This is a genomic window from Streptomyces himastatinicus ATCC 53653, from assembly GCF_000158915.1.
Lineage (GTDB): Bacteria > Actinomycetota > Actinomycetes > Streptomycetales > Streptomycetaceae > Streptomyces > Streptomyces himastatinicus.
Genome location: NZ_GG657754.1, coordinates 6,421,098 through 6,462,679 on the forward strand (window position 1 = coordinate 6,421,098; position 41,582 = coordinate 6,462,679).

General features: G+C 71.2%; 40 protein-coding genes, 1 tRNA gene and 2 pseudogenes. 30 read left to right on the plus strand and 13 right to left on the minus strand.

Going from position 1 to position 41,582, the window contains the following annotated elements; translation table 11 throughout:
* The 5 genes and pseudogenes from SSOG_RS27305 to SSOG_RS27325 form a co-directional block, all read left to right on the plus strand.
* A pseudogene (locus SSOG_RS27305) lies at positions 1 to 185 on the plus strand (hypothetical protein); the annotation flags it as partial.
* A complete protein-coding gene (locus SSOG_RS27310) occupies positions 182 to 2,503 on the plus strand; it encodes a xanthine dehydrogenase family protein molybdopterin-binding subunit (protein ID WP_009717492.1) in 2,322 nt (773 codons plus the stop codon). The pseudogene SSOG_RS27305 and the gene SSOG_RS27310, both read left to right, overlap by 4 nt.
* 4 nt (positions 2,504 to 2,507) lie before the next feature.
* A pseudogene (locus SSOG_RS27315) lies at positions 2,508 to 3,472 on the plus strand (GNAT family N-acetyltransferase).
* Between the two features lie 64 nt (positions 3,473 to 3,536).
* Positions 3,537 to 3,926: a DUF3592 domain-containing protein gene (locus tag SSOG_RS27320; protein ID WP_009717494.1), complete on the plus strand. Its 390-nt coding sequence runs from the start codon at positions 3,537 to 3,539 to the stop codon at positions 3,924 to 3,926.
* An 85-nt stretch (positions 3,927 to 4,011) separates the two neighbouring features.
* Positions 4,012 to 4,737, plus strand: a complete 726-nt coding sequence (locus SSOG_RS27325) for an SDR family NAD(P)-dependent oxidoreductase (protein ID WP_106516670.1) — start codon at positions 4,012 to 4,014, stop codon at positions 4,735 to 4,737.
* A 1-nt stretch (position 4,738) separates the two neighbouring features.
* Here SSOG_RS27325 and SSOG_RS27330 read toward each other — a convergent pair whose 3' ends face one another.
* The 4 genes from SSOG_RS27330 to SSOG_RS27345 all read right to left on the minus strand — a co-directional run bounded on the left by SSOG_RS27330 (position 4,739) and on the right by SSOG_RS27345 (position 11,045).
* Complete coding sequence (locus SSOG_RS27330) at positions 4,739 to 5,509, minus strand: sulfite exporter TauE/SafE family protein (RefSeq protein ID WP_009717496.1); 771 nt, start codon at positions 5,507 to 5,509, stop codon at positions 4,739 to 4,741.
* A gap of 121 nt (positions 5,510 to 5,630) precedes the next feature.
* On the minus strand, positions 5,631 to 9,647 hold the full coding sequence (locus SSOG_RS27335; RefSeq protein ID WP_009717497.1) for a non-ribosomal peptide synthetase: 4,017 nt from the start codon (positions 9,645 to 9,647) through the stop codon (positions 5,631 to 5,633).
* Positions 9,648 to 9,958: 311 nt separating this feature from the next.
* Positions 9,959 to 10,033 (minus strand) — tRNA-Cys (locus tag SSOG_RS27340).
* A gap of 127 nt (positions 10,034 to 10,160) precedes the next feature.
* Positions 10,161 to 11,045, minus strand: a complete 885-nt coding sequence (locus SSOG_RS27345) for an alpha/beta fold hydrolase (RefSeq protein ID WP_039938828.1) — start codon at positions 11,043 to 11,045, stop codon at positions 10,161 to 10,163.
* A gap of 157 nt (positions 11,046 to 11,202) precedes the next feature.
* Between SSOG_RS27345 and SSOG_RS27350 the strand changes: the two genes are divergently transcribed.
* The 9 genes from SSOG_RS27350 (at position 11,203) to SSOG_RS27390 (ending at position 19,666) form a co-directional block, all read left to right on the plus strand.
* Positions 11,203 to 12,108, plus strand: a complete 906-nt coding sequence (locus tag SSOG_RS27350) for a LysR family transcriptional regulator (protein ID WP_009717499.1) — start codon at positions 11,203 to 11,205, stop codon at positions 12,106 to 12,108.
* 106 nt (positions 12,109 to 12,214) lie between these two features.
* Positions 12,215 to 12,775, plus strand: a complete 561-nt coding sequence (locus SSOG_RS27355) for a cysteine dioxygenase family protein (protein ID WP_009717500.1) — start codon at positions 12,215 to 12,217, stop codon at positions 12,773 to 12,775.
* A 98-nt stretch (positions 12,776 to 12,873) separates the two neighbouring features.
* The gene (locus SSOG_RS27360) at positions 12,874 to 13,872 is read left to right on the plus strand and encodes a YeiH family protein (RefSeq protein ID WP_050799984.1); all 999 of its coding nucleotides are present in this window, start codon (positions 12,874 to 12,876) and stop codon (positions 13,870 to 13,872) included.
* Positions 13,873 to 13,969: 97 nt separating this feature from the next.
* Complete coding sequence (locus SSOG_RS27365; RefSeq protein ID WP_050799985.1) at positions 13,970 to 15,460, plus strand: MFS transporter; 1,491 nt, start codon at positions 13,970 to 13,972, stop codon at positions 15,458 to 15,460.
* A 10-nt stretch (positions 15,461 to 15,470) separates the two neighbouring features.
* Entirely contained in the window at positions 15,471 to 15,668 is a 198-nt protein-coding gene (locus tag SSOG_RS27370) for a ribbon-helix-helix protein, CopG family (RefSeq protein WP_014061073.1), read from the plus strand.
* On the plus strand, positions 15,669 to 16,052 hold the full coding sequence (locus SSOG_RS27375; RefSeq protein ID WP_009717504.1) for a type II toxin-antitoxin system death-on-curing family toxin: 384 nt from the start codon (positions 15,669 to 15,671) through the stop codon (positions 16,050 to 16,052).
* A 112-nt stretch (positions 16,053 to 16,164) separates the two neighbouring features.
* Positions 16,165 to 17,961: a DEAD/DEAH box helicase gene (locus tag SSOG_RS27380; protein WP_009717505.1), complete on the plus strand. Its 1,797-nt coding sequence runs from the start codon at positions 16,165 to 16,167 to the stop codon at positions 17,959 to 17,961.
* A gap of 197 nt (positions 17,962 to 18,158) precedes the next feature.
* Positions 18,159 to 18,800, plus strand: a complete 642-nt coding sequence (locus tag SSOG_RS27385; RefSeq protein WP_009717506.1) for an IclR family transcriptional regulator — start codon at positions 18,159 to 18,161, stop codon at positions 18,798 to 18,800.
* A 65-nt stretch (positions 18,801 to 18,865) separates the two neighbouring features.
* Positions 18,866 to 19,666 carry a S16 family serine protease gene (locus SSOG_RS27390; RefSeq protein ID WP_009717507.1) on the plus strand — a complete coding sequence of 267 codons (801 nt, stop codon included), beginning with the start codon at positions 18,866 to 18,868 and terminating at the stop codon, positions 19,664 to 19,666.
* Here the strand turns inward: SSOG_RS27390 and SSOG_RS27395 are convergent.
* The 3 genes from SSOG_RS27395 to SSOG_RS27405 all read right to left on the minus strand — a co-directional run bounded on the left by SSOG_RS27395 (position 19,663) and on the right by SSOG_RS27405 (position 20,999).
* Entirely contained in the window at positions 19,663 to 19,842 is a 180-nt protein-coding gene (locus tag SSOG_RS27395; RefSeq protein WP_009717508.1) for a hypothetical protein, read from the minus strand. The two genes, SSOG_RS27390 and SSOG_RS27395, sit on opposite strands and share 4 nt — an antisense overlap.
* A 22-nt stretch (positions 19,843 to 19,864) precedes the next feature.
* Complete coding sequence (locus tag SSOG_RS27400) at positions 19,865 to 20,458, minus strand: winged helix-turn-helix domain-containing protein (protein WP_039938833.1); 594 nt, start codon at positions 20,456 to 20,458, stop codon at positions 19,865 to 19,867.
* 73 nt (positions 20,459 to 20,531) lie between these two features.
* Positions 20,532 to 20,999, minus strand: coding sequence for an Lrp/AsnC family transcriptional regulator (locus SSOG_RS27405; protein ID WP_039938834.1), 468 nt, complete (start codon positions 20,997 to 20,999; stop codon positions 20,532 to 20,534).
* Between the two features lie 134 nt (positions 21,000 to 21,133).
* On the opposite strand from SSOG_RS27405, the gene hppD reads away from it, so the two are divergent.
* Positions 21,134 to 22,279: a 4-hydroxyphenylpyruvate dioxygenase gene (hppD, locus tag SSOG_RS27410; protein WP_009717511.1), complete on the plus strand. Its 1,146-nt coding sequence runs from the start codon at positions 21,134 to 21,136 to the stop codon at positions 22,277 to 22,279.
* A gap of 30 nt (positions 22,280 to 22,309) precedes the next feature.
* On the opposite strand, the gene SSOG_RS27415 is transcribed toward hppD, so the two are convergent.
* From SSOG_RS27415 to SSOG_RS27425, 3 genes are read right to left on the minus strand one after another with little or no spacing between them, the layout of a single operon-like run.
* Positions 22,310 to 23,572: a mannosyltransferase family protein gene (locus SSOG_RS27415; RefSeq protein ID WP_009717512.1), complete on the minus strand. Its 1,263-nt coding sequence runs from the start codon at positions 23,570 to 23,572 to the stop codon at positions 22,310 to 22,312.
* 53 nt (positions 23,573 to 23,625) lie between these two features.
* A complete protein-coding gene (locus SSOG_RS54935) occupies positions 23,626 to 24,072 on the minus strand; it encodes a hypothetical protein (RefSeq protein ID WP_009717513.1) in 447 nt (148 codons plus the stop codon).
* On the minus strand, positions 24,065 to 24,565 hold the full coding sequence (locus tag SSOG_RS27425) for a SigE family RNA polymerase sigma factor (RefSeq protein ID WP_009717514.1): 501 nt from the start codon (positions 24,563 to 24,565) through the stop codon (positions 24,065 to 24,067). Before SSOG_RS27425 ends, SSOG_RS54935 begins: the two co-directional genes overlap by 8 nt.
* Positions 24,566 to 24,783: 218 nt before the next feature.
* On the opposite strand from SSOG_RS27425, the gene SSOG_RS27430 reads away from it, so the two are divergent.
* The 5 genes from SSOG_RS27430 to SSOG_RS27450 all read left to right on the plus strand — a co-directional run bounded on the left by SSOG_RS27430 (position 24,784) and on the right by SSOG_RS27450 (position 30,316).
* Positions 24,784 to 25,836: a phage baseplate protein gene (locus tag SSOG_RS27430; RefSeq protein WP_009717515.1), complete on the plus strand. Its 1,053-nt coding sequence runs from the start codon at positions 24,784 to 24,786 to the stop codon at positions 25,834 to 25,836.
* Between the two features lie 65 nt (positions 25,837 to 25,901).
* Positions 25,902 to 27,269 (plus strand): FAD-binding oxidoreductase, encoded by a 1,368-nt coding sequence (locus SSOG_RS27435; RefSeq protein ID WP_009717516.1) that lies wholly within the window; start codon positions 25,902 to 25,904, stop codon positions 27,267 to 27,269.
* Positions 27,270 to 27,436: 167 nt separating this feature from the next.
* Complete coding sequence (locus SSOG_RS27440) at positions 27,437 to 29,089, plus strand: RDD family protein (protein WP_009717517.1); 1,653 nt, start codon at positions 27,437 to 27,439, stop codon at positions 29,087 to 29,089.
* A 78-nt stretch (positions 29,090 to 29,167) separates the two neighbouring features.
* Positions 29,168 to 29,749, plus strand: coding sequence for an RDD family protein (locus SSOG_RS27445; protein WP_009717518.1), 582 nt, complete (start codon positions 29,168 to 29,170; stop codon positions 29,747 to 29,749).
* Positions 29,750 to 29,809: 60 nt separating this feature from the next.
* Positions 29,810 to 30,316 (plus strand): RDD family protein, encoded by a 507-nt coding sequence (locus SSOG_RS27450; protein ID WP_009717519.1) that lies wholly within the window; start codon positions 29,810 to 29,812, stop codon positions 30,314 to 30,316.
* On the opposite strand, the gene SSOG_RS27455 is transcribed toward SSOG_RS27450, so the two are convergent.
* Positions 30,302 to 30,568 carry a hypothetical protein gene (locus SSOG_RS27455; protein WP_009717520.1) on the minus strand — a complete coding sequence of 89 codons (267 nt, stop codon included), beginning with the start codon at positions 30,566 to 30,568 and terminating at the stop codon, positions 30,302 to 30,304. The two genes, SSOG_RS27450 and SSOG_RS27455, sit on opposite strands and share 15 nt — an antisense overlap.
* A 329-nt stretch (positions 30,569 to 30,897) precedes the next feature.
* Between SSOG_RS27455 and SSOG_RS27460 the strand changes: the two genes are divergently transcribed.
* Both SSOG_RS27460 and SSOG_RS27465 read left to right on the plus strand, forming a co-directional pair.
* Positions 30,898 to 33,285, plus strand: a complete 2,388-nt coding sequence (locus SSOG_RS27460) for an immune inhibitor A domain-containing protein (RefSeq protein ID WP_039938835.1) — start codon at positions 30,898 to 30,900, stop codon at positions 33,283 to 33,285.
* A gap of 112 nt (positions 33,286 to 33,397) precedes the next feature.
* Entirely contained in the window at positions 33,398 to 33,709 is a 312-nt protein-coding gene (locus tag SSOG_RS27465) for a hypothetical protein (RefSeq protein WP_039938837.1), read from the plus strand.
* Between the two features lie 66 nt (positions 33,710 to 33,775).
* On the opposite strand, the gene SSOG_RS27470 is transcribed toward SSOG_RS27465, so the two are convergent.
* Positions 33,776 to 34,360, minus strand: a complete 585-nt coding sequence (locus SSOG_RS27470; protein ID WP_039938839.1) for a nicotinamidase — start codon at positions 34,358 to 34,360, stop codon at positions 33,776 to 33,778.
* A gap of 121 nt (positions 34,361 to 34,481) precedes the next feature.
* The gene (locus SSOG_RS27475; RefSeq protein ID WP_009717524.1) at positions 34,482 to 35,816 is read right to left on the minus strand and encodes a nicotinate phosphoribosyltransferase; all 1,335 of its coding nucleotides are present in this window, start codon (positions 35,814 to 35,816) and stop codon (positions 34,482 to 34,484) included.
* Positions 35,817 to 35,907: 91 nt separating this feature from the next.
* Between SSOG_RS27475 and clpS the strand changes: the two genes are divergently transcribed.
* From clpS to SSOG_RS27510, 8 genes are all read left to right on the plus strand, one after another.
* Entirely contained in the window at positions 35,908 to 36,210 is a 303-nt protein-coding gene (gene clpS, locus SSOG_RS27480; RefSeq protein WP_009717525.1) for an ATP-dependent Clp protease adapter ClpS, read from the plus strand.
* Positions 36,210 to 36,827: a DUF2017 domain-containing protein gene (locus SSOG_RS27485; protein WP_009717526.1), complete on the plus strand. Its 618-nt coding sequence runs from the start codon at positions 36,210 to 36,212 to the stop codon at positions 36,825 to 36,827. The genes clpS and SSOG_RS27485 overlap by 1 nt, the downstream gene beginning before the upstream one ends.
* Positions 36,828 to 37,050: 223 nt before the next feature.
* Positions 37,051 to 38,457, plus strand: a complete 1,407-nt coding sequence (locus tag SSOG_RS27490; RefSeq protein WP_009717527.1) for an amino acid permease — start codon at positions 37,051 to 37,053, stop codon at positions 38,455 to 38,457.
* Positions 38,458 to 38,537: 80 nt separating this feature from the next.
* Entirely contained in the window at positions 38,538 to 38,960 is a 423-nt protein-coding gene (locus SSOG_RS27495; protein ID WP_009717528.1) for a M67 family metallopeptidase, read from the plus strand.
* A gap of 91 nt (positions 38,961 to 39,051) precedes the next feature.
* Complete coding sequence (locus SSOG_RS57945) at positions 39,052 to 39,168, plus strand: putative leader peptide (RefSeq protein WP_324618130.1); 117 nt, start codon at positions 39,052 to 39,054, stop codon at positions 39,166 to 39,168.
* Positions 39,169 to 39,281: 113 nt separating this feature from the next.
* Positions 39,282 to 39,560 (plus strand): MoaD/ThiS family protein, encoded by a 279-nt coding sequence (locus SSOG_RS27500; RefSeq protein WP_009717530.1) that lies wholly within the window; start codon positions 39,282 to 39,284, stop codon positions 39,558 to 39,560.
* Positions 39,560 to 40,510, plus strand: a complete 951-nt coding sequence (locus SSOG_RS27505) for a PLP-dependent cysteine synthase family protein (RefSeq protein ID WP_009717531.1) — start codon at positions 39,560 to 39,562, stop codon at positions 40,508 to 40,510. The genes SSOG_RS27500 and SSOG_RS27505 overlap by 1 nt, the downstream gene beginning before the upstream one ends.
* 229 nt (positions 40,511 to 40,739) lie before the next feature.
* A complete protein-coding gene (locus tag SSOG_RS27510; RefSeq protein WP_009717532.1) occupies positions 40,740 to 41,492 on the plus strand; it encodes an MBL fold metallo-hydrolase in 753 nt (250 codons plus the stop codon).
* Positions 41,493 to 41,582 lie beyond the last annotated feature (90 nt).

Genomic DNA, 41,582 nt, shown 5'->3' on the forward strand with positions numbered 1-41,582 from the left:
ACGCCGTGCGCGAGGTCGTGGCGGCCCGTGAGGCGGCCGACGAGGCGGCCGAGGCCGCGGACGCCGCCGCCGAGGACGAGGCGGCGGCCCACGACCCGGCCCGCATCCCGCGGCAGGCGGGTCCGCCCGGCACCGGGAACCGGGGCGACGGCGGCAACGGCAGCGGTATGGGAAGGGCATCATGACCGGAATCGCGGACGGCGCGGGAGCCGTCACCGCAACCCCCTCCGCCGGAACGCCCGTCCCCCCGCCGCCCCACATGGGCCTCGGCGTGTCGCTCCAGCCCGCCGACGTGACGGCCAAGGCGTCCGGGACCTTCCCGTACGCGGCCGACCTGTGGGCCGAGGGGCTGCTGTGGGCCGCCGTGCTGCGCTCACCGCATCCGCATGCCCGCATCGTCTCCATCGACACCTCCCCGGCCGCCGGGATGCCCGGGGTGCACGCCGTGGTGACCCATGCCGACGTCCCCGGTGACGCCTCCCACGGCCGCCGGGTCGCCGACCGGCCGGTGTTCGCCAAGGACCTGGTGCGCCACCACGGCGAGCCCATCGCCGCCGTCGCCGCCGACCACCCCGACACCGCCCGGCTGGCCGCGGCCGCCATCGCCGTCGAGTACGAGGTGCTGGAGCCGGTCACCGACCCCGAGCAGGCGTTCTCCGCCGAACCGCTGCACCCCGACGGCAACCTGGTCCGCCACATCCCGCTGTCCTTCGGCGATCCGGAGGTCATCGGCGACGTCATCGTCGAGGGCCTGTACCGGATCGGCCGCCAGGACCCGGCGCCCATCGGCGCCGAGGCGGGCCTCGCCGTACCGCGCCCGGACGGCGGGGTGGAGATCTACACGGCCTCCACCGATCCGCACGCCGACCGCGATCTGGCCGCCGCCTGCTTCGGCCTGGAGCCGGAGCGCGTCAAGGTCGTCGTCACCGGCGTCCCCGGCGCCATGGGCGAGCGCGAGGACCCCGGTATGCAGCTGCCGCTCGGGCTGCTCGCGCTGCGCACCGGCCACCCGGTCAAGCTCGCCGCCACCCGCGAGGAGTCCTTCCTCGGGCACGCCCACCGCCACCCCACCCTGCTGCGCTACCGCCACCACGCGGACGGGCAGGGCAAGCTGGTGAAGGTCGAGGCGCAGATCCTGCTGGACGCGGGCGCCTACGCGGACTCCTCGGCGGAGACCCTGGCCGCCGCCGTGTCGTTCGCCTGCGGCCCGTACGTCGTCCCGCACGCCTTCATCGAGGGCTGGGCGGTCCGCACCAACAACCCGCCCTCCGGCCATGTCCGCGGCGAGGGCGCGATGCAGGTGTGCGCCGCGTACGAGGGCCAGATGGACAAGCTCGCGGCCAAGCTCGGCCTCGACCCGGCCGAGATCCGGATGCGCAACGCCCTGGCCACCGGTGATCTGCTGCCCACCGGGCAGACCATCACCTGCCCGGCGCCGGTCGCCGAGGTGCTCCAGGCCGTCCAGGACGCACCGCTGCCCGACCTCCCCGCCGACGACCGCGAGGAGGACTGGCTGCTGCCCGGCGGCCCCGAGGGCGCGGGCGACCCGGCCGCGGTGCGGCGCGGCGTCGGCTACGCGCTCGGCATGGTGCACATGCTGGGCGCCGAGGGCGCCGACGAGGTGTCCACCGCCACCGTCAAGGTCACCGGACCGGTCGCCACCGTCATCTGCGCGGCCGTCGAGACCGGCCAGGGCTTCACCACCCTGGCCCGCCAGATCGTGCAGGACGTCCTCGGCATCGAGGAGGTCCACGTCGCCCCCGTCGACACCGACCAGCCCCCGGCCGGACCCGCCTCGCGCGGCCGCCACACCTGGGTCTCGGGCGGTGCGGTCGAGCGTGCCGCCAAGATGGTCCGCACCCAGCTGCTCCAGCCGCTGGCGCACAAGTTCGGCATGTCCACCGAGCTGCTGACCATCGCCGACGGCAAGATCACCTCGTACGACGGCGTCCTCAGCACCACCGTCGAGGAAGCCCTCGAGGGCAAGGAGCTGTGGGCCACCGCCCAGTGCCGCCCGCACCCCACCGAACCGCTCGACGAGACCGGCCAGGGCGACGCCTTCGTCGGCCTCGCCTTCTGCGCCGTACGGGCCGTGGTGGACGTCGACATCGAGATCGGCGCGGTCCGGGTCGTGGAGATGACCGTCGCCCAGGACGTGGGCCGGGTCCTCAACCCGCGCCAGCTGCGCACCCGTATCGAGTCCGGCATCGCCCAGGGCATCGGTGCCGCCCTCACCGAGAACCTGCGCACCTCCCGCGGCGTCATCCGCCACCCCGACCTCACCGGCTACGCCCTCCCGACCGCCGTGGACGTCCCCGACATCCGCATCGTCAAACTGGTCGAGGAACGCGACGTGGTGGCCCCCTTCGGCGCGAAGGCGGCCAGCGCGGTCCCGGTCGTCACCTCCCCGGCGGCGGTCGCGGCAGCCGTCCGAGCAGCCACCGGCCGCCCGGTCAACCGTCTCCCGATCCGCCCTCAGGCAGCGGTGGTCAACCGGACGTAGCCACATGCTCATGGACCCCTACGCACTGCGCCCGTACCGCGGCGCCGAGGACCACGAGGCCATGGCCGCCGTGCGGCGCGGCTGTGCGGCACGGGACGGGGCCGACGCCCGCTCGGTCGTGGAGGGCGTCCCGACGGCGGCCGAGATCGCCGAGACCTCCGCCGCGCTGGACGACCCGTCCCGTAACCAGGTCCTGGTGACGCACGGCGGAAGCGTCGTCGGGTATGTGACGCTCAGGTGGTGGGAGGAGCGGGACGGTACGTGGCTGTACCTGCACCGCGGTCACCTCCTGCCCGAGCACCGCGGCCGGGGCGTCGGCACGGCCATGCTGGACTGGGCCGAGACCCGCGTCCGCCACCTCATCGGGGAGCACGGGACCGCACGGACGGCCGTCCTCGGCGCGAACGCCACGGCCACCGAGCGGGACGCCACCGCGCTGCTGCTGGACGCCGGTTACCGGCGTGTCTTCAGCCTCGTCGAGCTGGAACTGCCCGATCTGCGCCAACTGCCCGGCCCCGGCCGCCCCTTGCCGCCCGGCTTCACCCTCGGCCCCATCGGGCCCGCCGACTACCGCGCCGCCTGGCAGACGGTCGTCGACTCCTACGCGAACGCCCCCTTCACCGAGACGTGGACCTTCGAGGACTTCCTCGCCACCGCCGATCCTGCCTGCTGGCGAGCCGTCCGGTAGGTCGACCGGACTGCCGGTGTTCTCCTTATGGCCTCGCTGCGCCGTTCACGACCCGTTACGGTCGGCGAGGTCGAGGAGCTGAGCGTCGACGCGGACTTCCGCCGCCTGGGCCTCCGGCCGGGCCGTCCTGCTCGCCGGGACTGCGCGCCCTTCGCGCCCAGGGCGCGACGACCGCCCGCCTCTACACGGGCACGGCCAATCCGCACCGCTCCTACGACCTCTACGAAAGCGTGGGATTCCGGCGCCGGAACGAATACGTCCGCTACCGCCGGAGCAACTGAAGCCCCAAGGGCGCGCGTCCTTCCCCATGATCCCCTTGGCCGTGGTTTCGGAAGGTGTCCGCTCGTGCCCCTCCTGCTCATGTCGATCAGTACGGTCTTCCTCCTGGCCATCGCGCTCTGGACCCCCGCCCGGGCGCACTGGCTGAGGCGGACGGGCCGGCAGGCGGAGGCACAGGTGACCGGCCACCGGGTGGTCGACCGGGGCGAGGACCACCACACCGAGCTGACCCTGGCCTTCACCGACCACGACGGCCGCCACCGCGAGTTCGAGACCCGACTGCTGACCACACGGGCCGCCCCGGACGTCGGCACCCGCGTCCCGGTCGGCTATCCCGCCGACCGTCCGGAGGAGGCCCGGATGCTGACGTACACCTGGCGGGCGACCCGGTCGTATCTGGCGTTCCTGCTGCTGGGCGTGATGTGGATGACGGCGCTGGTGCCGCATTTCCAGTAGCCGGATAATCGGTGTCGCCCGGCGGCCGTCGTTTGCTAGTCCTTGCGGTATGCGGGAGACAGCGCGGACGGACCATGTCGCCATCGTGACCGGAGCGAACCACGGCATCGGGGCGGCGACCGCCAGAGCGCTCGCCGCGCGCGGTGTCGCGGTGCTGTGCGCCCACCTCGGGCCGGGCGGCGAGGAGGTGGCGGAGGGGATCCGTCGTACGGGCGGGAGGGCCGCGGCGTTCGAGGCGGATCTCGGCGACCCCGCCGCGTCCGGGACGCTCTTCGACGTCGCCGAGGAGCGCCTCGGGCCGGTCGACATCCTGATCAACAACGCCTCGGGGTGGGTGCAGGACACCTTCACCCCGGATCCGGCCGACCGGTTCGGACGGCCGCTCCAGCCCGTCACCGCGGAGACCTGGTCGCGGCAGTTCGCCGTGGACGCGATGGCCCCGGCCCTGCTGATCGGCGAGCTGGCCCGGCGCCACCGGGCGCGGGGCGCCGGGTGGGGGCGGATCGTCGGGCTGACGTCGGGCGGTGACCTCGGCTTTCCCGGTGAGGTCTCGTACGGCGCGGCGAAGGCCGCCCAGGTCAACTACACCCTGTCCGCCGCCGTGGAGCTGGCCGACCTGGGCATCACCGCCAACATGGTGCACCCGCCGGTGACCGACACCGGGTGGGTGACGGACGAGGTGCGGGAGTTCGTCGCGTCGAGCGGCACCCACTTCCACGTCGCCGAACCGGCGGAGGTCGCGGAGACCATCGTGTTCCTCGCGTCCGACGCGGCCGGGCTCGTCACCGGCAACACCATCACCCTCCGATGAGTCACCGAAGTACCAGCTGCACGATCGCCGCCGTCCCCACCGTCACGATCAGGGCCCGCAGCGCGGCCGGGCTGAAGCGGCGGCCCACCGCGGCTCCGGTCATGCCGCCGAGGGCGGAGCCGACCGCGATGAGGAGGACGGCCGTCCAGTCGAAGTGGGCGGCGAAGAGGAAGAACAGCGCGGCGATGGAGTTCACGACGGCGGCCAGCACGTTCTTGATGCCGTTGAGGCGCTGCATCGGCTCGTCGAGGAGCATGCCCATGATGGACATGTAGATGATGCCCTGGGCGGCGGCGAAGTAGCCGCCGTAGACGCTGGCGAGCGTCAGCCCGAGCAGCAGCAGCGGCCCGACGTCCCGCCGGGCGGAGTCCTGCGGCCTGGCCTCGCGGCGGGCGCGCACCTTCTTGGAGATCAGCGGCTGGAGGACGACCAGGACCAGCGCCAGGCCCACCAGCGTCGGCACGATCCGCTCGAACGCCGTGCTGGGCAGCGTCAGCAGCAGCGTGGCGCCCCCGAGGCCCCCGACCAGGGCCCCGGCGCTCAGCTTCAGCACCCGCCGCCCCTGTCCCACCAGCTCCTTGCGGTAGCCGATGGCTCCGCTGATGGAGCCGGGTATGAGGCCGAGCGCGTTGGACACCGTGGCGGTGACGGGCGGCAGCCCGGTGGCGAGGAGCACCGGGAACGTGATCAGCGTCCCGGACCCCACCACGGAGTTGATCCCGCCCGCACCCACTCCCGCCGCGAAGACGGCCACCATCTCCCACGGCGTCACGCCGCCACCTCCTGTTCGCTGCCTGAGGGAAGTCTCATGGGCCTGACGCTAGACGGTGATCGCTTCGTTGTCCGCCGAAGCCTTCCGGGCGGGGCGCTGGTGGGCGCCCGCCCGGAAGGGGTCAGGGGTGGTGGGTGGCGTCCAGGGCCCGGGCCAGGGTCGGGCCGACCACGGTCAGGGCCTGCTCGCGCAGCAGGTGGTAGTGGTGGGCCGGGACCCCGTGGACCTTGACCTCGCCGGACACGTACGGCTGCCAGGACTCCGGGACGTGCAGCGCGTCGCGCTCGTAGCCCGGGATCTCCTCGTCGGCGGTGAAGAGGAGCAGGTCGCCCTCGAAGCGTTCGGGGGCGAACTTGCGCATCAGCTCCTGGTCGTTGAGGAAGATGTCGAGCAGCGGGAAGCCGTGCTCGCCCTCCAGGAGCCGCTTCGGCAGGCCGGTTTCGCGGCTGAGGTCGGCGATCAGCTGGTCGCCGTCGTCGATGCCGTCGGGGTGGGCCTCCAGCCAGCCGGGGGCGAAGATGTCGCCGCCGCCGATGTTGTCCAGCAGGACGCCGAGCCACTGGCGCTTGCCCAGGTCCGGGAGGTCCGGCAGGGCCTGGTCGTTGTCGGGGTAGGCGTCGATGACGGTGAGGGTGGCGACCTCTTCGCCCTCGCTCTGGAGACGGGTGGCCATGGCGTGCGCGATGAGCCCGCCGAAGGACCAGCCGAGCAGGTGGTACGGGCCGGTGGGTTGGACGGTGCGGATCTGGTCCAGGTAGTCGGCGGCCATCTCCTGGACGTTGGCGGGCAGCACGTCGGGCTCGGTCAGGCCGCGCGCCTGGAGGGCGTACACGGGCTGGTCGGGCGCGAGGTGGCGCATCAGGCCGGTGTACGACCAGCCGAGGCCGCCGCCGGGGTGGACGCAGAACAGCGGCGCGCGCTCGCCCTCGCCGCGCAGCGGCAGCAGGGTGTCGAGCGGGTGCAGCTGGGGCGCGTCGGCGGGGGTGGCCTCGTCGAGGCGGGCCACCAGACGGGCGACGGTCGGGGCCTCGAACAGGTCCCGCATCGACAGCTCGGTGTCCAGGGCGGTCCGCGCCTGGCTGGCCAGCTTGGAGGCGAGCAGGGAGTGGCCGCCGAGGAGGAAGAAGTCGTCGTCGATGGTGACGTCGGGTATGCCCAGCACCTCGCCGAAGAGCGCGCACAGCGTCTCCTCGCGGGGGGTGCGGGGCGCGCGGCCGCCGCGGGCGGCCTCGTGCGAGGGCACGGGCAGCGCGGCCCGGTCCAGCTTGCCGTTGGGGCTCAGCGGCAGCGTGTCGAGCACCATGAACGCGGTGGGCACCATGTGCTCGGGCAGATCGCGGTGCAGCATCTCGCGGGCGGTGGCGACGCACGGCGCGGTGCCGCCCTCGGCCGTCAGATAGGCCACCAGACGCTGGTCGCCCGGCTGGTCCTCGCGCACGATCGCCGCGGCCTCCGCGACGTCCGGCAGGGCGCGCAGCGCGGCCTCGACCTCACCGGTCTCGATGCGGAAGCCGCGCAGCTTGACCTGGTCGTCGGAGCGGCCCAGGTACGCGACGCCGCCGTCCGGCAGCCGCCGGGCCAGGTCGCCGGTGCGGTACATACGGGCGCCGGGCGCGCCGAAGAGGTGGCCGTACGGGTCGGGCACGAAGCGCTCGGCGGTCATCGACGACCGGTCGTGGTAGCCGCGGGCGAGCTGCGGCCCGGCCAGGTAGACCTCGCCGACGGCCCCGGCGGGGGCGTGCCGCAGGGCGGAGTCGAGGACGTACAGGCGGCTGTTCCACACCGGGGCGCCGATCGGGACCGGGCCCCTGTCGCCGGGCTCGCAGGTGTGGGCGCTGATGTCGACGGTGGCCTCGGTGGGCCCGTACACGTTGTGCAGGGGTATGCCGGGCAGCAGGGTGTGGAAGCGGTCGACCGTCTCGCGCGGCAGCGCCTCGCCGCCGCAGAACACCTGGCGCAGGCTGTCGGCGCACCGCTCGGCGACGTCCGGCTCGGCGAGGAAGGCGCGGAGCATCGACGGCACGAACTGGAGGGTGGTGATGCGCTCTTCGCGGACGGTGCGCACGAGGTACGCGGGGTCCTTGTGGCCGCCGGGCTGGGCGAGCACCAAGGTGGCGCCGCTGACCAGCGGCCAGAAGAACTCCGCGACCGAGGCGTCGAATCCGGCCGGGGTCTTCTGGAGCAGCCGGTCCTCGGGGGTGAGGGGGTGGCTGCCCTGCATCCATTCCAGGCAGTTGACGATGGCGCGGTGGGGGACCAGGACGCCCTTGGGGCGGCCGGTGGAGCCGGAGGTGTAGATGACGTACGCGGGGTGCTCGGGGTCGAGCGCGACCCGCGGAGCGTCGGTCTCTTCGGACACGACGGTGTCGTCGAGCAGCAGCCGCTCGACCCCCTCCGGCCCGTCCGCCGCGGGCAGCTGCTCGGTGTGCTCGGCGCGGGTGACGAGGAGCGCGGGCGCGGCGTCGTCGAGCATGAACGCCAGCCGGTCGGCCGGGTAGTCCAGCTCCAGCGGCAGATACGCGGCGCCCGACTTGAGCACCGCCAGCAGGGCGACGACCAGCTCGGGGGAGCGGGGCAGGGCGACGGCGACGGTGCGCTCAGGTCCCGCGCCGCGCGTGGTCAGGCGGGCGGCCAGCCGGTCGGCGGCGCGGTCCAGCTCGGCGTAGCTCAGCCGGGTGCCGCCGAAGACGACGGCCTCGGCGTCGGGCGTGCGGGCGGTCTGCGCCGCGAACAGCCCGGGCAGCGTGGTGCCCGAGGTGGGGTGCGCGGTGTCGTTCCACTCCTCGGCCGCGCGCCGCCGCTCCTCGGCGGACAGCAGCTCGATGGCGCCGACGGTGCGCTCCTTGTCGGAGGTGTCGGAGAGGGTGCGCAGGAGTTCCAGATACCGCTCGCGGTGGGCGATGAGACTGTCGGCGGTGTAGAGGTTGGAGTTCGCGTTGAGGTCGATGCGGATACCGCTGCCGTCGGAGCGGTCGTATCCCATGATCGAGAGGTCTTCGACGGTTCCGTTGGACAGGTTGTGCCCGATGACGCGATGTCCCGCGAAGTCGAAGTCGTAGTCGTACGTCATGATATTGACGTGCGGGCCGAGGAAGCCGTTTCCGCCGTCCGGGAGGTGGAGATCCCGGGCCAGGTCGATATGGCGGTAGCGCTGATGGCGCAGCGCCTGCCGGACTTCCCGTGAGACCTGTCGCACCAGATCCCGTATCCGCATATCCGAGCGCACCTGGATGCGCAGCGGCACCACATTGGCGAACATCCCCGGAATCCCGCGCAGCGTGGCATCGGTCCGGGCGGTGACCGGCAGCGTCAGAATGATGTCGGATTTACCGGTCAATCGATGCAGATAGGTGGCGGTCGCGGCGATAATCATCGCCGACCAGTGCGTCGCGTATTTACGTGCCGCGGCGCGCAGCTCGACCGCTTCCGCCTCGGTCAGGTAAGCGGTCTCCCGCAGCACGCTGGAGAGCTCGTCGCCGGGGCGGCCGGAAAGCCGGGCGGGTTCCGGGGAATCCGCGAAGTGTTCCGTCCAGTACGCGCGGTCCTTGGCGAAATCCTCCGACGACCGGTATTCCTCGTCCCGGTCGAGCATGGTCCGCAGGGAGCCGAAAACGGTTTCTCCCGCGACCGGGTCGCCGCTTTCGGTGAGCGCGGTGTAGATCTCGGCGGTGCGCCGGCCCAGCAGGGCGGCGCTGCCCGCGTCGGAGACGATGTGGTGGGTGCCCTGGTACCACAGGAAGCAGTCGTCGCTCAGCTTCAGCAGGGCGAACGAGAACAGCGGGCGGGCGTCCAGCTCAAGACCGGTGGCCAGGTCGTGCTTCATCCAGCGGACGGCGGCGGCGTGCGGGTCGGGCTCGCCGCTCAGGTCGAGGACCGGGAAGTCCCAGTCGGTCACCGGGTCGAGGACCTGCCAGGGCACTCCGTCGTCCTCGCCGACCCGGACGTTGTACGGCTCGGCTTCCGCGACCGCCTGACGCAGTGCCCGCTCGAATATCGCGGCGTCTATGGGGCCTTGGATCTCAAGGTATTCGCCGACCTTGAACGTCGTGCTCTCCGGCGGCTCCAGCTGCTGAATGAACCAGATCTCGCTCTGGCCGGTCGACAGTGGCAGACGGGTGGCCGGTACGGCGGGCTGCACATTTCCCCCAGACGGAACACAGGATCACAGGTCGAAACAAAGGGTGCCTGTTCAGTCACGGCGGGTTCTCCGCTCCCGGACGACAGGCACCACTGTGACCCTATGCGTCGAAAACGCACTCACTGCGGGGGGTCGGAGACCATTCAGTGGGGAGAATGTGAAAAAGGTCAGGTGGCCGCTTGTGTGAACGCCGTTAGCGAATCTGAGCATGCGCCTCGTAAGGGCTATGTGTCCAGAGGGTTTCCGGTAGTTCACCGGGGCAGATGTCCGGCGGGGGCATGAAGAGCGCCCCACGAGAGCGTGGGGCGCGATGGAGGCCGTGGCGGGATTCGAACCCACGTAACTCGCTTTGCAGGCGAGCCCCTGAACCACTCGGGCACACGGCCAATGTCGTGCTTGTGCTTACGACCATACGGAGCGGTTCAGGGCGCATCAATGGTTCGGCGGGCGCTGCCATATGACTGACATACGCCGTTCACAACGGCCGTTCATACGCGGCCGCGGGCACGGCCGTCAGGGGCCGCCGGGCGCGTGCGGGTGCTCCAGGAAGTCCTCCACCACGGGGCCGAACAGCTCCGGTTCGTCCACCCAGGGGTAGTGCCCCACGCCGTGCAGCGGCCGGGCGCGCCCGGCCGGGAACGACTCCGCGACCAGCTCCCCGGCCCGCACCCCGGTCACCGCGTCCCGGTCCCCGGTGATCACCAGCACCGGGCACGGCACCTCGCGCAGCCGCGCCAGCACCGCGCGGCGGCCCGCCTCGTCCACGCCCTGCCAGAAGCCCGCGCGCGGCACCGGGCCCAGCTGCTCGCCCTCGGCCGCCGCATGCGCCCGCTGCGGCTCCTCCCAGCGGCCGTACGCCATCGGGGCGGCCTTCAGCAGCAGCTCCCGGACCTCGGCGAGGTCGGTGGTGTCCGGCAGCATCTGGATCGCCACGTACGCCTCCTGCCACCACGGCTCGTCGGCGCGCGACTCGAAGATCTCCCGGGCGTCCTCGGGCAGTTCGCCCTGCATCCGCGCGCCCGGGCAGACCAGGACCAGCTGGGTGAGGTGGTCCGGATGGGCCGCCGCGTACGCCTGCGCCGTGGCCGCCGCCGCGTCGTGGGCGAGCAGCGCGAAGCGGGTGAGCCCGAGGTGGCGGCGTAGCGCCTCCAGGTCCTCGGCAAGACCCGGGAACGCGTACTGGCTCGGATCGGCCGCGGGCGGTGAGTCCCCGGTGCCGCGGCTGTCGGGGATGACCAGGGTGCGGTGCGCGTCGAGACCGCCGAGGTCGCCCAGGTACGCGGCGTTCCGCCCCGGCCCGCCGGCCAGGCAGATCAGCGGCGGCCGCGCGGACCCGTCGCGGGCCTCCAGGACGCGGTAGGCCAGCTCCGTTTGGTCGTACGACGTGTAGTGCGGCATAAGGCCAGCCTGCCTGATCGGAAGGGGTATCGGCGGTGTGACTTCGGAGATCGGGTGATGCGGGACGGGCTGGAGGGACAGGTGACTCAAAAGCGCCGAGAGGGGTGATGTTCCGTTACCCCAAAACGCGCTTATGTTTTCCCACTATGATGCCCGTGTGTTCGATTCCCGGCACATCAGGACGTTCCACGAGGTGGTGCGCGCCGGTTCCTACTCGGCCGCCGCCCGGGAGCTCGGCTATACCCAGCCGGCCATAACGCAGCAGATGAAGGCGCTCGAACGGACCGTCGGCAGCCCGCTGTTCATCCGTGTGGGCCGCGGCATGCGGCTCACCGAGGCGGGCGAGACGCTCGCCCGGCACGCCGACACCATCCTCTCCTCCATCTCCGCCGCCCAGGCCCAGATGAACGCCATCACCCGGCTGCGCGCCGGACGGGTACGGGTGTGCGCCTTCCCCAGCGCCAACGCCACCCTCATCCCCGAGGCCATGGCCCGCCTCGCCGCCACCCACCCCGGGGTGCGGGTCGACCTGCTGGAGGGGGAGCCGCCGGACTCGCTCGACCGCGTCGTCCGCGGTGAATGCGACATCACCCTCGCCTTCACCTATCCCGGGCTGCGCGAGGAGACGCCCCCCGAGCTCGTCGAGATCCCGCTGATGGAGGACCAGCTGACGGTCCTGCTGCCGAGCGGGCATCCGCTGGCCCGGCGGCGGGCCGTCAAGCTCGCCGAGCTGAGCGGGGAGCGGTGGATCGCCGGATGTCTGCGCTGCCGCGCCAACTTCCTGCACGAATGCGCCGAGCAGGGCTTCGCGCCCGACATCGCCTTCACCACCGACGACAACCTGGTGGTGCAGAGCATGGTCGCGGCCGGGCTCGGCGTCGCGATGATGCCGGGGCTTGTGCTGTCCTTCCTCTGCCACCACAAGGTCACCGGGCGCGCCCTCGAACCGGCGTCGCGGCGCCATGTCTCGGCGTATGTGCTGCGCGAACACCTGGAAATACCGGCGACGGCACGGGTGTTGGAGGAGCTGAAGACCGTGGCCGGGAACCGCGTGGGCTGCTGACTCGCCGTAGAGGCCATATATAAGCGGCCATATATAAGCGGAAGTTGGCCCCCGCCCAACAAACTGTCGTTGGACGTGATGGACGGCGCGTCCGCACGCTGCCGATATGACCACCGCGTATCCGTCCTCTCGTGTCACGGCCCCCATCGGCGCCTTCGTCGACGGCGTCCGCGAGGCCGTCGGACGCGGCCTGCCGCCCGATGTGACCGCCTACCTGGTGGGCGAACGCCTCGCCCCCTACCTCGGCTCGCCCGATCTGCTCACCCCCGCCCAGCGCGAGGGCCACCCCGACCGCTACCGCCAGCACGTGCTGCACGCCGAGCCCGACGGGAGCTTCTCCGTCGTCGCCCTGGTGTGGCTGCCCGGCCAGCGCACCGGCGTCCACGACCATGTGTCGTGGTGCGTCACCGGCGTCCACGAGGGCGAGGAGCACGAACGCCGCTACCGCCTCGTCCCCGACGGCCCGGCCTCCCGGCTGGTCGCCGTGGAGGACGTGATCAACCCGCAGGGCGCGGTCTGCGGCTTCGCGCCGCCCGGCGATATCCACAGGGTGTGGAACGCCTGCGGTACGAAGGCGATCTCGATCCACGTCTACGGCGCGGACATCGTGCGGCTGGGCAGCAGCGTCCGGCGGGTGTACGAGGCCCCCGCGGTGGACGACCTGTGACCGGGCCGGAGCGTGACGCCGTGCGGGTGACGACATGGCGGTGACCGGAGCGCCCACCGGGGCGCCTGCCGCGACAATCGCGGGCTTCCCGGCGCCGGATGCCCGCCCCCGCGTACGGGCTCGGGTTGGCCGCCTGCGGGGTCGCGGTGGCGTGGGCGGTGCACCGGGTCGTGCCCGCCGTACCGCTGCTCACCGCCGCCGTCGTGCTCGGCATCGGCGCCGCGCACCTCCCCGGCACCCGGGGGCTCGTACGCGGCCGCGGCCGGGCCGGGCTCTCCCTCGCCGGGAAGCGGCTGATGCGGCTCGGCATCGTGCTGCTCGGCCTGAAGCTCAGCCTGAACGACGTCCTCGGCCTCGGCTGGGCCACCGTCGCGATGGTGTTCTGCGTGGTCGCCGCCACCTTCGGCGGCACCTGGTGGCTCGGCCGGCGGATGGGGCTGCGCGGCGACCAGCCGCTGCTGATCGCCACCGGCTACTCGATCTGCGGCGCGTCCGCGATCGGCGCGGTCAGCGAGGTGTCCGACAGCGACGAACGGGACGTGGCCACCTCCGTCGCGCTGGTGACGCTGTGCGGCACGCTCGCCATCGCCGTACTGCCCCTGCTCCAGCAGCCCCTGGGCCTCGGCGACGCGCAGTTCGGCCGCTGGGTGGGCGCGAGCGTGCACGACGTCGGCCAGGTCGTGGCGGCCGCGCAGACCGCCGGGCCCGCGGCGCTGAAGGAAGCGGTGCTGGTCAAGCTGATGCGGGTGGCGCTGCTCGCCCCGCTCGTCGCCGCGCTCGCCGTGTCCGTACGGGCCAGGGCCGGAGCCCGGCGCACCACCACCGCTGCGGCCCGGCGGCCCCCGCTGGTGCCGCTCTTCGTGGCCGGGTTCCTCTGCATGGTCGCGCTGCGCAGCACGGGCCTGCCGTCCGCCGCCGCGCTCGACGCCGCCGCCACCGGCCAGGAACTCCTGCTCGCCGCCGCCCTCTTCGGCCTCGGCAGCGCGGTCCACCTCCCCTCCCTCACCCGCACCGGCGCCCGGGTCGCGGTGCTGGGCCTGTGCGCCTGGGGAGTGATCGCGGGGGTCTCGTACGCGGGCGTGCTGCTCACTACCTGACGCAGCCAGGGGCCCGACGGCGTACGTCCAATGCCCGAGGCGCAACACCGACCTCCGACAGGTGTCACACCGTGCCACGGCTCTTACGCTGACCGGCATGACCGCTCTCGACCCGCCGGACGCCGGACGGAGCACCACCTCACGCACGGCCGAGCCGGACCCTGACATCAGGGACGACACCATCCTCGGCCGCCGCCACCGCGCACTGACCCTCGGCATCGTCACCGTCGTCTCCCTCATCGCCTTCGAGGCGAGCGCGGTCAACACCGCCATGCCGATCGCGGCCCGCGCCCTGGACGGTGTCGAGCTGTACGCGTACGCCTTCTCCGCCTACTTCACCGCGAGCCTGTTCGCGATGGCGCTGTCGGGGGAGTGGAGCGACCGCAAGGGACCGCTCCCGCCGCTGGTCTGCGGCATCGTCGCGTTCGGCGCGGGGCTGGTGGTCGCGGGGACGGCGCAGCGGATGTGGATGTTCGTGGGCGGGCGCGCCGTCCAGGGCATCGGCGGCGGGCTGGTGATCGTCGCGCTGTACGTCGTCGTCGGCCGGGCCTATCCGCGGCGACTCCAGCCCGCCGTGCTGGCCTCCTTCTCCGCCGCGTGGGTGCTGCCGGTCCTCGTCGGGCCGGTCGTCGCCGGGACGGTCACCGAACAGGCCGGGTGGCGCTGGGTGTTCCTGTCCATCCCGGTGCTGGTGCTGCCGCCGCTCGCGGTGATGCTCCCGGCCCTGCGCACCCTGCCGCCCGGCGGCCGCTCCCCGGCCATGGACCGCCGCCGGATCCTCCTCGCGCTGGCCGTCGCGGGCGGCGCCGGGCTGCTCCAGTACGCGGCCCAGGACCTGGCCTGGTACTCCCTCCTCCCGGCCGCCGCCGGGCTCGCGCTGCTCGTGCCGTGCGTACTGCGGCTGCTCCCCGCGGGCACCTTCCGTGCCGCCCGCGGACTGCCGTCGGTGGTGCTGCTGCGCGGGGTCGCTGCGGGCGCCTTCCTGGGCGCGGAGAGCTTCGTCCCGCTGATGCTGGTCACCCAGCGCGGCCTGTCCGCGACCGCCGCCGGGCTCACCCTCGCGGGCGGCGGGCTGACCTGGGCGCTCGGCTCGTACACCCAGAGCCGGGCCCGGCTGGAGCCGTACCGGGAGCGGCTGATGGGGCTGGGCATGCTGCTGATCGCCGTGGCCATCGCCCTGGCACCGCTCGCCCTCGCCGCCTCCGTCCCGGTGTGGACCGTCGCCGTCGCCTGGGCGGTCGGCGGCTACGGGATGGGGATGACCATCTCCAGCGCGAGCGTGCTGATGCTGAAGCTGTCCCGGCCCGAGGAGGCGGGCAGCAACTCCTCCTCGCTCCAGGTCTCCGACGCGCTCGGCAACATCACCCTGGTCGGCCTGAGCGGCGTCCTCTTCGTCGCCTTCGGCGGCGCCACGATGCCCCCCACCACCCACGCGACCACCCCGACCGCCGCCTCCTCCCACCCGGCGGCCTTCACCGCCGTCTACGCCGCGATGGCGACGGTGGCCCTGGCCGGTGCCTGGGTCACCACCCGCCTGCGGCCCAACAGTCATTCTGGTACCACGATGGCCCCAAAAGTGGTACCGTAATGGTATGGCAATGAATCTCCGACTGCGCGACGACCAGCAAGAGGCACTCAAGCAGCGGGCCGAAGAGGAGGGCCGCAGCATGCACGCCATAGTGCTCCAGGCGATCGACCGGTATCTGGAGCAGGAGGCGGACCGGGAGTCCGTCCAACGACTGGGGGCAAAGTACGCGGCACGCCACGCGGACCTGCTGCGGAGGCTGGGGGAGTAAGTGAAGTACCTGACGGTCCAGGAAGTGCTGGACCTGGCGGAAATCGCCTGTGGGGGGCAGCAGATCGCGGTGCGTGATCTCGGGCTGCTGAGTTCCGCGGTGCATCGTCCTCAGTCACAGATGTTCGGCATAGAGGCGTACACGGAGCTGTTCGAGAAGGCCGCTGCGCTGCTCCAGTCGCTCGCCGTCAACCACCCGCTGGTGGATGGCAACAAGCGAATGGCCTGGATGTGCACGGTCGTCTTCCTCGACCTCAACGGGGTCGAGATGGTCGACGTCGACCAGGACGAGGCGTACAAGCTGGTGGTCGGCGTGGCCTCGGGCGCGCTCGACGAAGTCGGTGACATCACCGCACGGCTGAAGGCGCTGCACGAGTCGGTGTGACCCTGATCCCACCCTCGGGTGGGATCGGGGCGTACCCCCGAAGCGTGAAGGGCGGCACCGGTAGGCTGACGCGGTTCCCGATCGACCCCGCCGAGCCAGCCTGACGGAGACCGTGAGTACTACTGCCGCCTCCACCAGCCATCACCTCTCGCCCGCCTTTCCCGGACGGGCTCCCTGGGGTACCGCGAGCAAGCTGCGCGCCTGGCAGCAGGGCGCGTTGGACAGGTACATCGAGGAGCAGCCGCGGGACTTCCTCGCGGTCGCGACCCCCGGTGCCGGTAAGACGACGTTCGCGCTGACGCTCGCCTCCTGGCTGATGCACCACCACGTCGTGCAGCAGGTGACGGTCGTCGCGCCGACCGAGCACCTGAAGAAGCAGTGGGCCGAGGCCGCGGCCCGCATCGGCATCAAGCTGGACCCGGAGTACAGCGCGGGTCCGCTGAGCCGGGAGTACCACGGCATCGCCATCACCTACGCGGGCGTCGGCGTACGGCCCATGCTGCACCGCAACCGGATCGAGCAGCGCAAGACGCTCGTCATCCTCGACGAGATCCACCACGCCGGTGACTCCCGCTCCTGGGGCGAGGCGTGCCTGGAGGCGTTCGAGCCCGCGACCCGCCGGCTCGCGCTCACCGGCACGCCCTTCCGGTCGGACACCAACCCCATCCCCTTCGTCACCTACGAAGAGGGCAACGACGGCATCCGCCGCTCCTCCGCCGACTACACGTACGGGTACGGCAACGCCCTGAACGACGGCGTCGTGCGGCCCGTCATCTTCCTCTCCTACAGCGGCAACATGCGCTGGCGCACCAAGGCGGGCGACGAGATCGAGGCGCGGCTCGGCGAGCCGATGACCAAGGACGCGATCTCCCAGGCGTGGCGCACCGCGCTCGACCCGCGCGGCGACTGGATGCCGAACGTGCTGCGCGCCGCCGACCACCGGCTGTCCGAGGTCCGCAAGGCCATCCCGGACGCGGGCGCCCTCGTCATCGCGTCCGACCAGGACTCGGCGCGTGCGTACGCCAAGCTGATCCGCGAGATCACCGGCAGCAAGGCCACCCTGGTGCTGTCCGACGAGGACGCCGCCTCGCAGCGCATCGAGGACTTCACCCACTCCGACGACCGCTGGATGGTCGCGGTCCGCATGGTGTCCGAGGGCGTGGACGTGCCGCGGCTCGCGGTCGGGGTGTACGCGACGACCATCTCCACCCCGCTGTTCTTCGCCCAGGCCGTCGGCCGTTTCGTACGGTCGCGGCGGCGCGGCGAGACCGCGTCCGTCTTCCTGCCCACCATCCCGAACCTGCTCGGCTTCGCCAACGAGATGGAGGTCGAGCGCGACCACGTCCTCGACAAGCCGAAGAAGGACGGCGAGGAGGAGAACCCGTACGCGGAGGAGGACAAGCTCCTCGAAGAGGCCGAGAAGCAGCAGGACGAGGACACCGGAGACCAGGACCAGCTGCCCTTCGAGGCGCTGGAGTCGGACGCGGTCTTCGACCGGGTGCTGTACGACGGCGCCGAGTTCGGCATGCAGGCGCACCCGGGCAGCGACGAGGAGCAGGACTACCTCGGCATCCCCGGACTCCTCGAACCCGACCAGGTGCAGATGCTGCTCCAGAAGCGGCAGGCCAAGCAGATCGCGCACAGCCGCAAGAAGCCGGACGCGGAGGCGGATCTGCTGGAGATGCCCGCGGAGCGGCGCCCTGTGGTCACCCACAAGGAGCTGCTGGAGCTGCGGAAGCAGCTCAACACGCTGGTGGGGGCGTACGTCCACCAGAGCGGCAAACCGCACGGCGTGATCCACACCGAGCTGCGCCGGATCTGCGGCGGGCCGCCGAGCGCGGAGGCGACGGCGGGGCAGATCCGCGAGCGCATCAAGAAGGTGCAGGAGTGGGCCACCCGGATGCGGTGACCTCCGTGTCGTGTGCGGTGAGCGAGGGATCTGCTCGGATTCTGGACAAGTACTTCCGCTGAGCGGACCCGCTCGCTACCGTTCGTGCACGCACACGCCCCGTGGCAGCGTCGCCGCGGAGTGCAGCCGGTGCGTATCACCGCGACCGGCGGAGCACCTTCGCGGGGAGCCGCCACTCATACCGAGGAGGGGGCGTCGTGACCGCGGAGACCTCACAGACGCTCGACCGGGGACTGCGTGTCCTCAAACTGCTCGCCGACACCGACCACGGGCTGACCGTGACCGAGCTGTCCACCAAGCTCGGCGTCAACCGCACCGTGGTCTACCGGCTGCTGGCCACCCTCGAACAGCACTCCCTGGTGCGCCGGGACATCGGCGGGCGGGCCCGGGTCGGACTCGGGGTGCTCCAGCTGGGCCGCCAGGTGCATCCGCTGGTACGGGAGGCGGCGCTGCCCGCGCTGCGGTCCCTCGCCGAGGACATCGGCGCCACCGCCCACCTCACCCTGGTCGACGGCACCGAGGCGCTCGCCGTCGCGGTTGTCGAGCCGACCTGGACCGATTACCACGTCGCCTACCGGCCCGGTTTCCGGCATCCGCTGGACCGGGGCGCCGCCGGGCGCGCGATCCTCGCCGCCCGCGCGGGCCGCCCGGACGACCCCGGGTACGCGCTCACCCACGGTGAGCTGGAGGCGGGCGCGAGCGGCGCGGCCGCCCCGCTGGTCGGGGTGACCGGGCTCGAGGGCAGCGTGGGCGTGGTGATGCTGTGCGACGCGGTACCGGAGCGGGTCGGCCCGCGGGTGGTGGACGCGGCACGGGAGGTCGCGGACGCCCTGAGGTGACGATCGGCCCTACGTTGACCAGGGGGGCGCGTCAGCCGTCCCGCCGGTCAACTAAATTCACTCCTATGCCTGCCGTCTCCCTCCGCGCCCTTTCCCCCCGCGCCCGGATCCTCGCCATCTGCACCGCGCTCGTGGTCGTCCTGCTGGCGGTCGCCGCGCTCGCCCCCCTGCCGTTCACCGTGGCCCAGCCGGGTACGACCGTGAACGTCCTCGGCGCGGACGGCGGCAAGCAGGTGATCACCATCTCGGGGAGCGATACCCGTAAGACCAAGGGCCAGCTGCGGATGACGACGATCGCGGCGACCGGACCGGACGCCACCGTCCGCCTGGGGGACGTGCTCAGCGGCTGGTTCCGCACCGACCGCGCCGTGCTGCCGCGCGAGGCGGTGTACGTGGGCGACACGACCGAGGAGATCCAGCAGCACAACGCCGACGAGATGCGGAAGTCGCAGAACACGGCCACCAGCGCGGCCCTCGGCTACCTCCACAAGTCGCCCGGCGACGTCAAGGTGAAGCTGCGCCTCGCGGATGTGGGCGGGCCCAGCGCCGGACTGCTGTTCTCCCTCGGCATCGTCAACAAGCTGGACGGCGACGGCCGCGGCGGCGACCTCACCGGCGGCCGCACGATCGCGGGCACCGGCACGATCGATGCCCGTGGCGAGGTCGGAGCGGTGGGCGGCGTCCCGCTCAAGACCCAGGCCGCCAAGCGGGACGGCGCGACGGTCTTCCTGGTCCCCAAGGCGGAGTGCAAGGACGCCGAGGCCGAGCAGCCCAAGGGCCTGCGGCTGATCCCCGTCACCACCCTCGACGGCGCCGTGAAGGCCCTGAACAACCTCCAGTCGGGCGGCGCGGTCCCGCACTGCTAATCGAAGCGGGGCACGTGGGGCACCCGCGGCGTCGCCAGCCGCAGCCCGACCTCCACGAGCCGCCAGCCGAGCCGGGTCCGCAGCGGCTGCGCGCGCCGATGCCGGTGCGCGGCCTCGCGCCGGAGCTGCTCGGCGCGCAGGCGGTGCAGTAAGTGGTGGACGTGGTCGCTGTACATACGCTCTCCCCCAGGGTCCGGGTCAGTCTTCGTCGCGCGGGAAGCCGTGCAGATGGACGCGGTACCGGGCGGAGTGCTCGGTGTCCGGGTCGAGCTCCTGCTCGCGATAGCCGTTGATCACTTCGTGCACTTTGTCGAGCATTTCCCGCGCGAGGGCGGGCGTGAGGCGCAGGGTGAAGTCGCTGATGTCCCAGTTCGTGCGCCACTCCGCGGGCCATTCGTGCAGGGTGCCGAGCCAGGTGGACAGATTCTGGCCATGCACGGTGGCCAGCTCGTGCATCAGGGTGTTCATCGCGCCGCGCACGGACGGGTCGGGGTGCCGCAGCAGCTCCTCGGTGCCCCACCGCGTGCCGCGCTGCGCCGCCTTCCACCACCGCTCGCGCCCCTTGCCGCGCTCCGGGTCGTCGTCCACGAAGCCATGGGCGGCCAGCTGCCGCAGGTGGTAGCTGGTGGCGCCGCTGGACTCGCCCAGCCGGCCGGCCAGTTGGGATGCGGTGGCGGGCCCGTACTCGCGCAGCGCGCCGAGCAGCCGCAGGCGCAGGGGGTGGGCGAGCCCGCGCAGGGAGCGCGGGTCGAGCACCCGTACGTCGTCGTCCGCGTCGTCGCTCTGGGCCATGCGGAGCACAGTAAGGGTGCAAAGACTCCTTTGCAACGGGTTTTTTGCACACCTTCTCGGGCCGTAAGGCGGATCAGTCTTCCGCCGCCTGCTGCACTAGAGGGATGATCCGGAGCGGGACCGGGTTCTCCATCACGATCGCCGTCGAGGCGCGCACGATGCCCTCGATGCCCACCACGCGGTCGATCACCCGCTGGAGGTCGGCGTTCGAGCGGGCGACCAGGCGGCAGAGCATGTCGCCCTCGCCGGTCGTGGTGTGCAGCTCCAGCACCTCGGGGACACCGGCCAGGTGGGTGCGGACATCCGGGCCCTGGCCCTGCTTGATCTCCAGCGTCGCGAAGGCCGTGACCGGGTAGCCCAGGGCCGCCGGGTCCACGTCCGGGCCGAAGCCGCGGATCACGCCCTGGGCGCGCAACCTGTCCAGCCGCGCCTGGGCGGTGCCGCGGGCGACGCCGAGGCGGCGGGAGACCTCCAGGACGCCGATGCGTGGCTCGCGGGCGAGGAGTTCGATCAGGCGGGCGTCGAGCGCGTCGATTCCCATGGGGCCTCCTGGGGGAGCTGTGATGGTGGTCACTCTGTACAGAATGCTGCCCAGTTCCCCTACGACGCTATGCAGTCTGCTCAGCGAATCCGCGAACTGTTGCGCACCCTGAGCCGCGGGGAGACGCTGCCCTTATGACTGAGATCCTGAACCCCACCCCGACCACCGCGCGGCAGGCAGACCCCTTCCCGGTGAAGGGCATGGATGCGGTCGTCTTCGCCGTCGGCAACGCCAAGCAGGCCGCCCACTTCTACGCCACCGCCTTCGGCATGAAGCTCGTCGCCTACTCCGGACCGGAGAACGGCAGCCGGGAGACCGCCAGTTACGTCCTCGTCTCGGGCAGCGCCCGCTTCGTGTTCACCTCCGTGATCAAGCCGTCCGGACCCTGGGGCCGCTTCCTCGCCGACCATGTGGCCGAGCACGGCGACGGCGTGATCGACCTCGCCGTCGAGGTCCCGGACGCGAGGGCCGCGTACGCGTACGCGGTGGAGCACGGCGCCACCGGGATCGAGGAGCCGCACGACGTCAAGGACGAGCACGGGACGGTGGTGCTCGCGTCGATCCGTACGTACGGCGACACCCGCCACACCTTCGTGGAGCGCTCCGGCTACGACGGCCCGTACCTGCCCGGGTACGTCGCCGCCGAGCCGATCGTCGAGGCGCCCGAGAAGCGGCTGTTCCAGGCCATCGACCACTGCGTCGGCAACGTCGAGCTGGGCCATATGGACGAGTGGGTGGCCTTCTACAACCGGGTCATGGGCTTCACCAACATGAAGGAGTTCGTCGGCGACGACATCGCCACCGAGTACTCCGCCCTGATGTCGAAGGTCGTCGCGGACGGCACCCGGAAGGTCAAGTTCCCCCTGAACGAACCGGCCCTGGGCAAGAAGAAGTCGCAGATCGACGAGTACCTGGAGTTCTACGGCGGCCCCGGTGTCCAGCACATCGCCCTCGCCACGAACGACATCGTCGCGACGGTGCGCGCGATGCGCGCCGCGGGTGTCCAGTTCCTGGCCACGCCCGACTCGTACTACGACACGCTGGGGGAGTGGGTCGGGGACACGCGGGTGCCGATCGAGACCCTGCGGGAGCTGAAGATCCTCGCGGACCGGGACGAGGACGGGTATCTGTTGCAGATCTTCACCAAGCCCGTGCAGGACCGGCCGACCGTCTTCTTCGAGATGATCGAGCGCCACGGGTCGATGGGCTTCGGCAAGGGGAACTTCAAGGCGCTGTTCGAGGCGATCGAGCGCGAGCAGGAGAAGCGCGGCAATCTGTGACGACGGGCCGGGGCCCTTGGCCCCGGCTGGTCAGCCCGCCCACCGCCCCGACAGGAAGGCGAGGCTGAAGACGGTGCTCACGGGCGCGACGAGGTACAAGTAGACGGTCTTGACCCGGGGCCTGCGCAGGCTCCACCCGGCCAGCCCGATCCACAGGGGCCACCACAGCAGGGTGGAGCGGGGGATGGACATGAACCAGTACGAGGTGCCCAGCGCCCACAGGGTGATGGCGATGTAGCCCGCCTCGGCCCAGCGGCGCCGCCACAGCAGTACGCCGAGGACGACGAGCCCGAGGACCATGGCCACCAGTTCGGCCTGGAACATCGCGGCGTACCCGGTGGTCTGCGTCTCGTCGAAGGCCGCGTTCCAGGTGTGGGACCAGCCCTCCCAGGGGGTGTGGAAGGTGCGGAACCAGCCGCGTTCCTGGGCGTGCTTCCAGGCCATCCAGTCGTCGGTGTGCGCGTGCAGGTACCAGGTGAATAACGCGGCGGGCAGCGCGGGCAGGGCCAGCCAGGGCAGCGAGCGCCAGTGCCCGCGGGCGCGGGCGGCGGTGAGGACGAAGTGGACGGCGATGGCGGCTGCGACGAAGAGGCCGCTGATCCGCACGGTGGTGGACAGGGCGGTCAGCACGGCGGCCGCGGCCCAGCGCTGCCGCTGGGCGGCGAGCCAGCCGGGCAGGGCGAACGCCAGGAAGAGCGCCTCGGTGTAGCCGACGGCCAGGAAGATCGCGCACGGTGAGAGCAGGAAGAACAGCACGGTGCGCCGGTCGCCGTCCGGGCCGGGCAGATACAGCCGGGCGATCCGGGCCAGCGCCAGGACGCCGACGGCCCCGGCGACGAAGGAGATCAGTAACCCGGCCGCGGTCCAGCTCGGGATGACGGTGTGCAGGGCGCGCAGCAGCATCGGGAACCCGGGGAAGAACGCCTCCCGGCTGTCCCACTTCTTGTCCCACGGGCCGCTCTCCCCGGGGAAGTAGCCGTCGCGCGCTATGTGGAGGTAATGCCCCCAGTCCCACCGCTCGAAGGGTTCGAGGACGGCGGAGGGCTGATGCGCGCCGCTGTCCGGGGGGAACAGCCACCGGACGCCGTAGGCGGTGATCCATATGGATATTCGGGTCAGCAGATACAGCCACAGCACCTCGCGGTCGCCCGGGCTCAGCCGGGAGGGCAGCCGGGCGAAGCGCATGACCCGTTCGCGGGGCGAGGGCCGCTTCCGCGGCGCGGAGGACCACGCGGGGTGGTGGGGCGCGGAGCTGGGCGCGGTGTGGCGCGGCTCGGGCGGTGCGACGGGCATGCGGGAATCTTTCGCGTAGAGGTGTGACACAGGGGTGCGTGGGCGGGGGGCGGTCAGGGGCCGGTCGAGGAGGCGCTGCCCCCTGGGGGAGACGTCATGGTGGGCGGGTACGTCACATCGCCGGTCGCCTCGCGTGTGGGCTCGCCCGTCGACGGGGGCGGGCTGGCGGCCCCGGACGACGAAGGTCCGGATGACGGTTGGCCGGTCGATGGCTGGCCGGTCGATGGCTGGCCGGTCTTCGCATGGCCCGTCGGGGGGATGGTGGCCGGGGCGGCGGGCGGCGGCGTACCCGGCAGGAGGGTCTCCGCGGGCGCGCCGCCGCCCGCGATGACCAGGCAGGCCCCCGCCGCCAGCGCGGCGAGGCGGCGCCGCCGCACCCGTCTGCCGCGCTCGGCGATGCGCGCGACGGGTGCCGCTCCGGCACGCGCCTGCCCGACGTCACCGGCCTGCCGGAACAGCGTCCGCAGCGGATCCCCGTGCGGATCCTGGATCTCAGACATCGGTGCTCTCCTCGATGAGCGGGTCCCGCAGGCGGTGGGCGAGCGCGGCGCGTCCGCGGACCAGATGCGTCTTGACGGTGCTGGTGGACAGGCCGGTCTCGGCGGCGATCTGCTCGACCGTGAGGTCGCACAGGTAGTGCAGGGTGAGCGTGCGCCGCTGCTGGGGCGGCAGTTCGCGCAGCGCGTCGACCAGCACCACCTGGTCCGGTTCCGGGCCCGCGACATGGGGTGGTGAGACGCCGCCGCGATGCCAGGCGTCCGCCGTGCGCCGCCGGAACCGCCACCGGCTCACCGCCAGCCGCCAGGCGACCGTGCGGATCCACGCCTCGGGCTGGCCGCCGCGGTCGAGCTGTCGTCTTCGGCTCCACCCCTTGACGAACGCCTCCTGGACGACGTCCTGCGCCTCGTGCAGGTCGCCGAGCATCACGTACAGCTGACCCGTGAGACGCGTGACCGCCTGGGCGTAGAACTCTTCGAACTCCTCGACGGTCACCTGTCACTCCCGGATCCGTGTCTTCGCCGGGTATACGCCCGCCGTCCGGCATCCGGTCTACCCGAAGCAGGCAGAAAGAGAGTGATACAGACCACAATGCGCCGCTCGTGCCAGAAAAATTGAACACCAGCTCGGTCGGAGAATCGCACCGTCTACACTCACGGCGTTCCTATGTCCACTCCAACACGGTGTTTTCTCTTGGGAGTTGTTGATCTCGCATGCAGACGGACAAGTACGCCACGGGTCGGTTGACAAGGCGTAAGTTCGCCCTGGCCGGGGGCGCTGCCGCCGCGGGTGCGCTCGGGGCGTTCGCGGTACGGCCCACCGAGGCCCACGCCGCTAACGCTGCCAATGCCTCCGCCGGGGTCGCCGCCGCCGGCGGCCGGTTCGACCTCTCGGTGCCCTCCACGCAGCTCATCCGTGAGAAGGCACCGCACAACAACACCGTGCTCCAGTCCTTCGCGTTCGACGACGCCAACGGTCACCTCTACACGATCCAGCTGATGCAGGGCGGTATCCGGCTCAGCGGCGAATCCGCCCCCGTCTCGGGCGCCGACCGGGCCGCGCGCGGCGACATGTGCATCACGAAGCTCTCCCTCACCGGCAGCAAGCTGGGCCATATGTACGTCAGAGGCTTCGGCCACGGCGTCTCGATCGGCTGCGAGCCCGTCGGCGCCACCGCCCAGCTGTGGACCGAGTCGGACGCCAACCCCGACTCCGGCTATGGGCGCGCCATCAGCCGCTTCGCGTTCAAGGACGGCGCCGTCCTGGACAGCGGCTCGTCCGCCCTGGCCACCCACCGTCCGGTGGCCGGTTCGACCAGCAACCAGCCCGCCGTCGACATGCTCAACAAGCGGCTCCTGCTGCGCTACCGCCAGGGCGGCGAGGTCCGCTACCGGCTGATGAGCCTGGCCGGGGTCACGGCGGGCGACTACACGGCGGTGTACGACGACATACCCCAGACGGGCGTCGAGGACGGCGAGGTCTTCCAGGGCTTCACGGTGCTCGGCGACTACGTGTACCAGCTCACCGGCACCGCGTACTCCGACGAGAACGGCCCCAACCCGCCCTCCGGCCACGGCAACGCGCATGTCTCCTGCGTCGATCTGCGCACCGGCGAGCTGGTCCAGCGCGCCCGCACCGAGGCCGGGTACTCGCTCGACTACCGCGAGCCCGAGGGCATGGCCGTCCAGCTCACCAGCCCGCGCCGGCTGTGCATGGGCTTCGCCTCCGGCGCCCGCGAACTGAGCGTCTACTACAAGCCGCAGTGAACGCGTCCTAACCCGGTCGCCGCGCCGATCTTCCCTGGCGCCCGCCCGAGTGCGAGCCTGGACGTATGACCGACCTCATCGAGTCGCTGCGGGAGGGCCTCCCCGAGGAGGCAGTGCTCACCGACCCCGATGTCACGGCGGCGTACGCCAACGACATGGCGAGCTTCTGCGATGCGGGCGCGCCCGCCGCGGTCGTCCTCCCTCGCACCGTCGAGCAGGTGCAGCACGTATGCCGTACGGCCACCGCGCTGCGCGTCCCCATCGTTCCGCAGGGCGCGCGCACCGGCCTGTCGGGCGCGGCCAACGCGTCCGACGGCTGCATCGTGCTGTCCCTGATCAAGATGGACCGCATCCTGGAGATCAACCCGGTCGACCGGATCGCGGTCGTCGAACCGGGCGTGGTGAACGCGGCCCTGTCGCGCGCGGTGCTGGAGAAGGGTCTGTACTACCCGCCGGACCCCAGCAGCTGGGAGCAGTGCACGATCGGCGGCAACATCGGCACGGCGTCGGGCGGGCTGTGCTGCGTGAAGTACGGCGTGACCGCCGAGTACGTCCTCGGCCTGGACATCGTCCTCGCCGACGGACGGCTGCTGTCCACCGGCCGCCGCACCGCCAAGGGGGTCGCGGGCTACGACCTGACCCGCCTCTTCGTCGGCTCCGAGGGGAGCCTCGGCATCGTCGTACGGGCCGTCCTCGCGCTCAAGCCCGCGCCGCCCGAACAGCTTGTCCTGGCCGCCGAGTTCCCCTCCACCGCGGCCGCGTGCGACGCGATCTGCCGCATCATGGAGCGCGGCCATGTGCCCTCGCTGCTGGAGCTGATGGACCGTACGAGCGTGCGCGCCGTCAACGCCCTGGGCGATATGGGGCTCCCCGAGTCCACCGAGGCCCTCCTCATGGCCGCGTTCGACACTCCGGACCCGGCGTCCGATCTGGCCGCCGTGGGTGAGCTGTGCACGGCCGCCGGGGCGACCGAGGTGGTCCCGGCGGACGACGCGGCCGAGTCCGACCTGCTGCTCCAGGCCCGCCGTATGACGCTGACCGCGCTGGAGGCGGTCAAGGGCGTCACGATGATCGACGACGTGTGCGTACCGCGCTCCCGCCTCGCCGAGATGATCGACGGGACGGCGGCCATCGCCGAGAAGTACGACCTCACGATCGGCGTCGTGGCCCATGCCGGGGACGGCAACACCCATCCGACGGTCTGCTTCGACCCCGCGGACCCGGACGAGTCGCGGCGGGCGCGCGAGTCGTTCGACGAGATCATGGCGCTGGGTCTGGAGCTGGGCGGCACGATCACGGGGGAGCACGGGGTGGGCGTGCTGAAACGGGAGTGGCTCGCGCGTGAATTGGGACCGGTGGGGGTGGAGTTGCAGCAGGGCATCAAGCAGGTCTTCGACCCCTTGGGTCTGCTCAATCCGGGCAAGCTGTTCTAGGGGCCGGCAGGCGGCTTCCCGTATTGACCGCCAAAAAGTTGCGAGGCGGTGCCACAGTAGGTACGGGCCTCCGGCCCGTCTGATAGACCTTGACAGCGCGCTCCGGGTTGCACTGCGGCAGCGCAGCACAGCAGCACGGCGAGCACAGATACGGGACATCGGAGATCATGAGCGCCCCTTCCTCAGGATCCGCTGACGGCAGCTCCATTCCTGGGTTTTATCCGGATCCGTCCATTCCCAACTACATCCGGTACTGGAACGGCGCTGCCTGGGTGCCCGGCACCAGCCGCCCCGCCCCGGCCAAGGGCGAGGCCATGCCCGCCGCGCCACCCGGAGTCACCCACACCCAGGTCACCAGCCCGGTGCCGGACGAGACCGGCCCGATGTTCCTGGACGAGGACCCGGAGCCGGGACCCGCGGTGGACATCGGCGGTTCCCTGCCCGAGGTGCGGCGGCGTGCCGAGATGGACGTACGGGAGTCCGGCACGGGCAGCGTCATGGGCACCGAGCCCGTGCCGCCCACCGGGACGGCCGCCCCGGTCGACTGGGACGATCCGCAGCGGCTGCACGGCACCCGCCCCGGGGCCGGGGCCGCCTGGCAGGCCGACGCGTCCCACCAGGCCGGATTCGGCGGTGAGCAGGACCGCCGGATCTCCTGGGGTTCCCCGGAGCCGGACGACCCGCGCGCGGGGGTGCCCGACCCGCGCGGCGCGGCGGACGGAGACGTCGGCGGTGACGGGAGCGGCCGTGGTGAAGGCGGTCGCGACCAGGGCACGCTGACGATGCGCGGCGGCGACGCGAACGCCGCGGGCGGTACGGGTACGGGCGACCGCAACGATCGCGCCACCCACGCCCTCCCCGCCGTACGCAACCCGGAGCTGCCCTCGCCCTCGGCCGAGGCCGGGGCCGGTGCCGGTGCCGGTGCGCCGGACGGCACGATGGCGATCCGCGCGCTGCGGCCGACCGGCCGCGACGAGGGCACGATGACGTTCCGTACGCTCGACCGCGACGCACCGCCGCAAGGCCCCCAGCAGTCCCCACCGCAACAGCCGCCCCAGCAGCAACAGCAGCAGGCGCCCCAGCAGCAGCAACCCCCGCAGCAGCCCTACGGCGGCATCCCGGCCCAGCCGTCCCACGGCGGTCCCGGCGGCCCCGGGCCCGGCGGTCCCGGTGGCTGGCAGCAGCAGGTGCACCAGCTCGCCCAGCAGCCGCCGCAGCAGCCCCAGGCCCCGCAGGCACCCCAGCCCCCGGCGCCCCAGCAGGGCGCGCCCGAGAGCGTCATCCCCTGGAAGCCGCCGGTCGACAATCCGTTCCTCCAGGCCGCCCAGGCCCAGGGGCGGCCCGCCGGGCTCGGCCGCCGCCTCGCCGCCCGGCTGATCGACATGGTCGTGCTGCTGGCCATCACCGGCGCGGCCGCGTTCCCGCTGTGGGGGAAGGCCGCCGACCACATCGACGAGAAGGTGGAGACGGCCAAGCAGTCCGGCGAGACCGTCACCGTCTACTTCCTCGACGGCACCACCAGCGGCTACCTGGCCATCGTGCTGGGCGTGCTGCTGCTCGGCGGGATCCTCCTGGAGGCGCTGCCGGTGGCCGTATGGGGCCGTACGCTCGGCAAGAAGCTGTGCGGGGTGCGGGTTCTGGACATCGAGGACCACGACACCCCGTCGTTCGGCGCCGCCCTGCGCCGCTGGCTGGTCTACGGGGTCCTGGGCGTGCTGCTGGTCGGCGTGGTGAACGTGCTGTGGTGCCTGGTGGACCGCCCCTGGCGGCAGTGCTGGCACGACAAGGCCGCCCGCACGTTCGTGGCGACCGCCGGCTGATCCTCGGATGGAGCATCCGGATCGCCCGAACGGGGCGATCCGGATGCGATCGCCCTCGATCGGCGGTCGACTCGGGCCATGAGCACCGACCAGCCGCCGTCACCCGGGGACGGGCCCCGCGACCGGGATCCGTTCGCCAAGCAGCAGCCGCCGCCCCGGGCGAACGGTTCTCCCTACGGTGATCACGACGACGGCGCCGATCCGCTCGCGGGCATGCCCCCGCTCGCCCATCTCGGCCGCCGCGTGGTCGCCCGGATCATCGACGGGCTGATCATCGGCATCCCGGTCGGTCTGGTCATGGCCCTGATCTGGGGCACCTACTACCCGATGGGCGATGGCAGCGACGCCCGCTCGTCCGTTTTCACGCTCGTCTACGTCCTGGCGTACTTCGTCTACGAAGGGCTGATGCTCACCCGCTACGGCCAGACCCTCGGCAAGAAGGCGATGCAGATCCGGGTGGCCATGCTGGAGACCGGCGAGCTCCCGGCGGGCGGCGCCGGCTGGGCGCGCGCCGCCGCGTATGCGCTCCCCGAGATCGTGCCCTGCTGCGGCTTTGTCTTCTGGCTGGTCAACGTCTTGTGGTGCACCTGGGACCGGCCGTACAGGCAGTGTCTGCACGACAAGGTGGCCAAGACGGTCGTGGTCTCGGCCACGCCCTGAGGACGACCCGGTATCGGCCCGCCGAGGGGCGCCCGGGAGGCTGCTGATGTAATCGGGGGCATGAGCCCCGACCAGCTGTCGTCGCCCCCGTACCCCGACCTCGCCGGGATGCCCCCGCTGGCCACCCCCGGTCAGCGCTTCGCGGCCCGGCTGATCGACGGCCTCGTGCTCGGCGTCATCTGGACGGTGGCGCTCGGCATGACGGGCGCGCTCCAGTACGGCATGGAGCACCCGGGCCAGCAGGATCTGGGCAAGGTGATGGCCGCGTTGATCATCACCATGGGGGTCTACTTCGCCTACGAGGGCACGATGCTGGCCCGCAGCGGCCAGACCCTCGGCAAGAAGGCGATGCGGATCCGCGTCGCGGTGCTGTCGGACGGGAACATTCCGGGCCGCCAGGGCTGGGTGCGCGCAGCGGTCTACACGCTGCCGGGACTGCTGATCCCGGTGCTCGTCGGCACCCTGTTCTGGGTGCTCAACGTGGTGTGGCAGCTGTGGGACAAGCCGTTCCGGCGCTGCCTGCACGACAAGGCGGCGCGGACGGTCGTGGTGTCAGCCGTGCAGTGAGTGCTCCCGCGGGGGCTCGGCGGCCACCGCGGACCCGGCCAGCGGGCGGTGGGTGCGCACCGTACGACCGGCGCGGGACGGGCGGGAGACCGGCACGGTGAGGGCCACCAGCAGCCCGAGTGCGAGACCGGCCACGGTCACCAGTCCCACCCCGAGGCCCGAGCGGGTTTCGGATAGCAGCAGCATGGCCAGCGTCGACAGGACGACGGTGGCCGAACCGTAGGCGAGCTGGGCAGAAGTCGGACGCGGCATGGCGGGATCCGTCCTCAGGGGGCAGCGATATACGGGGGCATGAGTCGGCTGACGCGCGCCGTCAAAAGACTCTACGGTGCTGGATGCCCGATGGGGAGTCGAACTAAGCGTGACCTCACCCACGGGAGCGGTGCACGGGGGGCGCACGGAATCACCGGCGCGTGCAACGGTGTTCCACCGGGCCGGGCGGCGCGGCCCGCGGGTGTCCGGTAACCGGTACATGGCGGACCGGGAAACGTAACGACCCCTCACATCCAAGTCAAGGACTGTCTTTTCTCCTGCCACTCCGGTCAAATGTGCGGCACCGGTGTGTGGAAGGGGAGGAACAAGTGAACAGCCAACGGAGGGCGGCCAGATCGGCCGCCGTCGCCACGGTGGTGGCCGCGCTCGGCGCGGCCGCGCTGTCAACGGGTGTTGCCCAGGCGGATGCGCCGTCTACGCGTGTCGAACGCCATGACCCGGCCCCCGCGAAGACGGACGTCGAGCACGATCTGGCGGGCCCGTTCAGCAAGCAGCAGGAGGCGCAGCGGCAGGACGCGCTGCGCCAGGTCATATCCGGGGACAAGGAGACCACCCGGCGCGGCGCGTCGCAGGTGGTGAAGCTCGGCAAGGGGAAGTACGTCGAGCTGGCCCGGGAGAAGACCGACAAGATCTTCACCGTGCTGGTCGAGTTCGGCGACAAGGTCGACGACACCACGATGTACGACCCGGACGGCGCCGACGGCCCCGAGCCGCCGGTGAAGAAGTACGGCGGCGACCCGGGCCCGGCGCACAACACGATCGCCGAGCCGGACCGCGCCGAGGACAACAGCACCGCCTGGCAGAAGGACTACAACCGGAAGCACTTCCAGGACCTCTACTTCTCGGAGGCCAAGGGCAAGGAGTCCCTGAAGAAGTACTACGAGAAGCAGTCCTCGGGCCGGTACTCGGTCGACGGCGAGGTCTCCGACTGGGTCAAGGTCGACTGGAACGAGGCCCGGTACGGCTCCAACTACTGCGGCGACACCAACTGCGCCAACGCCTGGGACCTGATCCGCGACGGCGTCAACCAGTGGGCCAAGGACCAGAAGGCGGCCGGCCGCACCGACGCGCAGATCAAGGCGGACCTGGCCCAGTACGACCAGTGGGACCGCTACGACTTCGACGGCGACGGCAACTTCAACGAGTCCGACGGCTACATCGACCACTTCCAGATCGTGCACGCCGGTGAGGACGAGTCCGCGGGCGGCGGCGCCCAGGGCGAGAGCGCGATCTGGGCGCACCGCTGGTACGCGTACGGCAGCGACGCGGGCAGCACCGGCCCCGGCGCCAACAAGGCGGGCGGCACCCAGATCGGCGACACCGGCATCTGGGTCGGCGACTACACGATGCAGCCGGAGAACGGCGGCCTCGGCGTCTACGCCCATGAGTACGGCCACGACCTCGGCCTGCCGGACGAGTACGACACCACGGGCAAGGGCGAATCCTCCGTCGCCTACTGGTCGTTGATGTCCGCGGGCTCCTGGCTCGGTACCGGCGAGGACTCCATCGGCGACCTCCCGGGCGACATGTCCGCCTGGGACAAGCTCCAGCTCGGCTGGCTCAACTACGGCACTGCGAAGGCCGGTACGAAGTCCCGGCACACCCTCGGGGTCGCCGAGTACAACACCAAGAACAAGCAGGCCTTGGTCGTCAACCTCCCCGACAAGCCCGTCACCACCGAGATCACCGCACCCGCCGAGGGCACCAAGCAGTGGTGGTCCGGGATGGGCGACGACCTGAAGAACACCCTCACCCGGTCCGTCGACCTCACGGGCGCCGCCAAGGCGAGCCTTGACCTCCAGGGCTGGTGGGACATCGAGGAGAACTTCGACTACCTCTACACCGAGGTCTCCACGGACGGCGGCGCCAACTGGACGCCGGTCGACGGCACCGCGGACGGCAAGGCCATCCCGCGCGACGCCGGTGACAAGCCCGCGCTGACGGGCACCTCAGGGGCGTACCGGAAGCTCTCCTTCCCGCTGGATGCCTACGCGGGCAAGAAGATCGACCTCCGTTTCCGCTACCAGACGGACAGCGGGGTTGCCCAGAAGGGCTTCACCGCCGACGCCCTCACCCTCACCGCGGACGGCAAGCCGGTCGTCACCGACGGCGCCGAGGGCGACGACAACGGCTGGACGACGGACGGCTTCTCGCGCGTGGGCGCGTCCTTCACCAAGGACTACCCGCAGTACTACCTCGCCGAGAACCGCCAGTACGTCAGCTACGACAAGACCCTCAAGACCGGCCCGTACAACTTCGGCTGGGCCTCCACCCGCCCCGCCTGGGTCGAGCACTTCCCGTACCAGAACGGTCTGCTGATCTGGCAGTGGGACACCTCGCAGCCGGACAACAACACCGGCGTCCACCCGGGCACCGGCCTGATCCTCCCGGTCGACGCGCACGCCACCCCGGAGAAGTGGGCGGACGGCACGCTCATGCGCAACCGGATCCAGGCGTACGACTCGACCTTCAGCTGGTACCGGACGGGCGGCTTCACCCTCCACAAGGACGGGAAGGCCGCGAAGATCAAGGGCAAGTGGGGCACCCCGGTCTTCGACGACCGCAAGGGTGCGTACTGGGACAAATCCAACCCCACCGCAGGGGTGAAGGTTGCTGACACCAATACCCGGATCGGGATCCTCTGGGAGCGCCCGGACGGCCAGTCGATGACCGTCCAGGTGGGCCCGTCGTCATAACCGCAGGTCAAAGCCGTGACGGCCGTCACCCACTAGCGGGCGGCGGCCGTTCGCGTTTAGATGCCCCTAGACCTTCTTATTGACACGACGTCTCACGGGGGACATGAACCGTATGGCCGATGGAGGATTCATCAAGCTGCCGGGCGGCAGTGTGGTGGTGGCACTGACCCTGCCCCGCCCACTGGGCGACGGCGGCGTCCGCGTCCTAGTGCACGCCGCGAACCGGGCGCGCGCCCTGACCAGGCTGCGCAACCTGGGGCTTCGCGCCGTGTATCTGCGCGGCAACAGCGCGCCACCGACGCCCGACGAGGTGACGGCGGTGCTCCACCACCCCGACGGCCTCATCTGGCGCACGTCCCCCGATATCGGCGGCGAGCTGTGGCACCCCATCGCCGCCCTCATGCGCCCCGCGGCGACGGCCTGACGGCCCTCTGACGGACGCCGGACGCCCCCTCCGGTCCCCGCGACTCGCGGCGGGCCCGGGGGCGTCTCAGCCCACCGGCCGGCCGCTCAGCCGGACGCCCGCGTCCCGTAGCTCCTCCACGGCGCGCTCGGTGGTGGCCGGGGCCACCCCCACGGTCAGCCCCAGCAGTACGTGCGTCACGAACCCCTCACGCCGCGCGTCCAGCGCCGTGGCCCGCACACAGTGGTCCGTGGCGATCCCGGCCACGTCCACCTCCGTCACGCCCCGCTCCCGCAGCCACGCCGCCAGTGACGTGCCGTGCTCGTCGACGCCCTCGAAGCCGCTGTACGCCGCGGCGTACGCGCCCTTGTCGAAGACCGCGTCGATCGCGCCCGAGGCCACCGCGGGCGCGAAATTGGGGTGGAAGCCGACCCCCTCGGTGCCCGCGACACAGTGCGGCGGCCAGGTGCGCTCGTAGTCCGGGTGCTCGGAGAAGTGATCGCCCGGATCGATGTGGCGGTCGCGGCTGGCCACGATGTGGCGGTAGCCGGGCGACGCCTCCCCGATGTAGTCGGTGATCGCGGCGGCGATGTCCGCGCCGCCCGTCACCGCGAGGCTTCCGCCCTCACAGAAGTCGTTCTGGATGTCGACGACGATCAGTGCCCGGTGCATCACGCACGCCTTCCGGCTCGGCCCGAGGTGGTCACAGCAGAGGTGGTCACAGCAGTAGCAGCAGCGGCAGGCGCGATCGGTGTGATCGCTGTCGACGCCATGGTCGTCATGGACGTACCCCTCACGCCTGCAAGTACTCCGTCGGCAGCACCGGCTCGCCCTGCGACAGCTGCGTCGCCGACAGGGGCAGCCCCGCCCGCGCCGCCGCATGGCGGTCGCGCGCAGCGTCCAGCGGCTCCCGGGCCACGATCTCGCCGCCGCGCACCAGCTCGACCTGCATCAGGCGGTCCGCGAGCGCCTCCGGGACGGTGCCGCTGCCGACCACCTCGGCCTCGGCCGCCCCGTCCGCGTCCAGCCGGCGGGCCGCCCACTTGCGGCCGCCGATGGAGGTCTTCCCGCCCATGGACTTCTTCGCCACCGGCACCAGCGGCGCGTCCGGGGCGTTGGATTCGGCGCGGGCGACCAGCTTGTAGACCATCGAGCAGGTCGGATGGCCGCTGCCGGTCACCAGCCGGGTGCCGACCCCGTACGCGTCCACGGGGGCAGCGGCGAGCGAGGCGATCGCGTACTCGTCCAGATCGCTGGTGACCACGATCTTCGTGCCCTTGGCGCCCAGGTCGTCCAGCTGCTGGCGCACCCGGTGGGCGAGCAGCAGCAGATCGCCGGAGTCGATCCGGACGGCGCCCAGCTCTTGACCTGCGATCTCCACCGCGGTGCGCACGGCCTCGGCGACGTCGAAGGTGTCCACCAGCAGGGTGGTGTCGCTGCCGAGCGAGTCGACCTGGGCGACGAAGGCGTCGCGCTCGCTGTCGTGCAGCAGGGTGAAGGCGTGGGCGCTGGTGCCGACGGTGGGGATGTTGTAGCGGAATCCGGCCGCGAGGTCCGAGGTGGTGGCGAAGCCGCCGACGTACGCGGCCCGGGCGGCGGCCACGGCGCCCAGCTCATGGGTGCGGCGCGCGCCCATCTCGATCAGCGGCCGCCCGCCCGCCGCGACCGACATCCGGGACGCGGCGGCGGCGACCGCGGAGTCGTGGTTGAGGATGGAGAGGATCACGGTCTCCAGCAGCACCGCCTCGGCGAAGGTGCCCTCCACCCGCATGATCGGCGAGCCCGGGAAGTAGACCTCACCCTCCGGGTATCCCCAGATGTCGCCGCGGAACCGGAAGTCGGCGAGCCAGGCGAGCGTCGGCTCGTCCACGATCCGGTGCTGGGCGAGGAAGTCCAGCACGCCGCCGTCGAAGCGGAAGTTCTCGACGGTGTCGAGGACCCGCCCGGTGCCCCCGACGACGCCGTAGCGGCGTCCCTCGGGCAGGCGTCGGGTGAAGACCTCGAAGACCGAGCGGCGGTCGGCGGTGCCGGCCCGCAGCGCGGCCTGCAGCATGGTGAGTTCGTACCGATCGGTGAACAGCGCAGTCGACGGCACGTCCACCGGCAGTCCCAAGTCCGCAGTGTCCATGTTGATGATGTTACCTCGCATACTCGTCAGAGTGACGAGATCTGGGTGCCGGTTTAGGCGACCGGCCCTACCGGGTGGCAGCATTGAGGGTGTGAGTGTCAGTCCGGTGGAGATCGAACGTCCTGAAGCCAGCGAGGCGCCGATGGAGGTGCCCGAGCCGGACGTTCCCTGGGTGACGGTGGTCCACAACGACCCCGTCAATCTCATGAGCTATGTCACGTACGTGTTCCAGAGCTACTTCGGCTACTCCAAGGACAAGGCGCACAAGCTGATGCTCGACGTTCATCACAAGGGGCGCGCCATCGTGTCCAGCGGCAGCCGCGAGGAGATGGAGCGCGACGTGCAGGCGATGCACGGGTACGGGCTGTGGGCGACGCTCACGCAGGAGCGCTGATGTCGGGACGATTCGAGCCGCTGCCCGGTGGCGGTGCCACCGTCGCCCTGGACGAGGTGGAGATCTCCATCCTGCGCAGCCTCGCCGTGCAGCTCGCGGAGCTGATCGGACCCGGCGACCAGCCGGCCGGGGCCGAGGACCCGCTGGACGCGCTGTTCGCGGAGGGCCCCAGCGAGGCACCGAGCGACCCGGCGCTGGCCCGGCTGTTCCCGGACGCCTACGGGGCGCCGGACCAGGAGCTGGACGCGGACGCGGAGAAGGAGGCGCGCGCCGCCTCGGCGGAGTTCCGCCGGTACACCGAGAACGACCTGCGGGCCCGCAAGCGCGATGACGCCCTGGCGATGGTGCGCGACCTGGACTCGCTGGCTGCCGGGTCCACCGGGTCGGCCGCCAAGGACCAGGCGGTGCTGGAGCTGGCCCCGCAGAAGTCCCGGCAGTGGCTCGGCGCCCTCAACGACCTGCGGCTGGCGATCGGGACCCGGCTGGAGGTCACCGACGATGACGACGGCGGTGAACTGCTCGGACTCCCCGACTCCGATCCGCGGAAGCCGATGGTGATGGCGTACTTCTGGCTGGGCGGGCTTCAGGAGACGCTCATCGAGACGCTGATGGCCTGACCCCGATGGCGTGATCCCTTCCGCTTGTGATCACTGAGTGTTCGTTTAGAGGGTGCTCAACTCCGGATAACGATCGCATCACCACGATCACTCGCTTTGTTGTGCACGACGGCCTTTGTCCGCTTCTCCCTGTGGCGTGCCCCACATTCCGCTGAGTGGATCAGTGCTGCTCTCGTGGTAAATCTTCACGATCGCCAGCCGCACAGGGAGAAAGGCACACCACATGACCTCAGCGGCGCCCGAAGAGGGCTACGAGCGCGGCCTGGGTAGTCGCCAGGTACAGATGATCGCCATCGGCGGTGCCATCGGTGTCGGTCTGTTCATGGGAGCCGGGGCCAACATCGCCAAGGCGGGCCCCAGCATCATATTGATGTACGCCCTCGCCGGCGTCGTCATCTTCTTCATCATGCGAGCACTCGGTGAGCTGCTCCTGTACCGCCCCGTCTCGGGGTCCTTCGCGGAGTACGCCCGAGAGTTCCTCGGCCCGTTCTTCGGTTATGTCACCGGCTGGACCTACTGGCTCATGTGGGTCGTCACCGGCATGGCCGAGCTGACCGCCGCGGCCATCTACATCCACTTCTGGTTCCCGTCGATCCCGCAATGGGTCAGCGCCCTGGTCTTCCTGGTGATGCTCTTCGGCGTCAACCTGATCTCGGTGAAGATCTTCGGCGAGGTCGAGTTCTGGTTCTCGATGGTCAAGGTCACCGCGATCATCGGCATGATCGTCATCGGCCTCGGCGTGCTGACCCTCGGCTTCTCGGAGGCCGGTGACACCGCGGCCGCCTCCAACCTCTGGTCGCACGGCGGCTTCTTCCCGAACGGCATAGGGGACAGCCTGATGACGCTCCAGGGCGTCATGTTCGCCTACCTCGCCGTCGAGCTGGTCGGCATCACCGCGGGCGAGTCCCAGGACCCCGAGAAGACCCTGCCCAAGGCGATCAACACCCTGCCGTTCCGCATCATCGTCTTCTACGTCGGCGCCCTGCTCGTCATCCTCTCCGTCGTGAAGTGGACCGAGTTCTCCGCGGGCGAGAGCCCGTTCGTGCACGCCTTCTCGGTGATTGGCATCCCCTTCGCGGCGGGCATCGTCAACTTCGTCGTCCTCACCGCGGCCCTGTCCTCCTGTAACTCCGGGATGTACTCCACCGGCCGCATGCTGCGCGACCTGGCCGCCAACAGCGAGGCGCCGGGCATCTTCGGCAAGCTCAACGCCCGCAAGACCCCGTTCGCCGGTATCGCCCTCTCCGCCTTCCTCATGGGCATCGGCGTGATACTGAACTACACCGTCCCGGACAAGGTCTTCACCTACGTCACCTCGGTGGCGACCGCGGCCGGGATCTGGGCCTGGGCGATGATCCTGATCAGCCACATCCGCTACCGCCGCGCCGTCGTGGCCGGCCGGCTGCCCGCCTCGGCCTTCCCGGCGCCCGGCGGTTCGGTCTTCAGCTGGGTGGCGCTGGTCTTCCTCATCGGCGTCACCGGTCTGATCGCGTACGACTCGGAGACCCGGATCTCGCTGTACGTCGGGGCCGTCTGGGCGGTGGTCATGGTGATCGGCTGGTTCGTGCTCAAGAGCCGTACCCCCGAGGTCACCGACCCGGAGCGCAAGCCCGAGTTCGCCCGGGACTGACGCTTCCGCCCTTCGGGCATATCGTCTCAGCAGGCGGGCTCCGGACTGTGGTCCGGAGCCCGCCTCCTATTGTGTGCACCATGCTGACCATCACCCAGGAGCTTCACGACCGGATCGTCGCGCACGCGCGGGCCGACCACCCCGACGAGGCGTGCGGTGTCATCGCGGGCCCGGCCGGAAGCGGCCGCCCCGAGCGGTTCATCCCGATGCTCAACGCGGCGCGCTCTCCCACGTTCTACGAGTTCGACTCGACCGATCTGCTCAAGCTCTACCGCGAGATGGACGACCGCGATGAAGAGCCGGTCGTGATCTATCACTCGCACACCGCGACCGAGGCGTACCCCTCTCGTACGGATATCTCCTACGCCAATGAGCCCGGTGCGCACTACGTCCTCGTGTCCACCGCCGACTGCGGCAACGAGGAGGGGCCCTTCCAGTTCCGTTCCTTCCGGATCGTCGACGGTGAGGTCTCCGAGGAAGAAGTCGAGATCATCCCGGGCTGACCCGATACGTCGTCTCGTATCGCGGGTGTTACCCGTCCGTATCGCGGGACACGCTTCCGGGGGGCGGATCGGGAATCGATACGATGAGTTCATGGTTTCCGATGACGTGAGCGAGAAGACGCCGGGCATGCTGCTCGTGGCGCGGCTCCACGTCGACCTGTGCCGACTCGCCAGCGCGATGTGTCCGCGCCGCGCCCAGGCCGCCTGAGCGCGTCCTCTCCGACGCCCGACGCCCGCCCGAAGCACGCAGCCGAAGCCTTCCGACGACGCCGGCCCCTTCCGGTCCGGAAGTCCACCCCGCCCTCCCACAGGAGATTGAGAATGGCCATCGAGGTCCGCATCCCGACCATCCTCCGCACCTACACCGACGGCCAGAAGGCGGTCGAGGGCAGCGGGACCACGGTCGCCGAGCTGTTCGCCGACCTGGAGTCCCGGCACACCGGCATCCAGGAGCGCCTGGTCGACGGCGGCGAGCTGCGCCGCTTCGTCAACGTCTACCTGAACGACGAGGACGTCCGCTTCCTCGACGGCATCTCCACCAAGCTTTCGGACGGCGACAACGTGACGATCCTCCCGGCCGTCGCGGGCGGAAGGTACTGATGCGGTACGACAGCCCCCTGGCAGCGGTCGGCAACACGCCGCTCGTCCGGCTGCCACGGCTCTCGCCCTCCCCGGACGTCCGGGTCTGGGCGAAGCTGGAGGACCGTAACCCGACCGGTTCGATCAAGGACCGCCCGGCGCTCCACATGATCGAACAGGCCGAGAAGGACGGCCGGTTGACCCCCGGCTGCACCATCCTGGAGCCGACCTCCGGCAACACCGGCATCTCGCTCGCCATGGCGGCCAAGCTCAAGGGCTACCGCATCGTGTGCGTCATGCCGGAGAACACCAGCGAGGAGCGGCGCCAGCTGCTCGCCATGTGGGGCGCGGAGATCATCTCCTCGCCCGCCGCCGGCGGCTCCAACACCGCCGTCCGGGTGGCCAAGGAACTGAGCGCCGAGCACCCCGACTGGGTGATGCTCTACCAGTACGGGAACCCCGACAACGCGGGCGCCCACTACGCCACCACAGGCCCCGAGATCCTGGCCGACCTGCCCTCCGTCACCCACTTCGTGGCGGGCCTGGGCACCACCGGCACCCTGATGGGCGTCGGCCGCTTCCTGCGCGAGAACAAGCCGGATGTGCGGATCGTCGCCGCGGAGCCGCGCTACGACGATGTCGTATACGGGCTGCGCAATCTGGATGAGGGCTTCGTCCCCGAGCTGTACGACGAGTCCATCCTCACCACCCGCTTCTCCGTCGGCTCCGAGGACGCGGTGGCCCGTACCCGTGAACTCCTCGCCCAGGAGGGCATCTTCGCGGGCGTCTCCACCGGTGCCGCGCTGCACGCCGCGCTCGGTGTGGCGCGTAAGGCGGTCACGGCGGGCGAGAGCGCCGACATCGTCTTCGTCGTCGCCGACGGTGGCTGGAAGTACCTGTCCACCGGCGTCTACACCGCGGCCACCACCGAGGAGGCGGTCGAGACCCTGCACGGCCAGCTCTGGGCGTAGACCCGCTGGCGGCGGAATGCGGCGCACCGGGGGTACCCGGTGGTAACCGATGTGGGGCATACGCGGCTGCCCGGGGCTCCGTCCTGGTGATTCCGCCCACAACGCGGGCCCGTGGAGGAGCTACCAGGGCTTTAGCGCCTTACGCTCGTGGGCACCCCGTATGACCCCCGCACCCGCCGCCTCGCCCATGGCCCTCGGCATGGGGACCCCTCAAGGAGGTTCCTGCTCCATGAAGCTCACCGTCGTCGGATGCTCGGGGTCGTTCCCGTCCGCGGAATCGGCCTGCTCGAGCTACCTCGTAGAGGCCGACGGCTTCCGGCTGCTCCTCGACATGGGCAATGGCGCCCTCGGCGAGTTGCAGCGCCACTGCGGTCTCTACGACCTCGACGCCGTGATCCTCTCCCACCTCCACCCCGACCACTGCATCGACATGTGCGCCTACTTCGTCGCGCGGTACTACCGCCACGACGGGGGCCGCGCCGAGGCGATCCCGGTCTACGGGCCCGAGGACACCGAACGCCGCCTGGTCCAGGCGTACGACGATGTGCCCGACGAGAAGTCGATGCAGGAAGTCTTCGACTTCCGCACCCTCACCCCGGGCACCTTCGAACTGGGCCCCTTCACCATCCGCACCGCCCGGGTCTGCCACCCGGTGGAGGCGTTCGGCTTCCGCATCGAGCACGGGGACCGCGCCCTGGTCTATTCCGGTGACACCGGCCCCTGCGAGGCCCTGACCGACCTGGCCCGGGGCGCCGACCTCTTCCTCTGCGAGGCGGCCTTCACCCACGGCAAGGAAGACATCCCGGAGCTGCACCTCAACGGCCGCCAGGCCGGTGAGCACGCGCAGGCCGCGGGCGCCGCCGCCCTGGTCCTCACCCACATCCCGCCGTGGACCGACCCGAACCTGAACCAGCGCGACGCCGAGGCCGTCTTCGACGGCCCGGTGACCCTGGCGCGGTCGGGTGCCGTCTACGAGGTCTGAGCGCCGCTGAGCGCCGCTGGGCCCCGCTGAGCCCCGTACGACGAAAACGGGCCGGATCTGCCCCCGCAGAACCGGCCCGTTTTCGTCGTA

What these genes read in the sequence shown, in the direction of transcription:
- SSOG_RS27345 (WP_039938828.1), bottom strand. Translation starts at nt 11,045, where the DNA reads ATGCCGCACTACACGTCGTACGACCAAACGGAGCTGGCCTACCGCGTC.
- SSOG_RS27370 (WP_014061073.1), top strand. Translation starts at nt 15,471, where the DNA reads ATGAATCTCCGACTGCGCGACGACCAGCAAGAGGCACTCAAGCAGCGG.
- SSOG_RS27400 (WP_039938833.1), bottom strand. Translation starts at nt 20,458, where the DNA reads ATGGCCCAGAGCGACGACGCGGACGACGACGTACGGGTGCTCGACCCG.
- SSOG_RS27505 (WP_009717531.1), top strand. Translation starts at nt 39,560, where the DNA reads ATGCGGTACGACAGCCCCCTGGCAGCGGTCGGCAACACGCCGCTCGTC.
- hppD (WP_009717511.1), top strand. Translation starts at nt 21,134, where the DNA reads ATGACTGAGATCCTGAACCCCACCCCGACCACCGCGCGGCAGGCAGAC.
- SSOG_RS27490 (WP_009717527.1), top strand. Translation starts at nt 37,051, where the DNA reads ATGACCTCAGCGGCGCCCGAAGAGGGCTACGAGCGCGGCCTGGGTAGT.
- SSOG_RS27405 (WP_039938834.1), bottom strand. Translation starts at nt 20,999, where the DNA reads ATGGGAATCGACGCGCTCGACGCCCGCCTGATCGAACTCCTCGCCCGC.
- SSOG_RS27510 (WP_009717532.1), top strand. Translation starts at nt 40,740, where the DNA reads ATGAAGCTCACCGTCGTCGGATGCTCGGGGTCGTTCCCGTCCGCGGAA.
- SSOG_RS27360 (WP_050799984.1), top strand. Translation starts at nt 12,874, where the DNA reads ATGCCCGCCCCCGCGTACGGGCTCGGGTTGGCCGCCTGCGGGGTCGCG.
- SSOG_RS54935 (WP_009717513.1), bottom strand. Translation starts at nt 24,072, where the DNA reads ATGTCTGAGATCCAGGATCCGCACGGGGATCCGCTGCGGACGCTGTTC.
- SSOG_RS27455 (WP_009717520.1), bottom strand. Translation starts at nt 30,568, where the DNA reads ATGCCGCGTCCGACTTCTGCCCAGCTCGCCTACGGTTCGGCCACCGTC.
- SSOG_RS27485 (WP_009717526.1), top strand. Translation starts at nt 36,210, where the DNA reads ATGTCGGGACGATTCGAGCCGCTGCCCGGTGGCGGTGCCACCGTCGCC.
- SSOG_RS27495 (WP_009717528.1), top strand. Translation starts at nt 38,538, where the DNA reads ATGCTGACCATCACCCAGGAGCTTCACGACCGGATCGTCGCGCACGCG.
- SSOG_RS27465 (WP_039938837.1), top strand. Translation starts at nt 33,398, where the DNA reads ATGGCCGATGGAGGATTCATCAAGCTGCCGGGCGGCAGTGTGGTGGTG.
- SSOG_RS27500 (WP_009717530.1), top strand. Translation starts at nt 39,282, where the DNA reads ATGGCCATCGAGGTCCGCATCCCGACCATCCTCCGCACCTACACCGAC.
- SSOG_RS27310 (WP_009717492.1), top strand. Translation starts at nt 182, where the DNA reads ATGACCGGAATCGCGGACGGCGCGGGAGCCGTCACCGCAACCCCCTCC.
- SSOG_RS27390 (WP_009717507.1), top strand. Translation starts at nt 18,866, where the DNA reads ATGCCTGCCGTCTCCCTCCGCGCCCTTTCCCCCCGCGCCCGGATCCTC.
- SSOG_RS57945 (WP_324618130.1), top strand. Translation starts at nt 39,052, where the DNA reads ATGGTTTCCGATGACGTGAGCGAGAAGACGCCGGGCATGCTGCTCGTG.
- SSOG_RS27430 (WP_009717515.1), top strand. Translation starts at nt 24,784, where the DNA reads ATGCAGACGGACAAGTACGCCACGGGTCGGTTGACAAGGCGTAAGTTC.
- SSOG_RS27470 (WP_039938839.1), bottom strand. Translation starts at nt 34,360, where the DNA reads ATGCACCGGGCACTGATCGTCGTCGACATCCAGAACGACTTCTGTGAG.
- SSOG_RS27450 (WP_009717519.1), top strand. Translation starts at nt 29,810, where the DNA reads ATGAGCCCCGACCAGCTGTCGTCGCCCCCGTACCCCGACCTCGCCGGG.
- SSOG_RS27355 (WP_009717500.1), top strand. Translation starts at nt 12,215, where the DNA reads ATGACCACCGCGTATCCGTCCTCTCGTGTCACGGCCCCCATCGGCGCC.
- SSOG_RS27415 (WP_009717512.1), bottom strand. Translation starts at nt 23,572, where the DNA reads ATGCCCGTCGCACCGCCCGAGCCGCGCCACACCGCGCCCAGCTCCGCG.
- SSOG_RS27440 (WP_009717517.1), top strand. Translation starts at nt 27,437, where the DNA reads ATGAGCGCCCCTTCCTCAGGATCCGCTGACGGCAGCTCCATTCCTGGG.
- SSOG_RS27475 (WP_009717524.1), bottom strand. Translation starts at nt 35,816, where the DNA reads ATGGACACTGCGGACTTGGGACTGCCGGTGGACGTGCCGTCGACTGCG.
- SSOG_RS27445 (WP_009717518.1), top strand. Translation starts at nt 29,168, where the DNA reads ATGAGCACCGACCAGCCGCCGTCACCCGGGGACGGGCCCCGCGACCGG.
- SSOG_RS27435 (WP_009717516.1), top strand. Translation starts at nt 25,902, where the DNA reads ATGACCGACCTCATCGAGTCGCTGCGGGAGGGCCTCCCCGAGGAGGCA.
- SSOG_RS27395 (WP_009717508.1), bottom strand. Translation starts at nt 19,842, where the DNA reads ATGTACAGCGACCACGTCCACCACTTACTGCACCGCCTGCGCGCCGAG.
- SSOG_RS27365 (WP_050799985.1), top strand. Translation starts at nt 13,970, where the DNA reads ATGACCGCTCTCGACCCGCCGGACGCCGGACGGAGCACCACCTCACGC.